We start from the raw sequence: 57,671 nt of genomic DNA on the forward strand, positions 1-57,671 counted from the left end.
ATCACCGGGGTCGTGGGGTGGGGGCCTGGGGGTGGGGGGTGGGGGGTGGGGGGTGGGGTGGGGGGTGGGGTGGGGGGGTTAGCCGTCTATTCGGGTTATGTTGCGGATTTTGTTGGACGCGTCCAACGCGGCCACCTTGTACGCCTCGGCCAGGGTCGGGTAGTTGAACACCGCGTCGATCAGATAGTCGATCGTGCCGCCGCAGCCCATCACCGCCTGACCGATGTGGACGATCTCGGTGGCGGCGGTGCCGAACACGTGCACTCCGAGCAGGCGGCCATCCTCGGGGGAGACGAGCAGCTTCAACATCCCGTACGAGTCGCCGACGATCTGACCCCGGGCCAGCTCCCGGTAGCGGGCGACGCCCACCTCGAACGGCGTCGACGCGTCGGTCAGCTCGGCCTCGGTCTGGCCGACGAAACTGATCTCCGGGATGGTGTAGATGCCGATGGGTTGCAGGCCGTGCATCTCCCGGATCGGTTCGCCGCAGGCGTGCTGGGCGGCCAGCCGACCCTGCTCCATCGAGGTGGAGGCCAGCGCCGGGAAGCCGATCACGTCACCCACCGCGTAGATGTGCTCGACCGAGGTGCGGTAGTTGGCGTCGACGGCGATCCGGCCGCGTCGGTCGGCCGTCAGCCCGGCCGCCTCCAACGCCAGGTCGTCGGTCTGGCCCTGCCGACCCGCCGAGTACATGACGGTGTCCGCGACGATCTTCTTGCCGCTCTTGAGGATGCACAGCGCCGCCGTCTGGTGCTTCTCCACCGCGGCGACCTCCTCGCCGAAGCGGAACGCCACCGACAGGTCCCGCAGGTGGTACTTGAGCGACTCGACGATCTCCTCGTCGCAGAAGTCGAGCATCTGCTCGCGGCGTTCGACGACTGTCACCTTGGTGCCGAGGGCGGCGAACATCGACGCGTACTCCATGCCGATCACGCCGGCGCCGACCACGACCATGCTGCGCGGTACGGCCTGGAGGTTGATGACGCCATCGGAGTCCACGATGGTCCGCTCGTCGAAGTCGACGCTGTCCGGGCGGGCCGGGCGGGTGCCGGCCGCGATGACGGCCTTGTCGAAGGTCACCTTCGACTCGCGCCCGGAGCCCGCGTCGACCCAGATGGAGTGGGCATCCGCGAAGCGGCCGGTACCGGTGATCATCGCGACCCGGTTGCGGGCGAGTTGGTTGCGGATGACGTCGGTCTGCCGGGTGATGACGTGCTGGGTGCGGGCGGCCAGGTCGCTGACCGTGATCTCCTCCTTGACCCGGTAGCTGCTGCCGTACAGGTCGCGCTGGCTCAGGCCGGTCAGGTAGAGCACCGCCTCGCGCAGCGTCTTGGACGGGACGGTGCCGGTGTTGATGCACACCCCACCGAGCATGTCGCGGCGGTCCACGATGGCAACCCGCCGGCCGAGTTTGGCGGCGGCGATCGCGGCCTTCTGACCGCTGGGTCCGGAGCCCAGCACCAACAGGTCGTAGTCATACACGAGCGTTAGCGTCGCAAGATGTCGCCGTCGACACCAGACCCCGGACGCGAGCGTTACTCGTCTGCCACCACGCAGACGCCACCGTTGAGCGTGACCTCCTCCGGCAGTTGGGTGCCGGTGGCGACGATGCCCAGCGACACCGTGCCGCCCGGCCTGATCACCGCGTTGTGGCTGGTGTTGCGGACCCGCAGGTAGCTGTTGTTCGGCCGATCGACGACCTGCGCGCCCCAGAGGGCCCGTACCTGCTGGCTGGCCCAGAACCGCCAGGTCATCGTCCAGCCGTTCACCGCCGTCGTACCGGTGTTCTCGACGGCGAGGTACGCCACGAAGCCGTCCGGCCCCTGCCGGGCGACCGTGCGGACCGCGCAGCTCGGCGGGGGCGGCAGGGTGGTCACGGTGACCGGCGACGACAGCGCCGACCAGTTGCCCGCCTCGTCGCGGGCGCGCACCACGAAGGTGTACGTCGTGTTCGGCGTCAACCCGCTGACCTGGGTCATGGTGGGACTCGGCGGGAACTGGTACAACTCCCTGACCAGGGTCAGTTGACCGCTGGCGTCGACCCGGTACACCTCGTACCGGTCGAGCACGACGTTGTCGGTCGACGGGGTCCACCGCAGCCACACCAGGGTCGCCGCGACGTCGTACGCGACCGGCTGGCCCGGCGTGCTCGGCGGCTCGGTGTCACCCGGTGGCATGGTCAACCGCAGCGTCGGGTTGGACACCGACCGGTTGCCCGCCGCGTCCAGCCCCGCGACGCTGAGGGTGTACGTCCGGGACGGGCGCAGGTCGGTGATGCGGATGGTGGTGGTGTCGGTCGAGTACGCCCGGCCGGTGTCCTCGAACAGCGCCGAGACCGCGTAGCCGACCACGCCCACGTTGTCGGTCGACGCGGTCCAGGTCAGCTCCACCGAGGTGGTGTCGATGGCGGTGACCGTGATCGGGCCGGGGGCGGTGGGGCGCTCGGTGTCGTCGGCGGCGTACGCCGGACTCGGGCCCAGCGCGACCGCTGCGGCCGCCAGCGCGGCGACGGCCAGGGTGGTGGCCCGTGATCGGGGCCGTGTTCGGATTGGGTGCACGATGAATCCCTCGCCTCCGGTTGTCCGCAGCGGGCCGGCGATTCACTGCCGTCGATTTTAGGGCAGTGGGCGGCGCGAGGATGCCCCGTCTAGCTGACCAGGCGGCGTTCCCAGGCCCAGGCGGCGATCTCGACGCGGTTGCGGGCCGGCAGCTTCGCCTGAACGCTGGCCAGGTGTGTCTTGACCGTCCCGACGGCGATGAAGAGTTGGCCGGCGATCTCGGCGTTGGTCAGGCCCCGGGCGACGAGCTTCACGACGTCGAGTTCCCGTGGGGACAGGCCCGCGTCGTCGCGCGGCGCGGTGGGCGAGCTGAGGTGCTCCAGCAGTCGTACGGTGATGGACGGGCTGATCAGCGCGTCACCGGAGACGGCGGCGCGGACCGCCTCGACGAGCAGCGTTGGCCCGGAGTCCTTGAGCAGGAAGCCGCACGCGCCGTGGGACAGCGCGGTGTGCACGTACTCGTCGAGGTCGAAGGTCGTCACCACGACCACCCGCACCGGGTCCTTGACGCCCGGCCCGGCGAGCAGCCGGAGCGCCTCCAGGCCGTCGAGGCGGGGCATCCGGATGTCCAGCAGCACCACGTCCGGACGGAGCCGACGGGTCATCTCGACGGCCGCGATCCCGTCGGCGGCCTCACCGACCACCGCCATGTCCGGCTGCGCCCCGATGATCATGCCGAAACCGGTGCGGACCATCGCCTGGTCGTCGGCGATCAGCACCCGGATCATCGGGTCACCGCCGCGCGCAGGGGAAACGCGGCGTCGAGCACCCAGCCGCCGGAGACGCCCGGTCCGGCGGTGACCGTGCCGTCCAGGGCGCGTACCCGCTCGGTGAGACCGACCAGGCCGAAGCCGTGCCCCCGGGCCGGCGTCGTGCGTGGGCCCGCGCCGTCGTTGGCGACCCGGACCAGCAGCCAGTCCGGCGTACGGCGCACGGACACCGCCACCGACCGGGCGTCCGACGCGTGTTGGCGGGCGTTGGTCAGCCCCTCCATCACCACCCGGTACGCCGAGGTGGAGACCTCCACCGGCAGCCCGTCGAGCGGACCGTCGACGTACAGTCGGGCCGGCGCGTTGGTCGTGCCGTTGTGGCCCTCCAGCAGCGGCGCGAGATCGGCCACACCGGCCAGCGGGGCCAGCGGCGCGTCCGGCGGGGCGTGCGGATTGCGCAGCACGCCGACCATCCGCCGCATCGAGGCCATCGTCTCGGCGCCGGCCCGCTCGATCTGCTCCAGGGCGACGATCACCCGTTGCGGGTCCTGTTCCGCGACGAACCGGGCGCCCTGCGCCTGCACCACGATGCCGGTCACGTGATGGGCGATGAAGTCGTGCAGGTCGCGGGCGAACTCGGCGCGCTGCTCGGCGCGTACCAGCGCGATGGCCCGCTCCCGGCCGCTGGCGACGACGCGCAGGTAGATCCCGGCGGCGGCGGCGCCGACCGCGCCGAGCGCCTGGAGCAGCCCGAAGATCACGTAGACCAGGTCGGCGCCGGCGCGCAGCGGGAGCGCGGCGGCGGCGAGCGCGGCGACCACCGCCGCCCAGGGGGCGAACCGGGCCGCGCCAAAGCGGGTCACCACGAACACCACCGCGATCATCCCGGCGGACTCGGCCAGCCCCCAGGTGCCACCCAGCAGATAGGCTCCGCTCCTGCCGAGCAGCAGAAGGCCCGCGGTGACGGTGAGTGAGACGACACCGAGCGCGAGCGCCGCGATCGGCAGCGCCCGGGATTCCGTTCGGTGCACGGGCAGCCAGACCACCGCCGTCGCCGCCGCCAACCCCACCTGGAGCAGGGCCCGCAGCGCTTCGACCACCCCCATCCCGCTGGCGAGGCCGTACCGCAGGTCGAAGGCACAGAGCAGGGCCAGCGCCGTCAGACCGGCGAGCTGACCCAGGCGTACCCACCAGGTGGAGGAGATCGGCGCGTTCATCGTGACCCAGCGTAGCCACGCGGAGGGCCGGCCCAGATCGGCCGAAAGACAGACCCCCCGGCCGCGTTCCCCGACCGGGGACCGATGCGGCCGCCGCCCGGCGCGGGCGAGGCTTCCGGCGGTCACATCGCAACCACTGGAGGAACCCATGACAACCCACGCCCCACCGCAGACCGGGCAGGCGGCCGTCGCGGCCGTCGACCTCGTCAAGGTGTACGGCAGCGGCGAAACCGCCGTCCGCGCCCTGGACAACGTCTCGGTCGCCTTCGGCCGGGCCGGGTTCACCGCGATCATGGGCTCGTCCGGGTCCGGCAAGTCGACGCTGATGCACTGCCTGGCCGGGCTGGACACCCCCACGTCCGGGCGGGTCCTGCTGGGCGGCACGGAGCTGACCGGTCGGTCGGACCGTACGCTGACCCGGGCCCGCCGCGACCGGATCGGCTTCGTGTTCCAGTCGTTCAACCTGCTGCCGCAGCTCACCGCCGCGCAGAACATCACCCTGCCGCTGGACCTCGCCGGCCGGGACGCCGACCGTGACCTGTTCGCGCACCTCGTCGACGTGCTGGGTCTCGGCCAGCGGCTCGGGCACCGGCCCAGCGAGCTCTCGGGCGGCCAGCAGCAGCGGGTGGCGCTGGCCCGGGCGCTGGTGTCGCGGCCCGAGGTCGTCTTCGCCGACGAGCCGACGGGCAACCTCGACTCCCGCTCCGGGGCGGAGGTGCTCGCCATCCTGCGCGACTCGGTACGCGACCTGGGCCAGACGGTGGTCATGGTCACCCACGACCCGATCGCCGCCGCGTACGCCGACCGGGTGGTGCTGCTCGCCGACGGTCGGATCGCCGGCGAGATCCACGAGCCGGACCAGGGCTCGATCACCGACGCGCTGCGCGCCCTGGCGGTGGCCGCATGAGGGCGACCGTGCTGCGTACCCAGGTGATCGCCGCGGCCCGACGGCCGGGCCGGCTGATTCTCACCGGCCTCGCGATCCTCGTCGCGTCGTTCGTGGTCTTCGGCACCGTGTTGGCGCGGGACATCACCGAACGGACCGCCCGGGACACCCTCAGCGGCACACCGGCGGCCACCGACCTGGTGGTCGGTGACCCCGAGCGGCCGCCCGCCCTGACGGCGTTGCGGGACGTCCGCGCCGTGCCCGGCGTCGTCGAGGCGGTGGGCCGGGTGACCATCGGTGTCTCGGTCGGCGGGGGATACGTCAACCTCCAGGCGGATCCGGGCCGGGGCCCGCTGGCCACGGTCCGCCTGATCCAGGGCAGCTATCCCGACCAGCCCGGCGAGATCGCGGTGAGTCCGCGTACCGTCGAGCGGCTGGGGCTGACGGTCGGCACGGTGACCACCGGGACGGGCGGCGACGGCACGGCCGAGTCGCCGCTCACCGTCACGGGAGTGGTCGACACTCCCGTCGACGACGGCGCCAACGCCTACGCGCCGGACGACGTCGTGGCCGCGTGGGGTCACCTGACCTTCGTGGAGCGGATCGACCTGCGGGCGGCCCCGGGCGCGACGCAGGCGGTCCACCAGCGCCTGGCCGCGGCGGTCTCCGCCGAGCAGCCGGTCCGCTCGGGCGCCGAGGTACGCGACGCCGAGGCCGACGCGGCGGCCGAGCAGGTCGGCAGGCTGTTCGCGCTGGTCGGGATGTTCGTCGGGATCGCGGTGGCCGCCGCGGCGCTGGTGGTCACCTCCACGTTCCGCATCGTCTTCGCCCAGCGGATGCAGCACCTCGCGCTGCTGCGGGCGGTCGGCGCGGGCCGGGGAGCGTTGGTGGGCGCGCTCACCGCCGAGGGTGCCCTGACCGGGTTGGTCGCCGGTGTCGTCGGGGTGGCCGCCGCGCTGGCCGTCGGGCAGGCGCTTCCGCCGGTCCTGCGCGCCTTCGGCACGGTGGTGTCGTCGCCGGGGCTGCCGCTGACACCGGCGGTCGCGGTGGTGGTCGGGGCGGTCGTGATCACCGTGCTGGCGGTCCTCGCCCCGGCGTTCTCCGCCGCTCGGGTCTCGCCGCTGGAGGCGTTGCGCGCGGCCAGCGTCACCGCCGGCCGGCGGGGCATCGGAGCGGGTCGCCTGGTGTCCGGGGCGCTGCTGGCCCTCGGCGCGTTGCTGGCCGGCGTCGCGGCGGTGCGCCGCATGCCGACGCCGGGCGCGGAGTCGTACGACCCGACGCTCGGTCTGTTCCTGCTGGTCGCCTCGGGCGCGTTGGCGTTCTTCGCCCTGGTGGCCCTCGGGCCGCTGCTGGTGCGTCCGGTGCTGGCGGTCGTGGGCTGGCCGCTGCGCCAGCTCGGCGCCCTCGGACGGTTGGCGGTCGGCGGGATCGGTGGAACGCCGCGCCGCGCCGCGGCCGTCTCCGTGGTGGTGGCGCTCGGCGTGACGCTGATCTCCGGCGTGGTCATCGGTGGCGCGTCCATGCGGGTGGTCGCCGATCGCGACATGGCCCTCTCCGCGCCGGCCGACTTCGAGGTGGCCTCCGCCGAGGGTACGGCCCTGCCGGTCGCCGTCCTGGCGCGGGCGCGGGCGGCCAGCGCGGCGCTGACCCGGGTCGTGCCGTACCGGATGCTCCACGACGTCGCGCTCCTGCGGGGCGGTGCGCGCATCGGTGACGTCGAGGCCGGGTACTCAACGACCGACCTGGACCTGTCGGCGTTGCCGACCCTCGCCGACCTGCCCGTGGCGCAGGGCAGCCTCGCCGACCGGGGACCCGGCCGGATCGTGCTCGGCCAGGCGGTCGCCAGCGTCACCGGGCTGCGGGCCGGCGACACGGTCACCCTCGGCCGCGCCGCGTCGACGGTCGACGTGCGCGTGGCGGCGGTCCTGCCCGACCGTGGCCCCCTGTACGCGGGCATCCTCGCCGACCGTGCCGACCTGGACCGGATCGGCGGGCCGACGGCGTACAGCGGTCTGCTGGCCGACGCCGCCCGCGCGGGCGAGGACGGCCGTACCGCCGGGGTGCGGGCGCTGCGGCAGGCGGTCGGGGACGCCCCCGGGCTGCACATCGGCGTGCTCGCCGACGATCGGGACCGCAACGACGCGGTGCTGAGCGCCCTGGTCTGGATCACCGCCGGCCTGGTGAGTCTCACCGTGCTGATCGCCGTGGTCGGGGTGGGGTCGACGACCGCACTGTCGGTCGTGGAGCGGGTACGCGAGTCCGGGCTGCTGCGCGCCGTCGGCCTCTCCCGGGCCGGGTTGCGCACGATGCTGACCGTCGAGTCCGGCCTCTACGGGGTGATCGGGGCGACCTTCGGTCTGCTGCTCGGCGTCCCGTACGCCTGGTTGGCGGTGCGGGCGCTGGGGCTCAACGCGCCGCTGACGTTGCCGGTGCTGCCCCTGGTCGGGCTCTTCGTGGCGCTCGTCGCGCTGACCGCGTTGGCCGGGGTGCTGCCGGCGCGGCGGGCCTCGCGGGTGAGCCCGGTGGCGGCGCTGGGCGTCGAGGGATAGGTGCGGGGGCGGGCCGGCGTCAGGGCGTGTGTCAAAGTCCTTGGCCAGGGGCTTTGACACACGCCCTACGGTGGGCGCCGGCCCGCCGCGCGGTCAGTTGGGGTTGCTGGCGTGGGTCAGCGTCTCCCAGGCGACGAAGAGGTTGTTGCTGCCGGCGGGACGCTGTTGCAGCGTGAGGGTCTGCGTATTGGTCATGACGTTGCCCAGCCGGTTGCTCATCGCGTTGAAACCGACCTCGGTGATCGGGCCGAGGCCCCGGGTGAGGGTGCCGCCGCACAGCCAGGAGGGCGCCGCCTCGCCGAGTTGGTAGCGCGAGTGGAAGCCGAGGGCCTGCCGCAGCCGCTCACCGACCTGCGGGTACAGGTCGCGCTCCTGGATCCGGGAGGTCTCCGCGACGTGCGAGATGGCGGAGATGCCGTACCCGGTGTGGACGAAGTCCCGGCAGGTCTCCTGCGCGAGGCCGGCGACGAAGGTGGCCTGGCCCTGCCAGTAGCCGATGATCTCGCCGCTGGTGTCCAGGCCGCTGCCGGGCACGGTGTACGGGAGCGCGCCGTCACTGGGCAGGTAGATGAAGGCGCGGGCGCGGTTGAGGAAGCGGGTCACCGCCGCGTCGTAGGCCGTCCGGTCGTCCAGGTGGACGGCGATCCCGATGGCGGCCTCCATCATGGTCAGTTCCCAGTTGCCGTTGCTGTTCGAGCCGTTGCGGACCACCGGCAGGTAGACGGTGCGCAGCATGGCGGCGAACCGGTTGGCGTTGGGCCAGCTGCTGTACGTGTACTTGATGATCTCGGCGGCCCGGGGCCAGGTCGAGGCCGCCCAGCCGGTCTGCAGGGGCGCGTTGCTGCCGGTGTGGGAGGTGATCGTCGCCGACCAGGCGTCCATGATCTGGATCGCCTTCTGCGCGTACCGGGCGTCGCCGGTGAGATACCAGGCGAGTGCGTCGGTGTACGCGGCGATCGCGTCCTCGCGCTCTTCGGTGCAGCCGTTGTTGGGGTTGGAGTAGGAGCCGCACTCGACAACCGCGCGGGGCGACGGGGTGCGCGACAGCGAGGCGTACCGGCTGGACATCATCTGGTTGTAGGCCGCCGCCCAGGGCTGCGCGCCTGCCTGCACCCGCCCCCGTACGAAGTCGAGCTGACCCCTGCTGACCAGCACTCCGGGGTGGGTGAAGCCGCTCGACGGCGGTGGGGTGGTGCCGCCGGTGGGCAGCGTCCAGAGCTGGTTGGCGGCGCCGGTGCAGCTCCAGATCTGTAGCGGCGTGCCGTCGGCGGAGCTGGTGCCGGTGGCGTCGAGGCACTTGCCCGAGGCCGGGTTGACCAGCTGCCCCGCGCTGGACGACCACTGCTGCGCCCCGGTGCCGTTGCAGTCGTAGATCTGCACCCGGGCGCCGTTGGCGGTGCTGGCGGCCGCGATGTCGAGGCACTTGCCCAGGGCTCTGATCGTGCCGTCGTCGGCCACGGTCCACTGCTGCGCGGCGGAGCCGTTGCAGGCGTAGAGCTGCACCGGGGTGGAGTTGGCGGAGTTCGCGGCGGCCACGTCGACGCATTTGCCGCCGTACCCGGTGATGGCGCCCGTGGCGGCGGCGGCCGCCGGGGAGGCGCCGACGAACAGGCCGGTCGGTACGGCGAGCAGGGCCGCGGCGAACGCGGCGGCCAACCTGGTGCGGCGGGGCGGGTGCCCGACCGTTCGTCGCGCCATGGCGGGGTCCTTCCGGGGCGGCGGAAACAACTGTAAAGTGTGTTAATCATTACAGCCGCAGGCATCGATATCAATGTCTTCGCCACAATTGCCCGCCGCCACCGGCGTCGACCCTCAGCCGAGCGGACCGCCGACGACGGAGAGGAGGCGCAACCTGTCGTCGCTCTCAGAGCCGGGCGCGGCCGTGAGGACCAGCAGGGTCTGGGACTGGTCCGGGTCCACCAGCGTCTGGCAGTGCAACTCCAACGCGCCGACCTCCGGATGCAGGAGGCGCTTCGGTGGGCAGGGACCGCCCGGCACCGGATGCTCCCGCCACAACTGCGCGAACTCCCCGCTCGCGGCCAGCAGATCGTCGACGATCGCCGCGGCTCGCGAGCCACCGCCATCACGGGTGTACGCCGCGTGCAGGTGCGCCACGAACAGTCGGCTCAGCACCGGGTGATCCTGCGCCGGATGCCGCTCCCGCGCCGTCGGGTCGGTGAACCAGCGGTGGTGCGCGCTGCGGGCCAGCCCGGTGTGCCGGGTCTCGTCGCCGAGCAGGGCGACGGCCGGCGCGGTCTGCGCGAGGGTCTCGCCGAGGTGGTTCACCACCTGGGCCGGGGTGTCGTGCAGCCGGTCGAGGATGCGCATCATCCCGGGGTTGACGTGGTCGGCGCGGACCGCGCGGTGGGGCACGGCGTGCCCGGCGAGCTGGAACAGGTGGTCCCGTTCGGCCAGGGACAGGCGTAGGCCGCGGGCCAGGGCGGCGAGCATCTGCTCGGAGGGGTGCGGCCCGCGCTGCTGCTCCAACCGCGTGTAGTAGTCGGTGGACATACCGCTCAACGCGGCGACTTCCTCGCGCCGCAGCCCACCGGTGCGTCGGCGCGGGCCGCGCGGCAACCCCACGTCCTCGGGGCGCAGCGCCTCGCGTCGGGTGCGCAGGAAGCTGGCGAGGTGGGCGCGGTTCACGGTGACTCCGATCGGGGTGGGCGCCGGCGGGGTGGACCGACACGGTGGGTGCAACAGACGGGCCGGCGCAGGATGTTCCGCGCCGGACGCTGGCTGGTCGGCGGCGCGGGCCACTCCGCCGATTGGCTGCAATCGGACGGCTGATCGGTTTACGCCACACGACCGTCACGAAATCCGGCGGCAGAGCGTCACAGTCCCCGGATAGTCTGCCTCCGCGCGTCGTCGCCCCGGCACGTCCCGTCCCGCGCCTGGTCGGCGCGGCGATCGCCGCCACCGCCCACCATCGGTCCGGATCAACCGACCTCAGGAGAGTTAGTGACACAGCAATCCGTCGCGACATCGGACAAGCTCGACGCCGCGGTGCTCAAGGTGGCGGGTGTCGTCGTCCTTGGCGCGATCATGTCGATCCTCGACGTGACGGTGGTCAGCGTCGCGCTGCCCACGTTCCAGACCGAGTTCGACGCCTCCTACGCCCGGGTGGCCTGGACGATGACGGGCTACACGCTGGCCCTGGCCACGGTGATCCCGCTCAGCGGGTGGGCGGCCGACCGGTTCGGTACGAAGCGGCTCTACATGGTGGCGCTCGCTCTGTTCACGATCGGGTCGGGGCTCTGCGCCACCGCCGACTCGATCGGCCAGTTGATCGGCTTCCGCGTCCTGCAGGGCCTCGGCGGCGGCATGCTCATGCCGCTCGGCATGACGATCATGACGCGGGCGGCCGGGCCGCACCGGATCGGCCGGCTGATGGCCGTCCTCGGCATCCCGATGCTCCTCGGCCCGATCGGTGGCCCGATCCTCGGTGGCTGGCTGATCGACACGGCGAGCTGGCACTGGATCTTCCTGATCAACCTGCCGATCGGTGTCATCGCCCTGATCTACGCGCAGATGGCGCTCCCGAAGGACGCCCCCGAGCCGTCGGAGTCCTTCGACTTCCTCGGCATGCTGATGCTCTCCCCGGGTCTCGCGCTCTTCCTGTACGGCGTCTCGTCGCTGCCGGAGGCGGGCACGTTCAGCGCGACCAAGGTGTGGGCCCCGATGCTGGTCGGCGGCGCGCTGGTGGTGGCCTTCGTGCTCTACTCCTTCAAGCCCCGGCACCCGCTGCTCGACCTGCGGCTGTTCCGCAACCGCAACCTCACCATCGCGGCGGGCACGCTGTTCGTGTTCATCATCGCGTTCATGGGCGCCGGCCTGCTCTTCCCGAGCTACTTCCTGCAGGTGCGCGGTGAGTCCACGCTGGCCGCCGGCCTGCTGATGGCCCCGCAGGGCATCGGCGCGATGATCACCATGCCGATCGCCGGAACGCTCGCCGACCGGGTACCCATCGGCCGTACCGTCCCGTTCGCGCTCGCCCTGATCGTCGTCGGGTTCTTCGGCTTCACCCAGGTCGACCCGCAGACGTCGTACTGGCTGCTCGGTGGGTCGCTGTTCGTGATGGGCCTGGGCATGGGCGGCACGATGATGCCCATCATGACGTCGGCGCTGCGCACGTTGCAGGCGCAGGAGGTCGCGCGTGGCTCGACGCTCGTCAACATCCTGCAGCAGATCGGCGGCTCGGTCGGCGCCGCCGTGATGTCGGTGATCCTCACCAACGAGCTGAACGGCTCCCGGCCGATCCCCGGCCTGGTCGACGAGAGCAGCGGCAAGCCGGTCACCGAGGCCGGGCTGGCCATCGCCTCCCAGCAACGACCGGAGGTGCTCGCGCAGGTGCCGGTGGACCCCTCGACCCTCGCCTCGATCATCGAGCGCGGTCTCGACTTCGCCGCGAAGTCGTTCGCCCACACGTTCTGGGTGGGGTTCGCGCTCGTGCTGGCCACCTTCATCCCGGCCGCCCTGCTGCCGCGCCGACGTACGCCCGCGCAGCCGCTCGGTGACGAGCAGACCGACCTGCCGAAGACGCCGGTCGTCATCCACTGACCGACGCGCCCGCCGCGCTCGACGCCCGTTGCGGTGTCGAGCGCGGCGGTGTGTGCGGGGTGTCAGCGCAGCGGACCGTCGCCCGGCCCGTTCGGGTCGTCGACCACGTGCACCGCAGCCTCCTCGGCGCTCGCGCCACCCGCGTCGATCCCGGCGTCCCACGCCACCGAGTCGGCCTCGTCGTCCTCGCGGACGCCCTCGTCGTACTCGACGAGACGGCCCGCGCGCGCCTCGGTCTCGTACCCCCGGCGGGTCAGCTCGTCCTCGTCGTCGCCACCCTCGGCGTACGGGTCGACGTCCGGCTCCTCCTGGGCGAGGTACTGATCCAACGACTCGCCCGCCCGCTCCTCGGCGGGGGTGGTGCCGAACCGGTTCGCCGCCGTCCAGTGGTCCGCGGCGACGATGCCGGTGTCGAGGGGGTCGCCGACCCGGTCGTCGTCGAGGGTGTCGGAGGCGTCCAGCACCCCGTCGTCCTCGGCCACGTTCCACTCGTCGACGGAATCCGTCTGGCTCACGGCATCTCTCCTTCGTCACGGCGCAGCGAAGTGCCAAGCCTATGACCGTGCAACACGGCCGGCCCCCGAGGCCTGCCCGCTGTGACGAACCGGCCTCGGGAGGCGGCGGCAATCACCGCTTCAGCAGCTCCACCACGGCCGCGGTGAACTCCTCCGGCTGCTCGATGTGACCGAAATGCCCACTTTGCTCCAGGACGATCAGCCGCGAGTCCTTCAGGCCGGCGTGCAGTTCCTCGGCGTAGCGCGGGCCGCAGATGAAGTCGTGCGCCCCGACGACCACCACGGCCGGAGCGGTGATCTCACCGAGCCGGTCGCGTACGTCGAAGGGAACCGGGTCCTGCGCGCCGGCCGGCGCCGCCCAGGCCCGCAGACCCGCCTGCAACGGGGCGAACTCGGCCTGCCGAGCCCAGAAGTCCGCGAAGTAGACCGGTAGCGCGGCGCCCAGACCGGCGCTCAGCGTCTCGTCGTCGGTGGCGCTGAGGGCCCGTTGGAGAGCGGCCGGGATCTCCGCCGCCTCCGGCCGGTCCGGGTGCCGCTGCGGGTAGGCGGCGAGGTTGGTCATCGCCTCGGCCCAGAAGTCGGCGCCGGTGAGCGGTGAGGTGTCGTACAGGATGAGCCCGGCCACCCGGTCCGGGTGCTCCAGGGCGTAGCGCTGGATGACGAAACCGCCGTACGAGTGCCCGAGCAGGTACACCCGGGGCTCCCCGAGGTGCGCGACGACCGCGTCCAGGAAACGGACATAGGTGTCCATCCGGTAGTCGTCGGCACTGTCGAGTCGTCCCGACGCGCCGGTGCCGACCGGCTCGACGTACACCATCGTGTAGTGCTCTTCGAGGCTCGGCGTCCGCAGGTAGGACCACTCGATGCCGGGGCCGCCCGAGTGCGCCACACAGACCGGGCCGGTGCCGGCGACGTGGTAGACCTGCCGCACCCCGTCGACGGTGAACGAGTGGGCGCCGGGCGCGAGCGCGCCGGTGTCGTGGTGGGTGGAACCCATGAACTGTCTCCCGATTCGTGACCCGTGCGGCGTGTGCCGCGACGGCAGCTGGTGGCTGGACACCGACCAGATGCGCGGGTCGTCGGGAAAGTTCGCTCGGCGGGAAAAGTTTTCTCAGAGCCGCGCCGGAACGGGGTGGAACAGCGTGAGCTGACGTACCCGCCCCTCGCGCAGCACCTGCAACCACAGCGCCGCCGGCGGGCAGTGGTCCGGGTTGTCCGGCGGGCTGATCAGGTCGGTCTCCCAGATGAGCACGTCGCCGCTGGCCACGACGCTGCGCAGCCGTTGTCGTACCCCGGCGTTCAGGTCGCTGGTCATGCCACGCAGCGCCAGCTCGGGCCCGCCGCGTGGCCCACCGGGAACGATCATCTGAGCCTCCGGCCACCAGGTGTCGTGGACCACCTGGTCGAAGTCGCCCCGCATCGCCGTGGCGATCATGTCGACGCCCTCGCGCCACCGCGCGTCGCCGGCCGCGCGGACGTCGGCGTGGGCCGAGGTCGCCGCCGCGCGCAGGCCGCCGGCGAGGGCCCGCCGGGCGTGGCTGAGGCGGCTGCGGACGGTGCCGACCGGCACGCCGCAGACGGCCGCGATCTGGTCGTACGAGGAGGCGTCGCTGAAGTAGCGCAGCATGGTGACCAGGCGGTCGGGCTCGGACAACTCGCCGATGGCGTGCCACACCCAGTCGCGCAGCGCGCCGGAGTCCAGGGACTCCTCCGGGGTGGGATCGGTGGCGGGGTGGGCGAACCACTCCGGATCGGCGACCGGCGTCGGACGCGGCGCGCGCAGTGTCATCCGGGCGTTGTTGCGGACGACCGTGCGCAGCCACGGCCCGACAGCTGCCGAGTCACGGATCTCGCCGACGCGCCGCAGCGCCGTCACCATCGCGTCCTGCACGGCGTCCTCGGCATCCGATCCGTAGCCGAGCAGGCTCATCGCGACCGCCCGCATGCCCGCCTCGTGGCGGGTCAGCAGCACGCCGAGCGCGCCCGCGTCGCCCGCCTGCGCGAGCGTCACCAGTTCGGCGTCACCCAGCGTCATGCCCGGTTCCTCCCCGAAACACCTGTTCTGAACACGTCTGCTCTTCAAGCGTACGGCGGACCGGCGCGAGGACGGTGCGGCCGTTGTCGGCGGCCGGCGGCCACGGGTGTTCCGGGGTCGCCGATCTGCGGCCGGCACGCCGTGTGGCGGTGCGCACGCCTGGGCCAGGATGGGAGCGTGGACATCGAACCGGTCGACGGCGCGCCCCGGCAGGCGTTCCGCTGGGCGCTCCTGCGTCAGCGCTGGGAGGACCTCACCTTCCTGCACTGGGCCGTCGCGCCGGAGGTCGTCGCGCCCCTGCTGCCCGCCGGCACCGCGCCGGACACCATCGGCGGGGTCAGCTACGTCGGGCTGATCGGCTTCCGGATGGTCGGGCTGGGCTTCGGTCGTGGGCCGGGCGTGCCGTACCTCGGCACCTTCGCCGAGACGAACGTCCGGCTCTACTCGGTGGACGACACCGGCCGGCGTGCCGTCGTGTTCCGGTCGCTCGACGCGTCCCGCCTGGTGCCGGTGCTCGTCGCGCGGGCGACGCTGCGTCTGCCGTACCTCTGGTCCTCGATGCGGCTGGACCGCGACGGCGACCGACTCACCTACCGGTGCCGGCGACGCTGGCCCGGTCCGGCGGGCACGGCGAGCCGGATGGAGGTCCGGGTGGGGGAGCGCATCGCCGATCCGACCGGAGTCGAACACTTCCTCACCGCCCGCTGGGGGCTGCACACCCGGGCGTACGGTCGCACGCGGCACCTGCCGAACTGGCATCCCCGCTGGCCGTTGTACCGGGCGGAGCTGCTGCGCCTGGATGACGAGCTGGTCGCCGCGGCGGGCCTGCCGGCGCCGGTCGGGCCGCCGGTCAGCGTGCTCTACTCGCCCGGCGTCGGCGTGCGATTCGGGCCGCCCGTCGCGCTCCGGCGGCCCGGCTGAGTGACACCGGGCCGCCGGTTGGTCAGTACCGTCCGCCCTCGGGGGCGGGCAGGGCGTCCAGGTCGGCGAGTTCCTCCGCGCCGAGCCGCACGTCGCCGGCCGCGCAGTTGTCCACCAGGTAGGTCGGGGTCTTGGTGCCGGGGATCGGGATGACCCGGTCGCCCTGGGCGACGACCCACGCGAGCGCGACCTGCGCGGGGCTGACGCCGGCCCGTTCGGCGACCTCCCGGACCCGGGCGACGATGGCGAGGTTGGCGCGCAGCGCCTCCTGCTGGAAGCGCGGCAGGCCTCGTCGGAAGTCGTCCGCCGGCAGGTCGTCGAACGAGGCGAATCGTCCGGCGAGGAAACCCCTGCCCAGCGGAGAGAACGGCAGGAAGGCGATGCCCTGCTCGACGCAGTACGGCAGCACCTCGGCCAGCGGATCCCGGGTCCACAACGACAGCTCGGACTGCACCGACGCCACCGGATGCACCGCCTGGGCCCGCGCGATCTCGGTCGCCGTCACCTCCGACAGGCCGATCTGTCGCGCCTTGCCCGCCGCGACGACCTCCGCCATCGCGCCCCAGGACTCCTCGATGGGCACCTCGGGGTCGACGCGGTGCAGTTGGTAGAGGTCGACGTGGTCGGTGCCGAGGCGACGCAGGCTGTCGTCGATCGCTGCGCGGATGTGCTCCGGCCGGCCGTTCCTACCGATCGTGGGTAGTTTGCTGGAGCCGTCGGCCGGCGGCGTCGCGACCAGTCCGACCTTCGTCGCCAGGACTGCCCGCTCCCGGTGGCCGTCGGCCAGTGCCCGCCCGACCAGCTCCTCGTTGGTGTACGGCCCGTACACATCGGACGTGTCGATCAGCGTGGCGCCCAGATCCAGCGCCTGCCGGATCACGGAGATCGAAGTGTCGTCGTCGCGAGGGCCGGTGATGTCGTATCCGTGGCTCATGCCCATGCACCCGAGACCGATGACGCCGACCTCGGGCCCCGCACTGCCCAGCGTGGTGGTTCGCATGACCCCTACGCTACGACCGCGGCCTGCCGCCCGGCGCGGTGGCGGCGCTCACTACTGTCGCGTGGTGCGCATCCGCGAGTTCGACTGGCCCGACTAGGACCGCGTCGCGGCGCTCTGGAGAGCGGCGGGCCGGGACGTGCTGCCGCGTGCCGAACTGACCGCCAAACTGGCCCGGGACCCGGAGCTGTTCCTGGTCGCCGAGGTGGACCGCGCCGTCGCCGGAGTCGTGCTCGGCACGTACGACGGCCGACGGGGCATGATCCTGCGACTGGCCGTGGACCCGGCGTGTCGCCGCCCGGGGTATCGCCACCACGCTGGTCGTGGAGCTGGAGGAGCGGTTCGCGGCGTTGGGGTGTCCACGGGTGAACCTGCTGGTCCTTCCGCAGGACACGGCGGCGCTGCGGTTCTGGCAGGCGCTGGGCTACCTGCCCCAGCCGGACGTGCTCTGCTCCAAACCGTTGGACGCCGCCACGAGCCGGTGAGCCGCGCCGCCGGCTGACCGCTCGCCGTGGCTGACCGGCGGGCGGTCCCACCTCGACACGGAATTCGGCGGCTGTGTCGAGAACGGCACCGCCTGCTTCGACCACAGGATGAGGGCCGGACACGACCGGTCCCACCGGCGGGCTGACACCGCAGCGACCAAGGAGTGGACCGATGACGAAGGTGACGACCGGGGCGACGATGTCGTTGGACGGCTACATCGCGGACGCCTCCCACGGCGGCTTCGAGCACCTCTTCCAGTGGTACGGCAGCGGTGACGTCGAGACGCCGACCGCCCACCCCGAGATGACGTTCCGGACGTCCGCCGCGAGCGCCCAGCACCTGCGGGACCTCAACCAGCGGACCGGAGCGCTGGTCGTCGGCCGGAGGCTGTTCGACATGACCGGCGGGTGGGGTGGCCGGCACCCGATGGACGTGCCCGTCGTGGTCGTCACGCACACCGTGCCGGAGGGCTGGGCACCGGAGAACGACTCCTTCGTCTTCGTCACCGACGGCGTCGCCAGCGCCATCGACCGCGCGAAGGCGCTCGCCGGTGACAAGGAGGTAGGGGTCAACGGCGGCACCATCGCGGCCCAGGTCGTCGAGGCTGGCCTGCTCGACGAGGTGCACGTCGACCTGGTCCCGGTCGTGCTCGGTGCCGGCGTCCCGCTCTTCGCCGACCTGAAGATCGCACCACTTCAGCTCGACGGTCCCTTCCGCGTCGTCGAGGGCGACGGCGTCACGCACCTCGCCTACCGCGTACGGCCGGCGGCCTGACCGCGTCGGGGCCGGCCCGCGCGGGCCGGCCCCGAGGCGCGGCAGCGCGCTGCTCGAGGTGGCGGCGATATCCCGGGCGGTCAGCGGTCGACGCGACCGCGCGGGTGGTGGTCATCGGTCCGGCCTAGAATCGACAGGGCTCACTGTTCCGTGCGGCGTGGGCTGGGGCTACCACGAAGGGCGGTGTGTGGCATGGGGCCGGACGAGCGACGACGGTTGTTCGAGCAGGCGCGGGAGCGCTCGACGCGACAGGAGACGTGGGCGGAGGCCGACCGGCTCTGGAGCCGGGTGATCGAGGCGTACCGGGAGGCCGTGCGGGGGCCGGGCCGGGCCGCGCGGGAGGACCAGCAGCAGTTGGCCCGGGCGCTGTGGCGACACAGCATGCTGCTGTCCGCGCGGGGCTGGGCCGCCGACGCGATGGCGCCCGGCGGTGAGGCGGTCGTCGTCTTCGAGCGGGTGTACGACGCCGTGGCGGCCGAGTTTGCGAGCGTGCTCGCCACGCCCCGGGACGAGGCCCTGGCCGAACTGATCACCGCGCTCGTCGATCTGGCCGAGGTCTCGTTCGCCGCTGGTCAGCCCGCCACCCGACGGGACCTGTTGGAGCGTGCCGTGACGACGGGTCTGACCTCCGCCGGGTCGCCCCCGTCCGCCGGGCCGCGGACCCGGGAGGCGATGGGGACGGCCTACCACAACCAGGCGGTCGCGCTGCTGCACCGGCACCTCACCCGGCCGTCGCCGACCGAGGGCGCCCAGGAGGCGGCGCTGGCGGCGTCGCGGGCCTGTGAGCTGCGACAGGGTCTGCTGGACATGGCGCGTCCACTGTCGTTCTGGGAGATGGCCAACACCTACGGGGTGTACGCCCAGTGTCTGGTCCTGATCGGTGACCTGGACCGGGCGGCCATCGTGCTGTCGATGGGCAACCGGTTCGTCGAGACGCTGGGCCCGGCCGCCGCCGAGCCGGCCCAGAAGTTGCGGGTCGCGGCCGAGATGTTGGCCCGGGAGAAGGGTGGGTCGCGGGGCGGGGCCGGTTCACGTCGCTGGGGCCGGCGGCGCTGAGCCGACTGACCCGGCTTGCATGGAATCGTCGGCCATCGATATTGTGCGCGAAGGCGCCGCCCCGCCGCAGACCATCACCGTCGATCCGAAGCGGGTTCCGCATGCGCACACTGAGACTTGTCACGTCGCTGGCCGTCGCCGGCCTGCTCGCCGGCGCGGTGGCGACGATCGCCACGCCGGCCAGCGCGGCGACAGCCGCGTTCTCCGTGACCAACAGCTGGGGCAGTGGCTATCAGGGCCAGGTCACGGTCACCAACGACACCTCCGCGCCGATCAGCGGCTGGCGGGTCGAGTTCGACCTGCCAGCCGGGTCGCGCATCAGCCAGTCGTGGAACGCCCAGCAGGTGACCGCCGGCAGCCACTACACCTTCAGCAACGTGTCGTGGAACGGCACCCTGGGCGCTGGCGCGTCGACGTCGTTCGGCTTCCTCGTCGACGGCACCGGCACCCCGGTGAACTGCACCATCAACGGCAACGGCGTCTCCTGCTCCGGCGGAACGCCGCCCACCACGCCACCGCCGACCACTCCGCCACCCACGACCCCACCGCCCACCACCCCGCCGCCCACCACGCCGCCGCCGACCGCCGGTACGCCGGTCGAGCGGTACGGGCAGCTCCGGGTCTGCGGCACGACGATGTGCGACAGGTCCGGCGCGCGGGTGCAGCTGCGCGGCGTCAGCAGCATGTGGCTCAACTGGGAGACCGCTCCCTACGCCGAGAACCTGTCCGCGCTGCGCTGGATGCGGGACAACTGGAACCTCCAGGTGATCCGCGCGGCGATGGGCGTCGAGCCGGCCGGGGCGTACCTGAGCGATCCGAACAGGGCGCGGGCGCAGGTGGAGACCATCATCAACAACGCCGTCAGCGCCGGGGTCTACGTGATCGTCGACTGGCACGCCCACGAGGCGCAGAACAACCAGTCCCAGGCGGTGGCGTTCTTCGGTGACCTGGCACGCCGCTACGGTCACCTGCCCAACGTCATCTGGGAGACGTGGAACGAGCCGTTGCAGTTCAGCTGGACCGGCGTCATCAAGCCGTACCACCAGGCGGTCGTCTCCGCGATCCGCGCCGCCGACCCGGACAACATCGTGGTGCTCGGCACGCCGACGTGGTCGCAGGACGTGGACGCCGCGGCGGCCAGCCCGCTCTCCGGCACCAACCTCATGTACACATTGCACTTCTACTCCTGCACCCACGGCGCGTCGCTGCGCGCCAAGGGCGACGCGGCGATCCGGGCCGGTCTGGCGCTGTTCGTTACCGAGTGGGGGGCCAGCAACGCCGACGGCGGCCTCGACGGTCGCGCCTGCCTGCCGGAGGCGCAGTCCTGGATCGACTGGATGAGGGCGAACGGCATCTCCTGGACCGCCTGGAAGCTCGACGTCGGCACCGACACCACCAACCTGCTCAGCCCCGGCGCGCCGGTGACCGGCGGATGGAACAACTACCTGCACGGTCACGCGCCGTTCGTGGTGGCCAACATGAGGTGACCTCGCCGCGCGCTTGATCGACTCCAGATCGCCGATGTCGGGGTATCCGAGCCAGTGGGATGCCCCGACATCGGCGATCACGTGTCGATCACCCACCCGCGGCCTTCGCCGGGGCGGCACCTGAGGCTTGCGGCTCGGTGTCCGAAGGTGATCAGAGGACCGGTGACCACGAGGCGGAACAGCGCGTCACCTTAACGTGCCGGAAACACCCTCGGTACCAAGCCTGGGAACGCTCGTCGGACAGTCGAGACCACCGACACGCGAACCGGGGTGACCATGGTCGACAACACCACGAACGCGGCGACGTTCGACGGGCCGGTGGGCCGGTCCGGCAACGGACGAGCCGTGCCCGCGTCCCGTCCGGCTCCGGCCCCACCGGGTCACGACGACCCGGCGGACCTCGCCACCCTCGGTGTGGAGGAGGAGTTCCACGTCGTCGACCTGCACACCCGGGAGCTGGTGCCCCGGGCCGGCGAACTGCTCGACCGGCTGCCGGCCACGTCGTTCACCGCCGAACTGCACCGCAGCGTGGTGGAGACCAACACCGCCGTCTGTCGCACCCTGGACGAGATCCGCGCCGAGCTGACCCGGCTGCGGCAGTCGGCGATCCAGGTCGCCGACCGGGCCGGGCTGGGCATCGTGGCGGCCGGTACGGTGCCGCTGCGCGCCGACGGCGACCCGAGCGTCACCCCCACCTCGCGGTACCGGCGGATGGTCGACGAGTACCAGTTGCTCGCCCGCGAGCAGTTGATCTGCGGCGCGCAGGTGCACGTGGGCGTCTCCGACCGGGACCTGGCGGTGGCCGTCACCCGTCGCGTCCAGCCGTGGCTGCCGGTGTTGCTCGCCCTCTCCACCAGCTCGCCGTACTGGATGGGCCAGGACAGCGGCTACGCCAGCGTCCGCTCGCTGGTCTGGCAGCGCTGGCCCACGGCCGGCGACCCGGGCGAGGTGACCAGCGCGGCCGACCACGAGGCCCTGGTCGCCGAGCTGATCTCGTCCGAGACCATCACCGACCCCGCCATGATCTACTTCGACGTCCGGCCGTCGGCGCACGTGCCCACCGTCGAGCTGCGCATCACCGACGCCAACGCCGACGTCGAGACGATCGTCCTGCTCACCGGCCTGTTCCGGGCGCTCGTGCGGCGGGAGGTGGCCGCGCTGCGCGCCGGTGTCGAGCGCACCGCCGTCCGGCCGCCGGTGCTGCGCGCCGCCGTGTGGCGGGCCGCCCGCTCCGGCCTCGAAGGTGACCTGCTCGACCTGCCCCGCTCGGCGCGGCCGGTGCCCGCCGCCGAGGCGGTCCGCCGCCTCGTGGCCGACCTGCGCCCCCAGTTGGAGGCGACCGGCGACTGGGAGCAGGTCCGCGAGCTGACCCGGTACGCCCTCGACCGGGGCAGTTCCGCCGCCCGACAGCGACGGGCGTACGAGCGGCGGGGCCGGCTGGCCGACGTGGTCGACCTGCTGCTCGACGAGACCCGGGGTCGGGTGCGCGCCCCCCTGCCCGGTGCGACGCCCCCGCCCGCGCTGTCCACGTACGCCGACGCCGGCGACGAGGTCTTCGGCCCGGCCGGGCCGACACCCGCGTACCGTCCGCTGCTCACCGCCCTGCGCGCCCTCGGGGCCGTCGGCCTGCGCCACCGCGAGCACGACCGGGACGAGGAGCAACGCGCCCGGGGCGTGACCTTCAGCGTGGCCGGCGAGGCCAGCACCCGCCTCTTCCCGGTGGACCTGGTGCCCCGGGTGGTGCCCGCCGACGACTGGCGGACGCTGCGCGCCGGCCTGGTACAGCGCGCCCGCGCGCTCGACGCGTTCCTGCGCGACGTCTACGCCGAGCGGGCCGTGGTGGCCGACGGTGTCGTACCGGCCTGGGTGGTGGAATCCTCGCCGGGGCTGCGCCCGACCGGCGCGCTCATGGGCCGACACGGCACGCGCGCCCAGGTGTCCGGAACTGATCTCGTGCGCGACCCCGACGGCGGCTGGTACGTGCTGGAGGACAACCTGCGGGTGCCCTCGGGCATCGGCTACGCCGTGCAGAACCGCCGGCTCACCCAGGCGGTGCTGCCCGAGCTGCCGGTGCCCGCCGACCTGCTGCCCGCCGACGAGACGCCGGCGATGCTGCGCCGGGCGCTGGTCGCCGCCGCGCCGGCCGCCGCCGACGACCCCGCCGTGGTGGTGCTCAGCAGCGGCCCGGGTGACCCGGCCTGGTTCGAGCACCGGCTGCTCGCCGACGAGATGGGCGTGCCGCTGACCGAGAGCGGTGACCTGCTGGTCCAGGACGGCCGGGTGCACATGGTCACCGAGGGCCACCGCAGCCCGGTGGACGTGATCTACCTGCGGATGGACGAGGAGGCCCTGCTGCACGCCCCGGGCGCGGACGGGGTGCCGCTGGGCTGGCCGCTGCTCGCGGCGGTGCACGCCGGGCGGCTCACGCTGGCCAACGCGCTCGGCAACGGCGTCGGGGACGACAAGGCGCTGTACGCGTACGTGCCCCGACTGATCGAGTACTACCTCGGGGAGAAGGCGCTGCTCGGCGACGTGCCGACGTACCTGTGCGGGGTGCCCGAGCAGCGCGCCGAGGTGCTGGGCCGGCTCGGCGAGCTGGTGCTCAAGCCGGTCGACGGGTACGGCGGCGACCGGGTGGTGATCGGCCCGCGCGCCGAGGCCGAGGAGCTGGACGCCGTCCGGGAGCAGATCCTCGCCGCCCCACACCGGTGGATCGCCCAGGAGATGGTCACGCTCACCACCCACCCGGTCTTCGACGGTACGGCGCTCGCGCCTCGCCACGTTGACCTGCGGGCCTTCGTGTTCCTCGGCGAGACTGCGGAGGTGGCGCCGGTGGCCCTGACCCGGGTCGCGCCGGCCGGCAGCATGATCGTCAACTCGTCGCGGGGAGGTGGGTCGAAGGACACCTGGCTGCTCGGCGGAGCCGGAGAGCCCTCGGTGTAACCCACGCTTGATGCGGATGTCATCGGGACGCAACCGGGCCCACCAAGCCTGGACCGGTCAGCGGCCCGAGCGGACCGAGCCGATGAGAGGTGTGTGCCATGTGCGGTATCGGAGGCGAGTTCCGCCTCGACGGGGCGTCACCGGACCTGGCGGCCCTGGAGCGGATGCTCCCCGTCCTGTCGTCCCGCGGCCCGGACGGTGAGGGGCGGTGGCAGCACGGTCCGGCGGCGCTGGTGCACCGCCGGCTGCGCATCATCGACCTGTCCGACACCGGCGCCCAGCCGATGGTCGATGCTGAGCTGGGCCTCGCCCTGGTCTTCAACGGCTGCATCTACAACTACCGGGAGCTGCGCGACGAGCTGACCGCCGCCGGCTACTCCTTCCGGTCCACCTCGGACACCGAGGTGATCCTCAAGGCGTACCACCGGTGGGGGACGGCGTGCGTCGAGCGGCTGTTCGGGATGTTCGCGTTCGCCCTGGTCGAGCTGGCCACGCACACCCTCGTGCTGGCCCGCGACCGGCTCGGCATCAAACCCCTCTACCTGGCCGAGACGCCGGGCCGCATCCGCTTCGCGTCGACGCTGCCGGCGCTGCTCGCCGCCGGTGACGTGGACACCGACCTGGACCCGGTGGCGCTGCACCACTACATGAGCTTCCACTCGGTGGTGCCGCCGCCGCGCACCATCCTGGCCGGCGTCCGCAAACTCCCGCCCGCCACCGTACGGGTGATCACCGCCGACGGCCGCAGCACCGACACCGTCTACTGGCAGCCCGAGTTCAACCGCGCCGCCGCGCCGGCCATGTCCGCCGAGGAGTGGCAGGAACGGATCATGGCGGCGTTGCGGACCGCCGTACGGCGGCGGATGGTCGCCGACGTGCCGGTCGGCGTGCTGCTCTCCGGGGGGCTCGACTCCAGCCTGATCGTCGCCCTGCTCGCCGAACAGGGCCAGACCGGACTGGCCACCTTCAGCATCGGCTTCGAGGCGGCGGCGGGGGAGACCGGCGACGAGTTCGACTACTCCGACCTGATCGCCCGCCACTTCGACACCGACCACCAGCAGATCCGCATCGACGCCGCCCGCTTCGTGCCGGCCGTGCACGACGCCATCGCCGCGATGAGCGAGCCGATGGTCAGCCACGACTGCGTGGCGTTCCACCTGCTCTCCGAGGAGGTCTCGAAGCGGATCACCGTGGTCCAGTCGGGCCAGGGCGCGGACGAGATCTTCGCCGGCTACGACTGGTATCCGCCGATGGCCAACGTCTCCCGCGAGGACGCCGTCGAGGCGTACGCCCGGGTGTTCTTCGATCGTCGCCACGACGCGCTGGCCGGCCACCTGGCGCCCGAGTGGATGCTCGACCACGACGCGAGCCTGGAGTTCGTCACCGCCCACTTCGGCGCGCCGGGCGCGGACACCGCGCTCGACGCGGCGCTGCGCCAGGACAGCCTGGTGATGCTTGTCGACGACCCGGTCAAGCGGGTCGACAACATGACGATGGCGTGGGGGCTGGAGGCCCGCGTGCCGTTCCTCGACCACGAGGTCGTCGAGCTGGCCGCCGCCTGCCCACCGGCGCTCAAGCTGGCCCTGGGCGGCAAGGGCGTGCTGAAGGCCGCGAGCCGGGGCATCGTCCCCGACGAGGTGATCGACCGGCCCAAGGGCTACTTCCCGGTGCCGGCGATCCGGCACCTCTCCGGCCCGCTGCTGGACGACGTCCGGGACGCGCTGACCGCGCGCCCGGCGCGCGAGCGCGGCCTGTTCCGCAAGGACTACCTGGAGGAGTTGCTGGACACGCCGAACGCCCAGCGGACCACGTTGGGTTCCAACGCGCTCTGGCAGCTCGGGCTGCTGGAGCTCTGGTTGCAGCGGATCGGGGTTTAGATGAGCGTACGGACCGAGGCGCCGCACCGGACCCGCCCCGCGCGGCACCGGCCGGCGGTGACCCCGCCTCCCGGCGAGGATTTCGCGCCCGCGCCGTCGCCGGACGGCCGGCGGGTGGCGTACGTGTCCGACCGGGCGGGCACCCCGGCCGTCTGGGTCCGGGACGTGGACGCCGTCGAGGCCGTCGCGCTGCCCGGCGGTGACGAGCCGGTCCTCTCGGTGAGCTGGTCCTCGGACGGGCAGTGGCTGGCCTGCGTCGTCGCGCCCGGCGGCGCGCCCCGCACCGAGCTGTGGGTGCTGCGCCCGGACGGTACGGGACTCCGCCAGGTCGCCGGCTTCGGCCGCCGCAGCGCGAGCCTGTCCCGGTGGCTGCCCGGCGGCGCGCTGATGGCGGTCACCGAGAGCGCCGAGCGGAGCGCCGCCGTGCTCATCGACGCCGAGACCGGGCACCGGCGGGTGCTCGCCGAGGACGACCTGCTCACCCTCCTGGACGTCACCGACGACGGCGGGTCCGCCCTGCTGCGGCGTGGCCCCCGTAACGCCCGCTGGCTGGAACTGCTCAACGTGACCACCGGCGACCGGGTACGCCTGCTGCCGGACACCGGCCGGGGCAGCACCGACCAGGGCTGGTTCGGCCCCGACGGGACGAGCGTGCTGGCGCGTACCGACGCGTTCTCGGAGCTGGCGGCGCTGGTGCGCGTCGACCTCGCGCGACCGACGTCGGCCCCGACGCGCGTCGCGGCGCGGCCGGACGCGGAGCTGGAGCACGTCGCGCTCGACACCCGGCGGGAGCGGGCCGCGCTGCTGTGGAACACCTACGGCGGGCGCAGCGAGCTGAGCCTGTTCGACCTGACCAGCGGCGTCCAACGGGCGGTGACCGCCCCCGGCGAGGTGCTCGGCGACGCGGTCTTCGCGGCCGGCGGTGACCTGCTCTGCCTCACCGCGCAGGGACCGGTGCAGCCCCGTGAGGTGTGGCTGGTCGACCCGGCGACGGGCGATCCGCGCGCGCTGCGGCCGGACACCGACGCCGCGCGTACGGGTGGCCCGGGTGTCGCGCCGCAGTTGGTCGACCTGCGTGCCCACGACGGGTTGCCGCTGTCCGGTTGGCTCTACCGCCCGGCCGGTCCGGGCCCCTGGCCGACGGCGATCAGCCTGCACGGCGGCCCGGAGGCGCAGGAGCGTCCCGGCTACAACCCGCTGTTCCAGGCCCTGGTGGCGCAGGGCGTCGCGGTGTTCGCGCCGAACGTGCGCGGCTCGTCCGGCTTCGGCCGTTCCTTCGTCACCGCCGACAACCTCGCCGGCCGGTACGGCGCCATCGCCGACGTGGCGGCGTGCGCCGAGCACCTCGTCGACAGCGGTGTCGCGATCCCGGGCCACCTGGGCTGCCTGGGCCGCTCCTACGGCGGCTACCTGGTACTCGCGGTGCTGGTGAACTTCCCCGGCCTGTTCGCCGCGGGTGTGGCCGAGTGCGGCATCTCCGACTTCCGCACCTTCTACGCCGGCACCGAGCCGTGGATCGCCGCCGCCGCCGTCAGCAAGTACGGCGATCCGGCGCGCGACGCAGAGCTGCTGCGCGACCTGTCGCCGATGACCCGTATCGACCAGCTCGACGTGCCGGTGCTGCTCATCCACGGCGCGAACGACACCAACGTGCCGGCCGGGGAGTCGGCGCAGGTGGCGCGGGCGCTCGCCGCCCGGGACGTGCCGCACGGGCACCTCGTGCTCGCGGGTGAGGGGCACGACTTCCTGGCCCGCGACAACGCCGAGGCGGCGCGTACGGCCACCACCTCCTGGCTGAACCGGCACCTCGCCACGACGGTGATCACCCTCGGCTGAGGCGTTATCCTGCGCCGGTGGACGTCACGGCGCAGGGTGAGCGGCTGGCCGCCGACCTGGGCCGGTCCCTCGCCGAGCTGACCTTCGTCGACCTGGACACGGACGAGGTCACGGCGCGGGTGATCGACGCGGTGGTGCGGTGGGCCAGCGCGCAGGGCTGGCGGGTCTACCGGCGGGCGCCCAGCGTGCTGCCGTTGCCGCCGCCGATGCAGCAGCGGCACTCGGTCCTCGACGTGGCGTGCGCCCGCCCGGACGGGCCGCCGGTGGTGGTGGAGGTCGACCACACCGACCGGGCCCGGACGGTCCAGAAGCTGACCGCGGAGGCGGACGCCGGGCGCATCCCCATCTGGGTGCGCTGGGGCGTCGGCCGGTTCACCGTCCCGCCACCACCGGTGGCGATGGTGACCGTCGAGGTCACCCGACGCCCCGGGCCGGCCGGGCGTGGACGCCTGCACAGCCGCGTCGACGACCGGCCCGCGCCGGAGCATTCTGCCGGCGGCGGCACGGCGGCCACGCAGGCGCTGCCGATCCCGCTGGTAGAGCCGCTGGTCGACCCGCTTTCGGACCCGCTTTCGGACCCTGGCAAGGGCACCTGAAGCGAATCGTAAGCGGGGCCGGGCAGTGTCCTGGGTGTCACCGGAGAACACGACCGACACCCAGGAGATACCGATGCGCAAGCTCGTCAACTCGACCTACATCACCCTCGACGGCGTCATCGAGAACCCGATGTGGACCGCGCCGTACTTCGACGAGGAGGCCATGGGCCTCGCCGGCGAGCTGACCGACGCCGCCGACGCGATGCTGATGGGCCGGGCCACCTACGACGGCATGTCCGTCGCCTGGCCGCAGCAGGACGAGAGCGACCCGACCACCGGCGCGGCCTACTTCAACAACGTCAAGAAGTACGTCGCCTCGACCACCCTCACCGACCCCACCTGGAACAACACGGAGGTGCTCCAGGGCGACCTGGTCGAGGCGGTCCGCACGCTCAAGGCCCAGGACGGCAGGAACATCATCCAGTACGGCTTCGGCTCGGTCACCGCCCAGCTCGTCGACGCGGGCCTGGTGGACGAGGTCCGCTTCTGGATCCACCCCGTGTTGCAGGGCGCGTCCAGCGTGACGACGCCGCTGAACGACTTCACGGCGTCGTTCGACCTGGTCGACACCCGGGTGCACAAGAGCGGCGTGATCGTCGCGACGTACCGGCCGAAGAGCGCCGCCTGACCGTCGCCTTCAGAGCTGAGCCCGGGCCTCGTCCGGGCTCAGCTTCGTGCCCTCGTCGACGAGCGCGTCGAAGCGGTCCGGCCCGAGGGCGGCCCGGACCCGCGCGGTCACCCGGTCGACCTCGTCACGTTCGGCCGGCGCGCACGGCGACCGGGTGGCCAGGCGGGCGGCCGTCGCCGCGCCGAGCAGCCGGGCCGCGACCTCCGGCACGCGTACCGCCGACGCCATCCCCTCCAGCGCGAAGATCGCGTCCCGGGGCGCGGCCATCGCCTCGGCGGCCTCGAACGCCTCGACGTGCAGGGCCAGCGCGGCGTCCGGGTCGCCACCCTGCTCGATCGCGTGCCCCAGCTCGACCAGGACCGGTGGCAGGTACAGCGCGGTCTGCGCCTCCGCGCGCCCCCGCTCGGCGAGGTTGCCGAGGTGGGTGACGGCCAGGTCGAGCTTGCCGTCGCGGCGGGCGGCCAACCCGAGGCTCAGCTCCGCGAAGACCAGCGCGCCCGGGGCGTCCTGCTGCACCGCCAGGTGGTACGCGCGTTCGGCCAGCTCCCGGGCCTGCGAATAGTCCCGGGTCTGCACGGCCAACCAGGCCAGCCAGGACAGTTCGGTGCACACCTGCGGCCACAGCCGTAACTCCTCGGCCCAGCGCAGCCCCTCGGTGTGCAGCGCGGCGGCGCGTTCGTGGTCGCCGCGCATCTCGGCGAGCCCGCCCACCCACTCGGTAGCCTGGAGCCGGCCCCACCGGTCGCCGATCTCGGCGAAGAGCGTCGCGCTGCGGGTCGCCGTCCGCTCCAGGGTCGCCTGGTCGCCCGCGACGTGCGCGATCTTGGCTTGCGAGGCGAGCACGGCCGCCTCGGTCCACGTGTCGACGTCTGCCGGCATCAGCTCCACGGCCAGTGCCAGGTCACTGTGCTCGATCAGCGCGTTCGCCGCGAACCACGCGCCCCGGCCGCCGGGGTCGCCGGCGACCGCCGCCCGGACGTCGGCCGGCGCGACCGCCGCGCCCCGCAGCAGCGCGAACCCGACCCGCCAGGGGGCCGCTCTGCGCTCCTGTTCCGGGTCGCCGGTGACGGCCAGGGCCCGACACGCCTCGGTGAGCCGGCCGCGCAGATACCAGTACCAGCTCAGCGCGACCGCCAGTCGCAACCCGCCCCCGTGGGCCAGCGCGGCGCGCAGGTTCGCCGTCTCGGCGTCCAGCAGCGCCAGCCACCGCCGCTGCTCGGGCCCGCGCAACTCCGGGTCGGCCCGCTCGGCCAGCTCGGTGTAGTAGCCGGCGTGCCGCGTCCGGACCTCGTCGGCGTCGTTCAGGCGGTCCAGGCAGAACGCGGCGACCGATTCGAGCAGCCGGTACCGCGGCCCGTCCGGTGCGTCGTCCAACACCACCAGCGACCGGTCCACCAGCCGGGCGAGGGCGTCCAGGTCGGTGCGGCAGACCAGCTCGGCGGCCTCCGGCGTGCAGCCGTCGCGGAGCACCGCGAGCCGGGCGAGCACCTGCCGGTCGGTCTCGTCGAGCAGGTCCCAACTCCAACCGATCACCGCGGTCAGCGTCCGCTGGCGCGGCGGCACGTCGCGTTGCGGGGTGCTGAGCAGCCGGAACCGGTCGTCGAGGCGTTCCACCACGCCCTGCACGCCAAGGGCGCGCACCCGGGTCGCGGCCAGTTCCAGGGCCAGCGGCAGACCGTCCAGACGACGGCAGAGCTGGGCGACGGCCGGCGCGGTGCGCTCGTCGAGGCGGAAACCGCGCTGCTGGGCGGCGGCGCGGGCGGCGAACAACCGGGCCGCCGGCGAGCGCCGGACCGCGTCCGGGTCACCGTCCGACGGCGGCAACGACAACGGGGGTACGTCCCAGAGCAGTTCGCCGGTCAGACCGAGGGGCTCCCGGCTGGTGGCGAGCACGTGCACGCCGGGCGCGTCACGCAGCAGCCGGGCGACCAGCGCGGCGACCGGCTCGACGACGTGTTCGCAGTTGTCCAGCACCAGCAGCAGGTGCCGTTGGCGCAGCGCCGTGACGAGCCGGTCGGTGGGGGACAGGCTGGCGCCGGCGGCCTCGCGAACGTCCAGCGCGCCGAGCACCTGCTCGGCGACGCCCGGGTCGCCCGCCGGCAGCGGCGCCAGCTCGACCAGCAGCACGCCGTCCGGCGGAGACTGGGTACGGGCGGCCTCGGTGGCCAGCCGGGTCTTGCCGACACCACCCGGCCCGACCAGCGTGACCAGGCGCTGCCCGGGCAGCAGGGCTCGCAGCTCGGTCAACGCCTCGGCCCGACCGACCAGCTCGTCGAGCTGCGCCGGCAGGCTGTTGCGGATGATCGCGGCCTTCGGCGGCGCGCTCAGACCGGCGTCCTGTTCGAGGATGCGGCGGTGCAGGGCGACCAGTTCGGGGCTCGGGTCGAGGCCCAGCTCGTCGGCGAGCCGGTCCCGCAGCTCGGCGTAGCTGTCCAGCGCCTCGGACTGGCGACCGGCCGCGTACAGCGCGCGGAGCTGCACCGCCCGCAGCCCCTCGTGCAGGGGATTGCGGGCCACCAGCTCGGCCAGGTCGGCGGCGGCCAGGTCGTGCTCGCCCCGGGCCACCCGCGCCTCGGCCAACCGCTCGTGCACGGCGAGACGCTGCTCGGCGAGTCGGGTCGCCTCGGCGCGGACGAACTCGGCGTCGGCCACGTCGGCGTACGCCTCGCCCCGCCACAACGCCAGCGCCTCGGTCAGCGGGCCGACGTCGGTGTGCCGGGCCAGTTCGGCGAACCGGTCGGCGTCGACCGTCCCGGCCCGCAACAGGTAGCCGGGCGCGCGGGACTCGACCAGGTCGCGGGCACCCGGCTCGGCGTCGTTGAGCGCCTTGCGCAGCTGCGACACCCGCACCTGGAGCGCCCCGGTGGGGTTGGCGGGGGAGTCGTCACCCCACAGGTCGTCGATGAGCCGGTCGGCGGAGACGACCTGGTTGCGGTTGGTGAGCAGGTCGGCCAGGAGGACGCGGACCTTGGCGCCGGGCACCACCACCGGCTCGCCGGCGTCCGTGGTGACGGCGAGCGGCCCGAGCACCCCGAACTGCACGGCGGTCATCTTATGGCCTGTATCGACGTCCCCGGTCGGACCGAAGGGTTCGGCACAGTTCCGAACGCCGGTAAGCCGACCTGAAGCGGACCGTAAGCGGGCCGGCGCACCGTGTGGGCATGGACATCTACCACGAGACTCACGGCACCGGCGAGGGCCGGCCACTGCTGCTCATCCACGGCGCGCTCTCCGGCATCGGCACCTCGTTCGGCACGATCCTGCCGCTGCTCGCCCGGTCCCGGCGGGTGATCGCCGTGGAGTTGCAGGCGCACGGCCACACCCCGGACGTCGACCGTCCACTGACCGTCGAGCACTTCGCCGCCGACGTGGTCGAGCTGCTCGACCGCCTCGGCGTCGACCAGGCCGACGTGTACGGGTGGAGCATGGGCGCGGCGGTGGCGCTGCGCCTCGGCACCCACCACGCCGACCGGGTGGGGCGGCTGGTGCTCGCCTCGGTGAGCTTCGACGACGCGGGCCTGCACCCCGGGCTGCTCGACGGCATCCAGGATCTGCGACCGGAGCACCTGCACGGTTCGGAGTTCCACGACGAGTACCTGCGGACCGCCCCGGACCCGGCCGGCTGGGCCAACCTGGTCACCAAGATGAAGGTGCTGGACGCGAACCTGCCCCGGTGGACGCCCGAGCAGGTCGCGGCCCTGGCCGTACCCGCCATGCTCGTGCTGGCCGACGCGGACATCGTCCAGCCCGAACACGCGGTACGGATGTTCCGCCTGCTCGGCGGCGCGGTGCCCGGCGACCTGACCGGGCTACCGTCCTGCCGCCTGGCCATCCTCCCCGGCACCACCCACACCACGATCCCGCACCGCGCCGACTGGCTGGCCCCCATGATCGACGAGTTCCTCGACGACCCGGTGCTGGCCCGGTGACCCACCCGCCCCGCAGCCCGGGCTCTGCGGCGTCGATCATGGACTTGTGGTGGCCATCTTAGCCATCAAAGTCCCTTTTGTGCACCACCACAACTACATGATCGGCGGGGCGGGGGCGGGGGCGGGAGGGGTGGGTGGGGTCAGGGGTTGAAGGCTCGGCGGTAGGCGGTGGGGGTGGCGGCGAAGGCGCGGCGGAAGTGGGCCCGCAGGTTGGTGGCGGTGCCCAGGCCGGTTCGGCGGGCGACCTCGTCGACGGTGACCGTGCCGTCTTCGAGCAGGCCACACGCGGCGCGTAGGCGCTGCTGCGTGAGCCACGCCTGCGGGCTCATGCCGAAGCGGTGCCGGAAGGCGCGGTGCAGCGTACGGGTGGACTGGTGGCCGCGTCGGGCCAGGTCCGCGACGGTCAGCGGCAGGTGCAGGTGGGCGGTCGCCCATTCGGTGACCACGGCCAGGGCGGTGTCGTCGGTGGGTTGCAGCGGAATGAACTGCGCCTGCCCGCCGGCCCGGTGCAGCGGAGTGACCATGACCCGGGCGCGCTCGATGGCCGCCGCCTGGCCGTGGTCCCGGCCGACCAGGTAGAGGCACAGGTCGAGGCCGGCGGCCAGCCCTGCGCTGGTCAGCACCTGTCCCTCGTCGACGTACAGCGCGTTCGCGTCGACGGTGACCGTGGGGTGCTCCCGGGCCAGCGCCTCGGCGTGGACCCAGTGGGTGGTGGCCCGCCGGCCGTCGAGCAGCCCGGCCTGGGCCAGCGCGAACGCGCCGGTGCAGATCGACGCCACCCGGGCACCCCGGTCGTAGGCGGCGACCAGGGCGTCGAGCGCTCGGGCCGGCGCGGGTCCGCGCCGGAAGCCGGGCACGATGACGGTGTCCGCGTCGCGCAGGGCCTCAAGGTCGGCCTCGACGCTCATGCCGAGGCCGGCCGTGGTGGTCGGCAGCGCGCCGATATCCGGGGCGCAGATGGTGGTCGCGTACCGGCCCTGGCCCTCGTGTCCGAAGACGTGTGTCGCGATGGTCAGGTCGAAGGCGACGACGGGCGGCAGGGCGAGGACGGCGACCCGGTGCGTGGCGGATTGCTTGTGCACAGTGGCAAGAATGCCACTCGTCAGAGCCGGCGGCCGGACGAGATCCTGGCCGGGTGCGGATACAGATCGTGGTCTTCGACGGCTTCGACGAACTTGACGTGTTCGGTCCCTTCGAGGTGCTGGCGATGGCGGGATTCGCCGTCGAGCTGGTCGCGGTCGAGCGGCCAGGGCCGGTACGCAGCATGCGGGGGGTGACCCTGCACGTGCCGACGGTGCTCGGGCCGGCCGACGGCATCGTCGTACCGGGTGGGGGTTGGCTGAACCGGGCCGCCGCGGGGTCGTGGGCGCAGGCGCAGCACGGGGTGCTGCCTGCCCGACTGGCCGCGCTGGCACCCGCGACGCGCTGGCTGGCGTCGGTGTGCACGGGCAGCCTCCTGCTCGCCGCCGCCGGGCTGCTCACCGGACGGCGAGCGACCACCAACCGCAACGCGTACGAGGAGTTGCGGGCGTACGGGGTCACCGTCCTCGACGAGCGGGTGGTCGACGACGGGGACCGCATCACCGCGGGCGCGCTCTCCGCCGGGCTGGACCTGGCCCTGTGGATCACGGAACGCGAGGTGGACGTCACCACTGCCGACCGGGTCGCCGCGACGATCGAGTACCGGCGGGCGGCCGGACCCGTCGGTGGCAGAATGGTGGACGATGACTGACCATGTCCTGTCCGTTCTGGGCCGCGAGATCGACGCGTTCACCGGTGCCCTGGTCGAGGTGCCGCCGCCGGAGTGGGAGCGGCCTTCGCGCTGCGATCCGTGGCGGGTACGCGACGTGGTGGGGCACGTCATCGTCGTACTCTCGCGGGTGCCGGACATGGTGGCGGCGCCCGCTCCCGGGCGGGCCGGGACCACGGCGGCGCAGTACTACCGCGCGGACGGGCGGTTCAGCGACGACACGAACGACGAGCGGGTACGGACGGCGCAGCGCCGCGCGGCCGACCCGGACGCGGCGACACTCGTGCGGGATCTCGCGGACACCGGGCGGGCCGTGGTCGAGGTGTGCCGCGACGAGCCCGCCGGCCGGGTGGTCCGGACCCGGCACGGCGACGCCATGCTGCTGTCGGACTTCCTGACCACCCGCCTCGTCGAGGTGGTCCTGCACGGCCTCGACGTCGCCGACGCGCTACCCCGCGAGCCGTGGCTCACCCCGGCCGCCACCGAACACCTGCTGCGCCTGCTCTTCGGCCCACAGTGGCGGGTCGCGGTCGACGCCACCGGAGACCCGATCACCCTCCTGCGCAGGGCGACCGGACGCGCCCCCGCCACCGCCAACGACCGCCGCGCCCTGGACCACCTGGGCCTGCGCCCCCTGACCCTGGGCTGACCCCCACCGGGCCTCCGCCCCGCAGGCCCACCCCCACCCCCGCCCCGCCCCGCCCCGCTCCGCGATCTTGCACTTTCGGTGGCGACATAACCCATCCAAGGGCGCGAATCGTCGACACAAAGTGCAAGATCGCGGGCGAGGCGGCCGGGGCGATGGCGTACGGGGCGTCGAGCGGGTAGAAACGGGGTCAGAGAGCGCTCTCACTGTCGAGCGCGCCCATGGTCCGCCCAGTCGATAGGACGAACCACATGACGAGCCCGTCCCGACGTACCTTCACCCTTGCCCTGCTGGTGACCGCCGCCGTCACCGTGAGCGGCACCGCGGCCAGCGCCGGCCGCCCGACGCACAGCGCACCCGATTTCGGGCCGAACGTGACCATCTTCGACCCGTCCATGCCGGTCGGGGAGATCCAGCAGACCCTCGACGCCGCGCACGCCCGCCAGGTCGACAACGAGATGGGCACCGAGCGGCACGCGTACCTCTTCACGCCGGGCAGCTACGGCACGGCCGAGCAGCCGTTGCAGACGAAGGTCGGCTACTACACCGAGGTCGCCGGCCTCGGCGCGTCCCCCACCGACGTCGCCGTCAACGGCAAGATCGAGGTCTACAACCGTTGCCTCGCCGGCGGCGGCACCGGCAACTGCCTCGCGCTTGTCAACTTCTGGCGCACCCTGTCGAACCTGTCGCTCACCGTCAACGCCGCCGGCCAGGACGGCTGCCGCTCGACGGCGAACTTCTGGGCGGTGTCCCAGGCGGTCTCGATGCGCCGGCTCAACATCACCGGCGGCGGATTGTCCCTGATGGACTACTGCACGGCCGGTCCGCAGTACGCCAGCGGCGGCTTCATCGCCGACTCCCGGCTGCCGGCCACCACCAACGGCTCGCAGCAGCAGTGGCTCACCCGCAACAGCGAGGTCGCCGGGTGGTCCAACGCGGTGTGGAACCAGGTGTTCGCGGGCGTCGAGGGCGCCCCGGACGACGCGACCTTCCCCGACCCGCCGTACACCACCCTCGACACGACCCCGGTGAGCCGGGAGAAGCCGTACCTGTTCGTGGACGCCAAGGGCCACTACAACGTGCGGGTGCCGGCGGCGCAGCGCGACAGCCGGGGCGTCTCGTGGGCGAACGGCATGACCCCCGGACGGACCATCGGCATCGACGACTTCTTCATCGCGAAGCCGTCCGACCCGGTCCGATTGATCAACGCGCAGCTCGCGCGCGGCAAGCACCTGCTGCTCACCCCCGGCGTCTACGACATCGCCCGCAGCATCGAGATCCGGCGGGCCAACACGGTGGTGCTCGGCATCGGCCACGCCACCCTCACGGCCGTGAACGGCGCGGTCCCGCTGGACGTCGCCGGAGTGTCCGGTGTCATCGTCGCGGGCGTCACGATCGACGCCGGCACGGTCGAGTCGCCGGTGCTGCTGCGGGTGGGCCGGCAGCACGGCCACGACGCCAGCAGCGCGGCCAACCCCACCACGCTGTCCGACGTGTACTTCCGGGTCGGCGGCCCGCACATCGGCCGGACGAACACCGCGCTGGAGGTCAACAGCGACAACGTGCTCATCGACCACACCTGGGTGTGGCGCGGCGACCACGGCGTCGAGGGCTTCACCGAGGGCGTCAACGGTGACACCGACCGGTGGCGCACCAACACCGGTCGGTACGGCGCGGTCATCAACGGCGACCACGTGACCGCCACCGGCCTCTTCGTCGAGCACTTCCAGCGCTACAACACCGTCTGGAACGGCGAGCACGGCACCACGGTCCTCTACCAGAACGAGCTGCCGTACGACCCGCCGACGCAGGCCGACTGGATGAACGGCCCGGTCGAGGGCTACGCCGGCTACAAGGTCGGCGACCGGGTACGCCACCACGACCTCTACGGCGGCGGGGTGTACGTGTTCAACCAGAACAACCCGTCGATCCACACCGAGAACGGGTTCGAGGTGCCGAACCGGCCGGGTGTGCGGCTGCACCACATCATGACCGTCAACCTGAGCGCCGGCACGATCGACCACGTCGTCAACGGCGTCGGCGACGCGGCCGACATGACGAAGGTCGGCGTGCCGGTCTACCTCGCGCAGTACCCGGCTTCGTAGCGTCCCGACGGGGGCCGGAGCCGAGGCGCTTCCGGTCCCCGTCGGTGCGTCGCGGCAGGCCGAGGGTCGTTGTCAGGTCCGGGACGAGCCCACAGCCGGCCCGTAGTCCGGCAGCGCCGGGGTCCGGGGCTGTAGGCGACCTTCCACCCCCGCCAGCGCGCCAAGAACCGGCAGTCGGGCCATCGTGTTGCGCGCCCAGATGCCGGGGCGGCTTTTCGGGGCGAGCAGGCCGAGAAACAGGTTCGACTGATGCCGCTCCACCGTCTTGCGATAGCCCTGCTCGTACCGGTGAAACGCGACCCGATGATCCCCGGCGGCCGACGAGAGTTCTCCGGCGAGGCGGTAGGCGCCGACGAGCGACAGCGTCGCCCCGGCACCCGCCGCCGGTGACGCGCAGTGGGCGGCGTCCCCGGCGAGCACCACCCGCCCCGACGACCACGACGGCATCCGCACCTGGCTCAGCGAATCGAAGTAGAAGTCGGGATCGGCGAGCGCTCCCGCCAGCAGCTCCGGCACGAGCCACGGAACATCCGTGAACGCCTCGGTGAGCAACCGCTTCTGCCGCTCGACGTCCCGGTGGTCGTACGTCAGGGGCCTGCTGCGGAACATGAAGTGGACCTTCGCGCCGGGATGGTTGCCGGAGCGGTAGATCGAGACGGCCCGGCCCGGCAGGTTGTAGAGCGTCACCCACCGCTTCTCGCCCAGCCCGGGGTCGGCCTCGGCGAATGCGAAGTGGTGGCCCAGGTAGGTGAGGAATCCCGACTCCGGGCCGAAGGCCAGACGCCGCACGGTGGAGTGGGTGCCGTCGGCGCCCACCACCAGGTCGAAGCGCCGGGTCGGCCCGCGCTCGAAGGTGACCGTGACTCCATCGTCGTCCTGGTCCATCCGCCGGATGGAGTCGTCGAAGACGTACTCGACGTCGTTCCTCGTCGCCTCGTGCAGGATCGCGGCAAGGTCGCCCCGCATGATCTCGACATCGGCGTCGCCGGCTCGACGTTGGATGGCCCGCAGGTCGAGGCGCGCCACACTCCGGTTGGCCCCGTCCACGAACGACAGGCCGACGACGTCCGCCGCCGCCGCGCGGACCAGCGGCAGGATGCCCATCCGCTCGGCGACGTGTACGGCCTGCCCGCGTACGTCGACGCCGTTGCCGCCCTCGCGCAGCCGGGGCGCACGCTCGACCACGGTGGGAGAGAACCCGAACCGGGCCAACCAGAACGCGAGGGCCGGCCCGGCGATACTGGCTCCGGAGATGAGAATCCGCCGGTTCATCGGCTCCTGCTCTCTGGGCTGTGGAGGGGTACGCGGACGGGTTTGCGCCGTCCGGGCGGGTCTCGTAGGCTAAGTGAAATGCTCGTTCCACTTGACGATATGGAATGGACGTTTCAGATGTCAACCCCTTCCGAGAGCGGTGTGCCTCGACGTAGGACGGACGCCGTCCGCAACCGCCACCTCGTGCTGGAGGCGACCAAGGCGCTCCTCGCCGAGGGGGGCAACGCCATCACCGTCACCGTGATCTCGCAGCGGGCGGGCGTCGGTGCCGCCACCGTCGTTCGCACCTTCGGCAGCAAGGAGGCGCTCGTCGACGCTGCCGTGGCCGACCTGCTCGAACCGCTCATCCGACGAGGTCGGGCCGCGCTGTCCGAGCCGGACGCCGAGCAGGCTCTTCGCGGGTTCCTGGTCGAGGCGATGGCGTTCCAGTCCGCTCACTGGGTCATGGGCGAGCGGCTCGGGGTGATGGAGTTGCCCGCCACCGCGGCACGGCGGGCGGCACTCGACCGGGTCGGGCTCGATCTGATCGCCAGGGCCCGCGACGACGGGGTGATCCGTACCGACCTCGACGTGGCTGTCGTCGCCGTGCTGATCAACGAGTTGACCTACGCGATCGCGCGGTCGGCGTCCGCCTCACAAAGTCTCTCCGAGGCCTATCTCGCGGTGATCCTGGACGGGCTCCGACCGCAGCCGGAGCAGCCCTGAACCCGGCTCCGGGTGGCCGCGCCGTCGCGCGCCCTCCGACCCTTCCGCCGGACTGACTCAAAATTTCATCGATCAGTCGTACTCTTGCGGGGTGGCATTCGATGCTGCCACGATGGCCGTCAATGCCTTCCGTCCCGAAGGAGTGGTCGTCATGGCGGTAACCCGCCGCAGGTTCGTCACGTCCGTGTTGGCGGGCTCCGCCCTCGCCGCCGCCTCCACCACGAAGCTCCTCGCCAGCCCCGCCCAGGCCGCCAGCCCTCCCGGCGACGTGGTCGGCAAGGTCACCGTCGGCTACCAGGGCTGGTTCAGCGCACCCGGCGACTCCGCGCCGATCGGCGGCTGGTGGCACTGGAGCCGCGACCGGTTCCAGCCGCCGTCGCCCAGCAACACCACGATCGTGTCCTGGCCGGACATGCGCGAGTACACGCGCAGCTATCCCACCGCGTACCCGAACCTCGGCAACGGATCGCCGGCCACCCTCTTCTCCTCCTACGACCAGCAGACCGTGGACACCCACTTCCGCTGGATGCAGGAGTACGGCTGCGACACCGCCGCCCTGCAACGCTTCAACCCGACGGGCGACGAGGGGCCGACCCGCGACGCCATGACGCTCAAGGTCCGCGCGGCGGCCGAGCGCTACAACCGCAAGTTCTACATCATGTACGACGTCACCGACTGGCTCACCATGCAGACGGACATCAAGACCGACTGGCTGAACAAGATGTCGACGAACACCGCGTCCAGCGCGTACGCCCGCCAGAACGGCAAGCCCGTCGTCTGCATCTGGGGCTTCGGCTTCAGCGAATCCAGCCGCCCCTTCACCCCCGGGCCCTGCCTGGAGGTCATCAACTGGTTCAAGGCGCAGGGCTGCTACGTCATCGGCGGCGTACCCACCTGGTGGCGGGAGGGTCGGGAGGACTCCCGCTCCGGCTTCCTCGACGTCTACCACGCCTTCAACGCGATCTCGCCGTGGATGGTCTACCGGACCGACACTCTCGAAGGCCTCGACTCGTACTACAACAACGTCAACGTCGGCGACATGGCCGACTGCGCGGCGCGCGGCATCGACTACCTGCCCTGCGTGATGCCCGGCGACCTGGCCGGTGGGCACCGCCGCCACGGCGACTTCTACTGGCGGCACATCTACAACATGGTCCGGCTCGGCTCCCAGGGCCTCTACGTGTCCATGTTCGACGAGTACAACGAGGGCAACCAGATCGCCAAGACCTCCGAGACGCAGGCCACCACCCCGGCCGGCGCGAACATCCGCGCCCTGGACGAGGACGGCGTCGCCTGCTCGTCGGACTACTACCTGCGCATCACCGGCGACGGCGGCCGGATGCTCAAGGGCCAGCTCGCCCTCACCGCGACCCGACCCACCCCGCCCATGGTCGGCACCCCGCCCCCGACCAGCGGCGACCTCGCGGCCGGCCGATCCACCTCGGCCAGCAGCCAGAACGGATCCTTCGTGGCCGCGAACGCGGTGGACTCCGACGCCGGCAGCTACTGGGAGAGCGGCGGCGGCTCCTTCCCGCACTGGTGGCAGGTCGACCTGGGCGCCAGCCAGCAGGTCAGCCGGCTCGTGGTGCGGCTCCCCGCCGGCTGGGAGGCGCGGACCCAGACCATCACCGTGCAGGGCAGCGTCGACGGCAGCTCCTTCTCGACCATCGCCGGGGCCTCGGCGTTCGCCTTCGACCCGGCGACCGGCAACACCGTCAGCCGCACGCTGACGACCACCACGGCCCGCCACGTCCGGCTGAGCATCGCCGGCAACACCGGCTGGCCGGCGGGCCAGCTCGCCAAGGTCGAGGTGTACGGATCCAGCAGCACCACGGACAACCCGCCGACCGCCCCGAGCAATCTTGCGGTGACCGCTAAGACGTCGAGCAGCGTGTCCCTGGCCTGGACGGCGTCGACCGACGACAAGGGGGTGACCGGTTACCAGGTACGCCAGGGCGGCACGGTCGTCGCCACGGTCACGGGCACCACGGCGACCGTGAGCGGCCTGGCAGCGTCCACCTCGTACACCTTCACGGTCGTGGCGCGCGATGCCGGCGGCAACACCTCTGCCGCGTCGAACGCCGTCACCGTGACCACCGACGCCGCCGCCAACTCCGACCTGGCCCGCGGCCGGTCCACCTCGGAGAGCAGCCACGTGCAGAGCTACAGCTCGGGCAACGTGGTCGACGGCGACGCCAACAGCTACTGGGAGAGCGCCAACAACGCCTTCCCCCAGTGGGTGCAGGTCGACCTGGGCGCTGCGCGCACGGTCGGACGGGTGGTGCTGAAGCTGCCGCCGTCGTCGGCCTGGGGTGCTCGGACGCAGACGGTCGCCGTTGCCGGCAGCACGGACGGTTCGAGCTTCGGGACGCTCGTTGGGGCGGCGGGGCGGACGTTCGATCCTTCGACGGGCAACTCGGTGTCGCTGACGTTCAGTGCCGCGCAGGCTCGTTATGTGCGGATCACCGTTACCGGTAACACCGGCTGGCCGGCCGGGCAGCTGGCGGCACTGGAGGTGTACGCGAGCTGACCGGACGTGGGGCGGCCGCCGGACGCCGACCGGCGGCCGCCCCTCCCGTCGAGCACCCAGGATCTAACGGTGCTGGTCGATGTTTGACACAAGCTCGGTGATGACAAATCGCGGTAGCTCAAGTTCGGCCGGTGGCGCGATTCTGAACGTCCCACCCCCCAACGCCTGCGGCGTCCATCCAGCGCCGAGGGCGAAGTGGACAAGATCGCGTACATCCTCGGCTGTCGGGTAGGGATACGTCTCCCCTCTGTCGTGCACGTCCGTCTGGACGTACCTACCGTTAGAGGCAACGGTGGGCCGCTCGGCCAAGTCGACCTGTAGGGCGCGCCCGGTCTCTCCAGCACCCCACACGCGAAGCCTTATGCAGCGGTAAAGACGACCGTCCGGGCCATATGCGGACCGCATGTCGGCGTGCCAGGTGAACTCCGACCGTCGATGTGGAGCATGCGCAGCCTCGACCCCATCCGCCCATCTTTCCAGCCAGGTGGTCACCGCACGAGCCCCGCAGCGCTTGACGCCGCGAATAGCTTTGAGCGCAAGGTAGGCGGAAGGTGACGCATGGTGGATCTTCTAGCGAACGGCTTGACCGCTCTTGTGGCCCTGCTATCCGTAGCCCTTGGCGGCTACCTCTCCACCCGGGCTCAACGCAGACACTGGGATCGAGATCACCTTCGCCATTGGCGTGATATCCGGCTTAGCGCCTTCGACGACTTCCTGTCAGCCTTTCGCTCCTACATTGCCTTTGCCTTGAACCCGAGTGCCAAGATAGACGCCGTGCCGGACGCGTACTCGCCGGGGCACTTAATGCCGATATTTGATAACGAAGGCACCGATTACAAAGAACGAATGGAAGCCGCCAAGACCAAGGTGCGCCTCGTCGCTCAGTCTCAGGAGACCTTGGACGCGCTCGCTCAAGCAGTCCAGCAAGCGCGTCAACTGGCCGCTGATCGTGCGAGCAGCGGCGTGGGCGACATCGCGCAGGAGCGCATCAAGAAGGTATGGACAGCTGAACACGCCTTCTTGGCCGCCGCGCGGTTAGAGCTCTCGCTGCCGCCCGTCAGCTTTCCGGCATACGCATCGCCGCAGCCAACAGGTGTAGGTCTAGTTCCGCAATCGCCGTTGCAGTCGTCCTCGTCGCACAGCGCTGAAGTGCAGCCACCGACCCGACCGCTCGATGTTCGGGCCAGCCAGCAGAGGGCTGGCGAGCTGTCTACCGAGCCGTAGGCGAGCGCCTCGCCGGAATCCTTTCTCGGAATTCGCGGGCGCAGGCGTCGTGCGGGTATTCGCCCTCATCGACGTAGCCCTAACCACCGGAGAAGGCCCAGTGGTCGCGGTAGTTCGGTTCGGCGCGCAGCACGTCGACCTCCGGGTTGGTGATGAACGCCGCTGCGGCGTCGTGAAAGGAAGGCAGGTTTGGGTACCAGGTGGGGGGCTCCCTCCAAGTCGCCTCGGTGGCGCTGGCGGCCGGTTCTAGCTGGGCTCGGGCTTTAGAATTCGCGCGTGGGTCCTCCCTCCCAACTGGCCGCGGCAACCTCACAACGTCATCTGAGAAACGCGATACCCCGACGCTGGCTGCACGTGCAGGCGGTGGCGGCCAAAGCCAAGCAGCTTGCGCACCTGGTCGGGGACGATGCGGAGTTGCTGTCGGCGGCGGCGTGGCTGCATGACATCGGGTACGCCCCTGACGTCGCCGACACGGGCTTCCACGCATTGGACGGCGGGCGGTGGCTTCAGCGTCACGGCTTCGCAGGTCGCGTCGCTGCTCTGGTCGCCCATCACTCCTGCGCTGTTTACGAAGCAGAGGAGCGTGGTCTGCGGCAGGCTCTGGTTAGCGAGTTCCCGCGTGAGGAGTCAGCCACTTCGGATGCTCTCTGGTACGCGGACATGACGACTGGGCCGGACGGCCAGGATCTCAGCGTCGATGAGAGGCTGGCAGAGATCCGGCAGCGCTATGGGCCGGATGACGTGGTGACTCGGTTCTGGCAGAAGGCTGAGCCTATGCTCCTAGGCGCCATACGCAGGACTCAGCATCGCATTTCCGCTCATCCGATGTGACGGTCGCGGCGCTGACCGAAGGCGTGATCAAACTGATGTCAATCCTGCTGGGAAGGCCGTGTGCGTTTGGCTATAGCTCGGGCGACGATGGCGGCGGTACTGTCCGAAGTGGCAGTTACCAAGGTCGGCCCAGCCTGTAATCCGTAGGGAGCAATGATGCCGGAGTCCGCCTCGTCTTTCGCCGAACGGCTCCGCGCTTTGATCACGAATCGTGGGATCAGCTATCGCGCGTTGGCGCGCCAGACCTTCTACAGCAAGAGCTACCTGCATGACCTGGCTTGCGGTCGGAAGATGCCGGCCCTGAACACTGCTCAGCGCCTGGACACTGCCTTGGCGGCGGGCGGGACGCTGGTCGCGCTCGCTCCGGTCCCTGGTGTCGACGAGGAGCGCACGGCCAGCGGTGGGGCGCAATCTTTGCGGTGCGACGCGGAACGGCTCGCCGGACTGCTCGTAACGCAGACGCCCACGACCGAGAACGCTGCCGCGCTGGCCCATCAGTGGTTGATCACTGAGCCACCTCAGCGGTATGAGCTGAGCGCGGGCCGCCGGGTCGGGGACGAGACGGTGGCTCGGATCGAGGACCGGGTTCGTCAGCTCCGACGGCTGGACGACCACGTGGGTGGTGCCGAGACCTACGCGATGGTTTCTGCCGAGTTGGCCGCCACCGCCGACCTGCTTCGCGAGGGTAGCTATCGAGAAGCCGTGAGTCGGCGGCTGCTCGTCGTCATCGCCGATCTGTGTCAGTTGGCGGGATTCGTCGCCGAGGATTCTGGCCGGGTCGCTGAGGCTCGCCATTATTACCTGACCGGGATGCGCGCAGCACACACTGGCGGCGACGCTGCGAGTGCGGCCAACTGTCTCAGTAGCCTCTCCTACCTTGAGGCGAATCTTGGCGACCGACGCGAGGCGGCCACGTTGGCTCGATCGGCCTACGTGGGTGGCAAGCACGCGGCCGAGGCCACCGGCCAAGCTCTGCTGCTTGAGCGCGTTGCCTGGGCCCACGCCCGCATGGGCGAGGCAAGTCTCGCCGAGCGGGCCCTGGGCAACGTCGCGGAGATTTATCAGCACGTCGACCTGGGCGATGCGCCTCCCTGGGCGTACTGGCTGACCCAGGATGAGGTTCAGGTAATGGCGGGGCGTGTGTGGACTGAATTGCGCCGACCGCTCAGAGCGGTACCCATCTTGGAAGACGCCGTCCGTCGCTACGGCGACGACTCGCCCCGCGAGACCTCCTTGTATCTCGGTTGGCTCACCCAAGCGCTGCTGCAAGCCGGGGAGGTTGAGCAGGCCGTCGCCGTCGCCGTGGCCGGACGTTCCGCGACTCTCGCGCGCTCGGCGCGGTCGCAACGTGCCGTTGACCGTGTCGCCGAGCTGCGTCACATGATCGCCGCTGTCGAGGGCAGAACGAGCGCTGCTGACGAGTTCCTAGAGCTGTCCGCTGGCATGTCCGCCGATCCAGGCGGACACCTCGAAGGACAGTAGCGGACGCGATCCGTCTGGATCGCAATCAATGATCGTCACAGGCTGTCACCTAGGCATCGCTGAGTGGTTGCCCGATCGGGCGCGGCGAGCCGGGCGCGGCGGCCAACTCCGTCATGTGCACGTCGCGCCCCGACCCGTGAGGTGGGGGAATGAGCGGCAGGCATCATGGGCAAGGCGACGAGACGGCGAGCAAGGGTGAACAGGCTGAGGCGGCCGAGCGGGAGGCTGCCAAGCAGCGCATCCTGGCTCAGGCCGAGGCCGAACGCGTGCCCGTGGACGACACGACCCGTGCGGTCCCCGACCGGCGGTGGCGGCGTGAGCAGCGATGACCTCCCCATCGGCCGACGCGTCGCCGGCTGGCGGGTGCGGCGGTCGATGACCCAGCAGATGCTGGCCGACCGCCTGCGCAGGTCGAAGAGCTGGGTCGACAAGATCGAACGCGGCGTTCGCCCCCTGGACCGGTACTCGGTCATCCAGGAACTCTCCCGCGTCCTGCGGGTCGACCCGGAGGTGCTGCTCGGCCAACCGCCCAGCACCCCGGCGAGCACCCCGGACGGCGTGGACGACATCCGGGCCGCGCTCGCCCGCTATGACACCCCGCCGACCTCACCACACCTGCACGAGCTGCGGCGTCAGGTCGGGCATGCCTGGTTGACGTACCAGCACGCGCACTACCCGCAGTTGGTGCGGGCGGTGCCGAGCCTGCTCGACGCCGCCCAGGGCGCGCGGTCGCCGGAGGTGCTGGTACAGGCGTACCGGATCACCGCGCTGCTGCTGATCAAACTCGGCGAGGCTGACCTCGCCTGGCTCGCCGCCGACCGGGCCATGGGCGCTGCCCAAGACGACCCAGTCCTGGCGGCAACAGCGGCAGTCGCGGTCGCCCAGGCCCTACGCGCGTCGGGCCGCGACCGACTCGCCCTGTCGGCGACCCTCACAGCGGCCGACCGAACTCTGCCACCGACACTCCGCCCCGGTGATCAAGAGGTTTGCGGCACGTTTGGAGATCAAAGTCGACGCAAACCTCTTGATCACCGGGGACAGGGCGAGCACGCGGGGCCGGGCGACCGTCGTGGGTGGGCGGTGGGTGGGACCCTGCTGGTCCAGGCCGCCCTCGCGGCCGCCGGCTGCGGCGAGCACCGCCGGGCCACCGAGCTGATCGACCGGGCTGCGGGCACTGCCGCCAACCTCCGGGGGTACGACGAACCGCACTCCATCGGCTTCGGGACGGTCGCCGTGGAGATGGCGCGGGTGCTCGTCGCGGCGCAGCGGGGTGACGTCGACGGCGCACTGACACGGCATGTGAGCGTCGTTCGGCGGGAGGGGTGGCGGCGGTTGCCGGCCGAGTGTCGGGGTGCCTACCTGCTCGACGCCGCGCGGGTGTACCTGCATGCCGGTGACCTGCGTGGGGCGGCGCGGGCCCTGGTCGACGCGGACAGTGTCGCGCCGGCCGAGGTTCGGGGGCGGCCTCTGGCGCGTACTCTCATCGCTGAGGTTGCGCGTGCCAAGCCGGCGCCGGCGGGCGTGGCGCGGCTGGCGACGCTGGTTGGGCTTATTCGGCCGCCGGACGCCGACCGGCGGCCGCCACCCACCGCGCTCTCGTAGGCCGACGCTTGTGCTGGTCACCGATACGGATGCCTCACTGTGGAGCGGCCGCCCGTCACGCGGCGGTGAGACAACGCCAAGCCCAAAGACCTTCAGCGGTGCGCACTCTGCTGAGACTGCCTCTTCGACGTGCTCCACATCCTCGTCATCAACGATGCCAACGCGGATGGCACAGTCACCCGATCCGGCTCAGCGCGTCTCGCTGTGGGTCGTGCTGAGCCTCGCGCAGGCCAGCACGGTCAGGGCGGCTCCGAGCAGCAGCGCCGCGACGGCGACGGCGGTCTCAACGTCGGGCCCGGTCTCGACCGCCACGGACACACTGACGCCCGGCTGGTGGAAGGCGTCGCTGCCGCGCGGCTCCGGCCGACTCCGCAAGGCATCGTCCACCGCGAGCCAGGCCACCGCGGCCAGCAGCGTGGCACCTATTACGGCGATCGGGCCGGTGTCATGGCGCCGGACCGCGCGGCTCACGACCCAGGCATACCCCCCGAGCACGAGCAACACCGCCACGGCCACATTGGTGAACGAGCCGAGCAGGGCGGTCAGCCCCGACGGGAGGAGGGCGACGAATGCCAGGGTGACCAGCGTGAGCACGCCCACGGCCGGCGCGGCCCGGCCGATCCGGCGTAGCCGATCCCGCGGCAGCCGCCCGACAGCGATGCCGAAGCAGGCGCAGGCCAGGATCAGACAACTTGCCACGGCCAGCTGTCGCAGGAACTGCGTCCGCTGCCGTACCGGGTCGGTCACCAGCGCGATCAGCTCGCTCGCGCTCGGCGGAGCGTCGGCGAATGACGAGGCCGCCCATCCCCACATCTGCACGACGCCCGCGAGGGTGAGGAGAAGCAGGCCACCCTGCAGCAGCAGACGTGTCGACCGAGGCACCGCGGGACCGGTCACCGCGGGGTGGACGGCAAGAACGCTCAGCACGACGACGACGCCGGCCCCGGTCGCCCAGGGGGATCCGAACAGCGCGCCCACGACGGCGAGCAGCGCGGCCCCGACGAGCAGCAGAAGCTGCTTCGCTGAAGGCATCCGCACAGGTTATACAGGCGGATCCCAGACGTGGCGCCCGCGGCTGGAACCGAGTCGATTTTCCGGAATGCCGGCACGCTGGCGTGTGGCAGGAACGGGCGGCACGCCAGTGGCCCGGAACGTTGTCGACCCGGGCCACGGGCGTGCTCTCTGGTGTCGTCGCCGCCTGGCTTACGCCCAGACGACGGATCCGGACTGCGGCCGCCGAGGCGGCGGCACTGTCACCACCAGGTTGCGGTGCAGCCGCCCTTTGCTGCGGCGTTGCCCTCGCACAGCTTGACCTCAACGGAGGTGTTCGCCTCTACCGTCACGTACTCTGCGCTCCCCCGGGGAACGCCCGACGGCGGGATGTAGCGCACCCCGGAGGGTGTGCGTACGGCGAGGACGGCGGAGTAGAACGGACTGCTCGTGTTGGTGACTACCTTGGCCTTGAGGGTCCACCGGCCGTCCGGAAGCTGGTACTTCGTCACGTAGGCATTAGCGCCGGCCCGTGCGGTGGCGACCGTCTTGGTCCCCGTGTAGACGGGGGCGCCCGGTCCGAAGCCGGTCAGGTAGTAGCTGTTGGCGACGTTCCAGTGGCTGGCCAAGTAGGTGCCGGCCGCCGGGGCGTAGTTGAAGTAGTCGTCATTGTTGCAGTCGATGATGTCGCCGACCGCGCTCGGGCACTCGTTCTTCAGGCCTCCCGACGGCAGCCCGCCGTCGTCGTAGCAGAGGATGTCCTGGTCGTCCCAGCAGTGACCGAACGCGGTGGCATGCGGTGCGCTCGCCTGGACCGCGCCCATCGCGTGCAGCAGTTCGTGCCCGGCGTTGTTCCAGGCCCAGCAGCCCTCGTCGATCATCGCCCAGCCGGGCCCGGAGTTGTAGGGACTGCCCGAGCTCGGGCTGTCGCTGCCACCGGCGTCGTTCCAGCCCAACCCGCACTCGTGGGTGCCCTGGTAGAACGTGAGGTAGATCCGGTCAGTCCGGTTGTAGCCGCGAGCCTTCATCGCGGCGGCCACCTTCTCGGGGTTGTTGATCTCGCTGGCCGGCACCTCGACATACGCGACAATCGGGTTGCAGGCAACAGAATGGACGAAAATGACGTGGCGCACACCGCCGCCGCGCTGTGCGGCCTCCAGATATGCCGCGTCGATCTTCGTCGCCCAATCCTGGATTTTCGGATCCATCTCGGGATAGCGGTTGGTGCCGCCGGTCGGGCGGACGTACACGAGTTGGACCCGGCGCCCGCTGACACCATCGCCGACACACACCACTGTGGACGCGGCGTTTGCCGGATTGGCTGGCAGAACCACGACCGGTGTCGCAAGTGCGGCGATCAACCCAATCGCCACCGCTGACCGGCGGAGCCGGCCCCATTTCTCCTTCAGCACAAAGCCTCCCTACATCACTCGCGCTGGCCTGCCCAACGCGATCGGAGCCCCGCAGTTTCCAGACCAGGAACAGCGGTAAGGACTGCGGGTTGGTCATGCTCTGATCCGGCCCGTAGCGTGCCGTTTTCTTCGGTGACGGTCGATGCTCAGGCGGTGGGGTCATCAAGGGCGGATGGACCGGCTACGGCGGTTGGCAGGTGCGGTAATCCGGCCGCGTGGTCAGTCAGTGTGTGCAGCCAACTGCCCTCCGGTGCCAACCTCCGAAAACACGTCCTGAGTCGCGGTAGAACCGCGCGCGTGGTGCTCCCGAGCACCACGCCGCGTAAGTGTTCTGGCGGTAAGCCTGGCCGGCGACGGGTGATGCGGGGAAGGGTCTGAGCTGTCCGGAACAGTCCCGAACACGTCGCCTCGACGACTACCTGCGGCCATGAGCGTCCATCGCCGATGCCATCAGTGTGTACGGGGAGTGACTGAGCGGCAGGGCGCTGATCGCGCCATCGGTAGTTCGTGTGTTGACGCGGTCGGAGATCTGCTGAAGTTCCACGGTCATCTCCATGCCGTGATCAAGAACTGTTGGGAATCCTGCCGCGAAGTCCGGCGTATGTTTCCTATGAATCGGGCGACGATGGCGGCGTTACTGTCCAAAGTGGCAGTTCCCAAGGTCGGCCTTGCCCGTGCAGCCTCGCCGGGAGCAGCGTCGAGCGTGGGCGGTGGGTGGAACGTTGGTGGTCCAGGCCGCCCTCGCTGCCGCGGGCTGCGGCGAGCACCGCCGCGCCGCCGAGCTGATCGACCGGGCCGTCGGCGTTGCCGCCGACCTCAGGGGGTACGACGACCTGCATGGCACCAGCTTCGGGCCGGTCACCGTGGAGATGGCGCGGGTGCTCCTCGCGGCGCAGCGGGGTGACACCGACGGCGCACTGGCCCGGCATGTGACGGTCGTTCGACGGGAGGTGTGGCGGCGGCTGCCGGCCGAGTATCAGGGCGCCTACCTGCGCGGGGCGGCGCTGGCGTTGGTCGACGCGGACAGTGTCGCGCCGGCTGAGGTTCGGGGGCGGTTCTGGTGTGTACTCGCATCGCTGATCTTGCCCGTACGAAGCCGGCACCGCCCGGCCTGGCACGACTGGCGACGCTCCTCGGCCTCACTCGCTAACGATGGAGCCGAGGTTGGTGAAGATCAACTCTGCCGACGAGGCAGCGGGTCCAGCCGGGAAGGACAATCTGAAGTTTGCCCGCCAGCCGCGATTGGTGTGGCGGAGTGTGGCGTTCCATCTACGCGGTAGGCTGCGTCCGTGACTGACCGGCACTCGCTGTTTCTCCGCAGGCTCGCGGTGGAGAATTTTCGCAGCCTGCGGGCGGTCGAGGTTCACCTCGCTCCGCTGAACGTCCTAGTCGGACCCAACGGAGCGGGCAAGTCGAACTTGCTCGACGTGATCGCGTTCCTCGGCGACGCTACTCGGGGCGATCTGGAACCTGCTCTCGCGAAGCGTGGGGGTTTCGCACGGCTTCATTTCCGCGGGGACCCCGACGCCAACAGCCCGGTCCGAATCGAGGTGGAGACGACCAGCGGACCCACGGGTGAAGGGGCCAACGCCTACGCGCTCTCCTTCACCTCCGTCCGGTCACCCGTTGACCCCCGTCGCTCGACCATCCGACGGAAGGAAGACTTCTGGCTGACCGAGGGAACGGGGGAGGCTCGGCACATCAGTATTACCGGAGGACGTATCCAGTTCCATGGTGCCGACGCGGACAGCGTGAACGTTCGGGAGGAGTCGCTAGGCCTGTCCCTGCTGCCTCGGCTCAGCCCCGAGCGTGGCGGCGAGCGGGTGGAAGCTCTCGCCGACCTATTTGCCAGTTTCCGCGTTTTCGATGTAGATGTCGCAGCCGCGCGTCAACCAGCGCAGGAGGAAATCAGCGACCGGCTGTCCGACGATGCGAGCAATCTCGCCGCGTTCTTGTTCTACCTCGCCCGGAACCACCCCGACCGCTTTGCCGAGCTACACCGTGACGTGCGCGCCTTCATCCCCGGCGTGGAGAGCCTGGAGTTCACACCCATTGGCGGGGCCGGTAGCGGAGTCGTGCTCAATTTGGTTGAGGCGGGGCTACGTGGGTCCACCCGGTTGCGGGAGGCGTCCTTCGGCTCGATTCGTGCTCTGGCACTCCTGGCGCTGCTGTATGACCCGGCGCCACCGCAGCTCACTTGCATTGAGGAAATCGACCACGGACTGCACCCGCACATCCTGGACCGCATAGTGGAGTTGCTGCGACAAGCCTCTGACCAGACGCAGTTTCTAATCGCCACGCACTCACCGGCGCTGGTCAACCGGCTCAAGCCAGATGAGCTCATCGTCTGCGAGCGGGGCGAGGACTCCTCGTCCCACATCCCGGCCATCGACCCCGACACCGTTCGAGCGATGGAGCGGGAACTGCGGGGTGAGATTGGTTTGGGCGAGCTATGGTTCTCCGGCGCGCTCGGTGGGGGCCTGGAATGAAGCAGCGACCGCGTCCGGTTGTCGTCGTACTCGGTGAGGATGACAACGACCGGCAGGCGATCCGCATCCTCGTGGCCGCACTCCGTCGCGACATCGGGCGGGGTGGTCTGAAGCCGCTGCGAGTTCCTCCTGCGCTGGTGCGCAATGTACCGCCGGACCGGCTACCAAGACATGCTGAAAAGGTCCGGGGCGTGCTCAAGGCCTTCGCGGTCTCGACGCCCATCCGCGCTGTCCTCATGCACGAGGACGCCGACGAGGTCGAGCCGGCCCATGAGGCGGTCGGCCGAAAGATCGAGCAAACTTTTCGCTCGCTGCCCTGGCCGGTGTATCCGGTCGTGCCAGCGTGGGAGATCGAGACCTGGTGGTTCCTCTTCCCCGAAGCGGTCCGTCAGGTCTGCGCAGGGTGGCGGCCACTCTCGTCGTACGAGGGCAGGGACGTCGGCCAGATCCGCGACGCCAAGCAGGAGTTGACACGTGCGCTCACCCCGGCGGGCGCGAGGAAGTCGACATTCCGTACCTACTGCGAGGCAGATAGCGTGCAGATCGCCGATCGGATCGTTGCTCTCGGACAGCTCGCACCACCCTGGTTCGCCCGCAGCAAGAGCTGGCTCGCCTTCCTCGACGTTGTTGACTCCCTGTAGGCGAGTCTGTTATCCGACATAGCGTCGCGCTCATTCAAGGACGCCCCTAGTGTGCCGTGGGACTGGGGCCACGCGATGAGTAGAGGTGACGGATGACGGAGTCGACCGAGATGGTTGATGAGGAGTTGGCTGACCACGAGATCGCGACGGAGGAGCCGGACTCCTCGGGCCACTCAAGCGGCGTCGAGGAAGAAAACATCGTCGACGGCGAGGACCACGACTCCGACCACTTCATCCGGGCTCCGTTCGATCCCGAGCTGATCGACGTAATAACCAAGAACACAACGGTGGACCTCCTGCTGTCCCGCATCCGCACTCACCGGGTCGACCTGCAACCCGACTTCCAGCGCCAAGCTGGAATCTGGCGAAGCAAACAGAAGAGCCGCCTCATCGAATCGCTGTTGCTGCGGATTCCCCTGCCGACCTTCTACGCGGCGGAGAATGATGACGAGGTCTGGGCAATGGTCGACGGCATTCAGCGGCTTACGACGATCGCCGAGTTCATCGAGCCCGAGGCGATCGGTGCCGAACCTCTGCGCCTGCGTGACCTGGAATACCTCGGCCACGACTACGACCAGGCGACGTTCGCCGACCTGCCCGACCGGCTCCAGGAGCGGCTGCGGGAGACCGAGCTGATCGTTCATGTCATTCGCCGGGACACTCCCGAGGAAGTCAAGTTCAACATCTTCGCTCGGCTCAATACCGGTGGACTACCGCTGACGCGTCAGGAACTGCGACACGCCCTGATGCCGGGTGCTGGGCGCGACATCCTCCGACAGTGGGCGGACTCCGAGTTGTTCAAGGAGGCGACCGGCTACGGCGTGCGCAGCGACCGGATGGCTGATCGGGAGATGATCCTACGGTTCCTCGCGTTCCGGCTAACGGATCCATTCACCTACAGCGAGGACGATTTCGACGCTTTCCTGCGTAAGTCCATGCGAACGCTCGATCGGCTGGGCCCGACAGAGGTTCAGGTGCTGCGGGAAGAGTTCGATAAGGCCTTGAATGCTGCGTATGATATCTTCGGTGGCTGGGCCTTCCGTAAGGTCGATCGCAAGGGCGGTAGCCGGCGATTCCCCATCAATAAGGCGTTGTTCGAGGCCATCGCGGTCAACCTCGCCACCCTTGGTGATCCGGAGATCGCCGTCCTTGTCAAGCGCTACCGGCGGGTCGAAAAGCAATTCCTCAGCCTCATGTCGGACGTCGACTTCATGTCGGCTATCTCGCAGGGCACGGGTGATCCGGCGAAAGTTCGGCGCAGATTCTCCGCTATTGATGAGATGTTCCGGACAGCCGGCGCGTAGTCGAGTAGGGCGTTACCCGATGACGGACGCACGCCTACGCGGGTCGTCCGTGGGGTTTATGGTCGAAGGGCTCACCCTGGTCGGTTAACCAATCAGCACGCGCGCTAGGCGCGCAGTTGGTTCGGGTGTCGCGCCGGGTGAGGTTCGGGGGCGGCCTCTGGCGCATACTCTCATCGCCGAGGTTGCCCGTGCCATGCCGGCGCCGGCCGGCGTGGCGCGGCTGGCGACGCTGGTGGGGCTTATTCGGCGACGGACGCGCGGCGGCGCACGTCGTCGGTGGGGTTGATGGTGCGGACCGGGTTCGGCGTTGGGCCGCGTCGCCGCCACTCGCGGGGGTAGCCGAGCGACACCTCCTCGAAGCGGACGCCGTCGTAGAAGGTCGTGCGGGGGATACGCAGGTGCCCGTAGGTCATCGTGAACGCGCCGACGCTCGCGCGACCAGGCGAGCGTGGCATCGTGTCCAAGGGTGTGCTTGATTGTTGTTGATCGATCGGCGTGCCGCTGCCGGTAGCAGGAGGACCGCCCCGTTCCTCACCGTAGGACTCCGGCAGTGCACCTGGTGGTGACGGTCTGGAGGGCGTCGAGGTCGTGGCGCAGGTGCGCCACGCGGGCTTCGGCCTCGGCGACCAGCGAGTCGGAGACCCGCGCCCAGTCCTGCGCCGACGGCTTCTCGGGTAAAGCCTGGAAGATGGTGGCGATCTCCCGAACTGTCAGCCCGACCCGCTGAGCGAGTCGGGCGAACCGGATGCGACAGGCCGCGTTCTCGTCGAACCGGCGCTGGTTTCCAGTGGTTCGGCGCGCTTGGATCAGACCTTGTTCTTCGTAGAAGCGCACCGCCGACGGAGCGACGTGGCTCGCGTGTGCAACGTCTTTGACGGTGAACACGAAAGATGTCGGGGCCTGCGGACTGACGGTCATGTCCCCAACATGCTGCAACACCCTCTTGACTTCAACAGTCCTTGAACCCCCAGCATCAGCCGTATGCAGATCCCAGGAAGCAGTGATGCCCCGATGCAGGCCGACGCCAACCAGGTGGCCGCGTACTGGACGCGGTTGGCGTACGAATCCATCGTCCGGTTCACCCGGGACGAGCAGGCCAAGCGCGGCTTCACGCAGCCGCAGTTCTGGATCCTGCGCCACCTGTCTCCTCACGACCTCGCGCCTCATGACGGCGCAACCAGGACCATTTCCCAACTTCAGCAAGCCATGACCGAGTACATCCGCCCCGACGACGACCTCGCGAGCGAAGCCGAGGTGCTCGTCAGCCGAGGATGGGTCCACGCGGATGACGACGGCAACCTACGACTCACCGACGCCGGCGAGGCAGCTCGACTGCAGATGGGGCAGTCAGCTCCCGAGATCCGTTCGCTGATCCATCGAGGTATCGATGACGCGGACTACGTCGCGGCGCTGACGGTGCTGCAGAAACTCATCGCCAACACCACCCCGGTGCCAGAGGCGGAAGCCTGAGACTTGCGTGAGAAGTACTCGGGCCTGCCCTGGCCATCGCGCCGGCTGAGGTTCGGGGGCGGCCTCTGGCGCGTACCCTCATCGCCGATGTCGCCCGTGCCAAGCCGGCGCCGGCCGGCGTGGCGCGGCTGGCGACGCTGGTGGGGCTTACCCGGTGACGGATTCGCGGCGGCGTACGTCGTCGGCGGGGTTGATGGTGCGGACCGGGTTCGGGACCGGGCCGCGTCGCCGCCACTCGCGGGGGTAGCCGAGCGACACCTCCTCGAAGCGCACGCCGTCGTAGAAGGTCGTGCGGGGGATGTGCAGGTGCCCGTAGACCATCGTGGACGCGCCGAAGCGCAGGTGCCAGTCGCGGGTGCGGACGGTGCCGCACCACTGGGCGAACTCCGGGAACCACAGGATGTCGGTGGGTTCGCGCACCAGCGGGTAGTGGTTGACCAGCACGGTCGGCAGGTCCGGGTCGCGGTCGGTGAGCCGGCGCTCGGTCTCGGTGACGCGGGCGTCGCACCAGGCCTCGCGGCTCGGGTACGGGTCGGGGTGCAGCAGCGCCTCGTCCGTGCAAACCACGCCGGCCGCGTACGCGATGTCCAGCGACTCCTGTTTGGTGCTCGCCTGGGGCACCCGGAACGTGTAGTCGTAGAGCACGAAGAGCGGGGCGATGGTGGCGGGGCCGCCCTCGCCGTCCCAGACCGGATACGGGTCCTCGGGCGTGACGACGCCCAGGCGGCGGCACATCGCCACCAGCTCGCGGTAGCGGGTCTCGCCGCGCAGATGCTGGGGGTCGCCGGGCGGCGTCCACAGCTCGTGGTTGCCCGGTGCCCAGACGACCTTCGCGAAGCGGCTACTCAGCAGCTCGAGCGCCCACTCGATGTCGGCGAACCGGTCGGCCACGTCGCCGGCGACGAGCAGCCAGTCGCCGGGGTGGTCCGGGCGCAGGTCTTCGACGAAGGCGCGGTTCTCCGCGTAGCTGATGTGCAGGTCGCTGACGGCCCGCAGCCGGGGGGAAGCGCTCACGCCTTGAGGCTAGGCGGCGGTGGCCCGATCGGCACACTCCGATCCGCTCGTGTTCTCCTCCGCTCGCCGTGGGCTACCACGGGACGTGCCGGCTGGCCGGCATATCCGGTGACCCGGCGGGAAAGCGCGGGGCGTCCGAGAGCCCGAAACCGGAGCAGGAGACGAAACATGCCTTTCATCACCGTGGGGACGGAAAACTCCGCACCCATCGACCTGTACTACGAGGACCACGGTTCCGGTAAGCCGGTGGTGCTGATCCACGGCTTCCCGTTCAACGGGGCAACGTGGGAGAAGGAGACCAGGGCGCTGCTGAACGCCGGATACCGGACGATCACCTACGACCGTCGCGGTTACGGAAACTCGGCGCAGCCGGCGTTCGGGTACGACTACAACACGTTCGCGGCGGATCTCGACGTGCTGATGACCGAGCTGGACCTCAGCGACGTGACCCTGGTGGGGCACTCGATGGGCACCGGCGAGGTGATTCGCTACCTGGGCAACTACGGTTCCCAGCGGGTGAGCCGGGCCGTGGTGCTGAGCCCGCTGCAACCGATGCTGGCCAAGGCGGACGACAACCCCGAGGGCGTCGACCGGAAGCTCTTCAAGGGCTTCCAGGACGCCATCATCAAGGACCGCTTCGCCTACCTGACGTCCTTCTGCGACGCGTTCTTCAACCCGGACCAGAACATGGGCAAGCGGGTCAGCGAAGAGGCGTACCGGGCGCACTGGCAGATCGGTGCGATGGCCTCCGGCAAGGCCACCCACGACAGTGTGGACTCCTGGCAGGAGGACTTCCGCCAGGACCTGCCGAAGATCGACATTCCGGTGTTGATCGTGCAGGGTGACCAGGACCGGGTGCTGCCGTACCCGGTGACCGGTCAGCGGCTCGGCCCGATGATGCCGACCGGCACGCTCGTCACGCTCAAGGGCGCGCCGCACGGTATCCCGTGGACGCACGCCGACGAGGTCAACAAGGCGATCATGGACTTCATGAAGCAGCCCGCCAAGGCGCGCGCCTGAACCGAATCGGTAGCCGATCGGACGCCAGCGCCGTAACGGCGCTGTGGCACCCGGCCCCAGGGTTTCGCACCGGGGCCGGGTGTCGGCGTCGGTCACGCCCGGATCAGCGTCACCAGCCCCGCCGCCACCAGCACGCCGGCCCAGAGTCGGTCGACGTTGAACCACGCCTTGCGGAGCACCCCCACCCCGAGCACCTCGTAGACCAGCACCGCCACGACCAGGGCGGTGCCGAACATCGCCACGGTGTGCACGCCCGCGGCGGCCAACCCGGGCAGCGCGCCCATCGGCGCGGCGGCCAGGTGCCCGGAATGGCCCCCGGACACCGGCTCGGCCACCAGCACCGGCAGCAGCATCAGCCCCGCGCCGTGCGCCGACGACATGAGGAACGACCAGCCGGCGAGCTGTGCCGCCGACAGGCGCATGCCCGCCCAGCGGAAGTGCCGCTCGGAGAGCAGCCGCCACAGTCCGAAGCCGACCAGCAGCACCCCGCCGACCACCGTCAGGACGGTGCTCGCCGTCACCGAGCGGGTCGCCGTGACCAGGGCGGCGACGATCCCCACCGAGGCCAGGTGCCCGGCCGCGATCGGTGGCAGGGCCCCCAGCAGCGCCGAACGGCTGCGCTCC

At 71.2% G+C, this 57,671-nt stretch carries 48 protein-coding genes and 2 pseudogenes (1 of these 50 running past the window's edge); 31 read left to right on the top strand and 19 right to left on the bottom strand.

From position 1 onward, the window contains the following. Positions 1-78 precede the first annotated feature (78 nt). The 4 genes from sthA to AB0I89_RS00020 all read right to left on the bottom strand — a co-directional run bounded on the left by sthA (position 79) and on the right by AB0I89_RS00020 (position 4,485). Positions 79-1,482, bottom strand: coding sequence for a Si-specific NAD(P)(+) transhydrogenase (sthA, locus tag AB0I89_RS00005; RefSeq protein WP_357117505.1), 1,404 nt, complete (start codon positions 1,480-1,482; stop codon positions 79-81). Between the two features lie 53 nt (positions 1,483-1,535). Beyond that, on the bottom strand, positions 1,536-2,558 hold the full coding sequence (locus tag AB0I89_RS00010) for a fibronectin type III domain-containing protein (RefSeq protein ID WP_357117508.1): 1,023 nt from the start codon (positions 2,556-2,558) through the stop codon (positions 1,536-1,538). 89 nt (positions 2,559-2,647) lie between these two features. Further along, positions 2,648-3,286 carry a response regulator transcription factor gene (locus AB0I89_RS00015; RefSeq protein ID WP_357117511.1) on the bottom strand — a complete coding sequence of 213 codons (639 nt, stop codon included), beginning with the start codon at positions 3,284-3,286 and terminating at the stop codon, positions 2,648-2,650. Further along, on the bottom strand, positions 3,283-4,485 hold the full coding sequence (locus AB0I89_RS00020) for a histidine kinase (RefSeq protein ID WP_357117515.1): 1,203 nt from the start codon (positions 4,483-4,485) through the stop codon (positions 3,283-3,285). Before AB0I89_RS00020 ends, AB0I89_RS00015 begins: the two co-directional genes overlap by 4 nt. A gap of 148 nt (positions 4,486-4,633) precedes the next feature. Between AB0I89_RS00020 and AB0I89_RS00025 the strand changes: the two genes are divergently transcribed. Both AB0I89_RS00025 and AB0I89_RS00030 read left to right on the top strand, forming a co-directional pair. Continuing rightward, the gene (locus AB0I89_RS00025; RefSeq protein ID WP_357117519.1) at positions 4,634-5,392 is read left to right on the top strand and encodes an ABC transporter ATP-binding protein; all 759 of its coding nucleotides are present in this window, start codon (positions 4,634-4,636) and stop codon (positions 5,390-5,392) included. Continuing rightward, on the top strand, positions 5,389-7,920 hold the full coding sequence (locus tag AB0I89_RS00030; RefSeq protein WP_357117522.1) for an FtsX-like permease family protein: 2,532 nt from the start codon (positions 5,389-5,391) through the stop codon (positions 7,918-7,920). The genes AB0I89_RS00025 and AB0I89_RS00030 overlap by 4 nt, the downstream gene beginning before the upstream one ends. A gap of 93 nt (positions 7,921-8,013) precedes the next feature. Here AB0I89_RS00030 and AB0I89_RS00035 read toward each other — a convergent pair whose 3' ends face one another. Continuing rightward, positions 8,014-9,618, bottom strand: a complete 1,605-nt coding sequence (locus AB0I89_RS00035; protein WP_357117525.1) for a ricin-type beta-trefoil lectin domain protein — start codon at positions 9,616-9,618, stop codon at positions 8,014-8,016. A 114-nt stretch (positions 9,619-9,732) separates the two neighbouring features. Then, positions 9,733-10,566, bottom strand: a complete 834-nt coding sequence (locus AB0I89_RS00040; RefSeq protein WP_357117528.1) for a helix-turn-helix transcriptional regulator — start codon at positions 10,564-10,566, stop codon at positions 9,733-9,735. A gap of 315 nt (positions 10,567-10,881) precedes the next feature. Between AB0I89_RS00040 and AB0I89_RS00045 the strand changes: the two genes are divergently transcribed. Then, positions 10,882-12,480, top strand: a complete 1,599-nt coding sequence (locus tag AB0I89_RS00045; RefSeq protein ID WP_357117531.1) for a DHA2 family efflux MFS transporter permease subunit — start codon at positions 10,882-10,884, stop codon at positions 12,478-12,480. A gap of 62 nt (positions 12,481-12,542) precedes the next feature. On the opposite strand, the gene AB0I89_RS00050 is transcribed toward AB0I89_RS00045, so the two are convergent. From AB0I89_RS00050 to AB0I89_RS00060, 3 genes are all read right to left on the bottom strand, one after another. Beyond that, positions 12,543-12,995 carry a DUF5709 domain-containing protein gene (locus tag AB0I89_RS00050; RefSeq protein ID WP_355049857.1) on the bottom strand — a complete coding sequence of 151 codons (453 nt, stop codon included), beginning with the start codon at positions 12,993-12,995 and terminating at the stop codon, positions 12,543-12,545. 112 nt (positions 12,996-13,107) lie between these two features. Further along, positions 13,108-13,992 (bottom strand): alpha/beta hydrolase, encoded by an 885-nt coding sequence (locus AB0I89_RS00055; protein ID WP_357117535.1) that lies wholly within the window; start codon positions 13,990-13,992, stop codon positions 13,108-13,110. A 114-nt stretch (positions 13,993-14,106) separates the two neighbouring features. After that, complete coding sequence (locus AB0I89_RS00060; RefSeq protein WP_357117538.1) at positions 14,107-15,030, bottom strand: sigma-70 family RNA polymerase sigma factor; 924 nt, start codon at positions 15,028-15,030, stop codon at positions 14,107-14,109. A 177-nt stretch (positions 15,031-15,207) separates the two neighbouring features. Here AB0I89_RS00060 and AB0I89_RS00065 point away from each other — a divergent pair, with 177 nt between their 5' ends. Then, positions 15,208-15,951 carry a DUF2071 domain-containing protein gene (locus tag AB0I89_RS00065; protein WP_357117541.1) on the top strand — a complete coding sequence of 248 codons (744 nt, stop codon included), beginning with the start codon at positions 15,208-15,210 and terminating at the stop codon, positions 15,949-15,951. Positions 15,952-15,973: 22 nt separating this feature from the next. Here AB0I89_RS00065 and AB0I89_RS00070 read toward each other — a convergent pair whose 3' ends face one another. Continuing rightward, positions 15,974-16,951: an aldo/keto reductase gene (locus AB0I89_RS00070; RefSeq protein WP_357117544.1), complete on the bottom strand. Its 978-nt coding sequence runs from the start codon at positions 16,949-16,951 to the stop codon at positions 15,974-15,976. A 136-nt stretch (positions 16,952-17,087) separates the two neighbouring features. Here AB0I89_RS00070 and AB0I89_RS00075 point away from each other — a divergent pair. From AB0I89_RS00075 to AB0I89_RS00120, 10 genes and pseudogenes are all read left to right on the top strand, one after another. Continuing rightward, positions 17,088-17,186, top strand: a pseudogene (locus AB0I89_RS00075) (GNAT family N-acetyltransferase); the annotation flags it as partial. Positions 17,187-17,271: 85 nt separating this feature from the next. Then, entirely contained in the window at positions 17,272-17,433 is a 162-nt protein-coding gene (locus AB0I89_RS00080) for a hypothetical protein (RefSeq protein WP_357117547.1), read from the top strand. A 172-nt stretch (positions 17,434-17,605) separates the two neighbouring features. Next, positions 17,606-18,208, top strand: coding sequence for a dihydrofolate reductase family protein (locus AB0I89_RS00085; protein WP_357117550.1), 603 nt, complete (start codon positions 17,606-17,608; stop codon positions 18,206-18,208). 192 nt (positions 18,209-18,400) lie between these two features. Then, a complete protein-coding gene (locus AB0I89_RS00090) occupies positions 18,401-19,264 on the top strand; it encodes a hypothetical protein (RefSeq protein ID WP_357117553.1) in 864 nt (287 codons plus the stop codon). A 101-nt stretch (positions 19,265-19,365) separates the two neighbouring features. Next, positions 19,366-20,751, top strand: coding sequence for a cellulase family glycosylhydrolase (locus AB0I89_RS00095; protein ID WP_357117556.1), 1,386 nt, complete (start codon positions 19,366-19,368; stop codon positions 20,749-20,751). Positions 20,752-21,027: 276 nt separating this feature from the next. Beyond that, on the top strand, positions 21,028-23,694 hold the full coding sequence (locus AB0I89_RS00100) for a carboxylate--amine ligase/circularly permuted type 2 ATP-grasp protein (RefSeq protein ID WP_357119377.1): 2,667 nt from the start codon (positions 21,028-21,030) through the stop codon (positions 23,692-23,694). Between the two features lie 98 nt (positions 23,695-23,792). Further along, positions 23,793-25,571 carry an N-acetylglutaminylglutamine amidotransferase gene (locus AB0I89_RS00105; protein WP_357117559.1) on the top strand — a complete coding sequence of 593 codons (1,779 nt, stop codon included), beginning with the start codon at positions 23,793-23,795 and terminating at the stop codon, positions 25,569-25,571. Next, positions 25,572-27,407 (top strand): prolyl oligopeptidase family serine peptidase, encoded by a 1,836-nt coding sequence (locus AB0I89_RS00110; RefSeq protein WP_357117562.1) that lies wholly within the window; start codon positions 25,572-25,574, stop codon positions 27,405-27,407. A 17-nt stretch (positions 27,408-27,424) separates the two neighbouring features. Continuing rightward, positions 27,425-28,003, top strand: a complete 579-nt coding sequence (locus AB0I89_RS00115) for a hypothetical protein (RefSeq protein ID WP_357117565.1) — start codon at positions 27,425-27,427, stop codon at positions 28,001-28,003. A gap of 73 nt (positions 28,004-28,076) precedes the next feature. Then, the gene (locus tag AB0I89_RS00120) at positions 28,077-28,631 is read left to right on the top strand and encodes a dihydrofolate reductase family protein (RefSeq protein WP_357117568.1); all 555 of its coding nucleotides are present in this window, start codon (positions 28,077-28,079) and stop codon (positions 28,629-28,631) included. A 9-nt stretch (positions 28,632-28,640) separates the two neighbouring features. Here AB0I89_RS00120 and AB0I89_RS00125 read toward each other — a convergent pair whose 3' ends face one another. Next, on the bottom strand, positions 28,641-31,682 hold the full coding sequence (locus AB0I89_RS00125) for a BTAD domain-containing putative transcriptional regulator (protein WP_357117571.1): 3,042 nt from the start codon (positions 31,680-31,682) through the stop codon (positions 28,641-28,643). Between the two features lie 110 nt (positions 31,683-31,792). On the opposite strand from AB0I89_RS00125, the gene AB0I89_RS00130 reads away from it, so the two are divergent. Continuing rightward, a complete protein-coding gene (locus tag AB0I89_RS00130) occupies positions 31,793-32,560 on the top strand; it encodes an alpha/beta fold hydrolase (RefSeq protein ID WP_357117574.1) in 768 nt (255 codons plus the stop codon). A gap of 140 nt (positions 32,561-32,700) precedes the next feature. Here the strand turns inward: AB0I89_RS00130 and AB0I89_RS00135 are convergent, their stop codons facing one another. Beyond that, positions 32,701-33,642, bottom strand: a complete 942-nt coding sequence (locus AB0I89_RS00135) for a helix-turn-helix domain-containing protein (protein WP_357117577.1) — start codon at positions 33,640-33,642, stop codon at positions 32,701-32,703. 53 nt (positions 33,643-33,695) lie between these two features. Between AB0I89_RS00135 and AB0I89_RS00140 the strand changes: the two genes are divergently transcribed. From AB0I89_RS00140 to AB0I89_RS00150, 3 genes are all read left to right on the top strand, one after another. After that, positions 33,696-34,292 carry a DJ-1/PfpI family protein gene (locus AB0I89_RS00140; protein WP_357117580.1) on the top strand — a complete coding sequence of 199 codons (597 nt, stop codon included), beginning with the start codon at positions 33,696-33,698 and terminating at the stop codon, positions 34,290-34,292. Further along, a complete protein-coding gene (locus AB0I89_RS00145; RefSeq protein ID WP_357117583.1) occupies positions 34,285-34,959 on the top strand; it encodes a maleylpyruvate isomerase N-terminal domain-containing protein in 675 nt (224 codons plus the stop codon). Before AB0I89_RS00140 ends, AB0I89_RS00145 begins: the two co-directional genes overlap by 8 nt. Before the next feature lie 248 nt (positions 34,960-35,207). Continuing rightward, on the top strand, positions 35,208-37,061 hold the full coding sequence (locus tag AB0I89_RS00150) for an adenylyl cyclase (protein WP_357117586.1): 1,854 nt from the start codon (positions 35,208-35,210) through the stop codon (positions 37,059-37,061). Positions 37,062-37,133: 72 nt separating this feature from the next. Here the strand turns inward: AB0I89_RS00150 and AB0I89_RS00155 are convergent, their stop codons facing one another. Continuing rightward, positions 37,134-38,333, bottom strand: a complete 1,200-nt coding sequence (locus AB0I89_RS00155; RefSeq protein WP_357117588.1) for an FAD-dependent monooxygenase — start codon at positions 38,331-38,333, stop codon at positions 37,134-37,136. A 117-nt stretch (positions 38,334-38,450) separates the two neighbouring features. Here AB0I89_RS00155 and AB0I89_RS00160 point away from each other — a divergent pair, with 117 nt between their 5' ends. The 7 genes from AB0I89_RS00160 (at position 38,451) to AB0I89_RS00190 (ending at position 46,707) form a co-directional block, all read left to right on the top strand. Then, a complete protein-coding gene (locus AB0I89_RS00160; protein WP_357117591.1) occupies positions 38,451-39,038 on the top strand; it encodes a TetR/AcrR family transcriptional regulator in 588 nt (195 codons plus the stop codon). 151 nt (positions 39,039-39,189) lie between these two features. Beyond that, on the top strand, positions 39,190-41,568 hold the full coding sequence (locus AB0I89_RS00165; RefSeq protein WP_357117594.1) for a discoidin domain-containing protein: 2,379 nt from the start codon (positions 39,190-39,192) through the stop codon (positions 41,566-41,568). Between the two features lie 558 nt (positions 41,569-42,126). Next, positions 42,127-42,792, top strand: coding sequence for a hypothetical protein (locus tag AB0I89_RS00170; protein WP_357117597.1), 666 nt, complete (start codon positions 42,127-42,129; stop codon positions 42,790-42,792). 276 nt (positions 42,793-43,068) lie between these two features. After that, positions 43,069-43,623, top strand: coding sequence for an HDIG domain-containing metalloprotein (locus AB0I89_RS00175; protein WP_357117600.1), 555 nt, complete (start codon positions 43,069-43,071; stop codon positions 43,621-43,623). 156 nt (positions 43,624-43,779) lie between these two features. Next, positions 43,780-45,105, top strand: coding sequence for a helix-turn-helix transcriptional regulator (locus tag AB0I89_RS00180; RefSeq protein ID WP_357117603.1), 1,326 nt, complete (start codon positions 43,780-43,782; stop codon positions 45,103-45,105). A 149-nt stretch (positions 45,106-45,254) separates the two neighbouring features. Then, positions 45,255-45,434 (top strand): hypothetical protein, encoded by a 180-nt coding sequence (locus AB0I89_RS00185; protein ID WP_357117606.1) that lies wholly within the window; start codon positions 45,255-45,257, stop codon positions 45,432-45,434. After that, positions 45,421-46,707, top strand: a complete 1,287-nt coding sequence (locus tag AB0I89_RS00190; RefSeq protein ID WP_357117609.1) for a helix-turn-helix domain-containing protein — start codon at positions 45,421-45,423, stop codon at positions 46,705-46,707. The genes AB0I89_RS00185 and AB0I89_RS00190 overlap by 14 nt, the downstream gene beginning before the upstream one ends. Positions 46,708-46,896: 189 nt before the next feature. Here the strand turns inward: AB0I89_RS00190 and AB0I89_RS00195 are convergent, their stop codons facing one another. Then, a complete protein-coding gene (locus tag AB0I89_RS00195) occupies positions 46,897-47,739 on the bottom strand; it encodes a hypothetical protein (protein WP_357117612.1) in 843 nt (280 codons plus the stop codon). A gap of 221 nt (positions 47,740-47,960) precedes the next feature. After that, the gene (locus AB0I89_RS00200; protein WP_357117615.1) at positions 47,961-48,947 is read right to left on the bottom strand and encodes a hypothetical protein; all 987 of its coding nucleotides are present in this window, start codon (positions 48,945-48,947) and stop codon (positions 47,961-47,963) included. An 836-nt stretch (positions 48,948-49,783) separates the two neighbouring features. On the opposite strand from AB0I89_RS00200, the gene AB0I89_RS00205 reads away from it, so the two are divergent. The 4 genes from AB0I89_RS00205 (at position 49,784) to AB0I89_RS00220 (ending at position 53,543) form a co-directional block, all read left to right on the top strand. Continuing rightward, positions 49,784-50,389: a hypothetical protein gene (locus tag AB0I89_RS00205; RefSeq protein ID WP_357117618.1), complete on the top strand. Its 606-nt coding sequence runs from the start codon at positions 49,784-49,786 to the stop codon at positions 50,387-50,389. Positions 50,390-50,398: 9 nt separating this feature from the next. Then, on the top strand, positions 50,399-51,598 hold the full coding sequence (locus tag AB0I89_RS00210; RefSeq protein WP_357117621.1) for an AAA family ATPase: 1,200 nt from the start codon (positions 50,399-50,401) through the stop codon (positions 51,596-51,598). Continuing rightward, on the top strand, positions 51,595-52,239 hold the full coding sequence (locus AB0I89_RS00215; protein ID WP_357117625.1) for a hypothetical protein: 645 nt from the start codon (positions 51,595-51,597) through the stop codon (positions 52,237-52,239). The genes AB0I89_RS00210 and AB0I89_RS00215 overlap by 4 nt, the downstream gene beginning before the upstream one ends. A 92-nt stretch (positions 52,240-52,331) precedes the next feature. Beyond that, positions 52,332-53,543 (top strand): DUF262 domain-containing protein, encoded by a 1,212-nt coding sequence (locus AB0I89_RS00220; protein WP_357117628.1) that lies wholly within the window; start codon positions 52,332-52,334, stop codon positions 53,541-53,543. A gap of 239 nt (positions 53,544-53,782) precedes the next feature. Here AB0I89_RS00220 and AB0I89_RS00225 read toward each other — a convergent pair. Both AB0I89_RS00225 and AB0I89_RS00230 read right to left on the bottom strand, forming a co-directional pair. Then, positions 53,783-53,956, bottom strand: a pseudogene (locus AB0I89_RS00225) (metallophosphoesterase); the annotation flags it as partial. 118 nt (positions 53,957-54,074) lie between these two features. After that, a complete protein-coding gene (locus tag AB0I89_RS00230; protein ID WP_357117631.1) occupies positions 54,075-54,461 on the bottom strand; it encodes a MerR family transcriptional regulator in 387 nt (128 codons plus the stop codon). A gap of 63 nt (positions 54,462-54,524) precedes the next feature. Between AB0I89_RS00230 and AB0I89_RS00235 the strand changes: the two genes are divergently transcribed. Further along, on the top strand, positions 54,525-55,013 hold the full coding sequence (locus AB0I89_RS00235) for a MarR family transcriptional regulator (RefSeq protein WP_357117633.1): 489 nt from the start codon (positions 54,525-54,527) through the stop codon (positions 55,011-55,013). A gap of 147 nt (positions 55,014-55,160) precedes the next feature. Here AB0I89_RS00235 and AB0I89_RS00240 read toward each other — a convergent pair whose 3' ends face one another. Further along, the gene (locus AB0I89_RS00240; protein WP_357117636.1) at positions 55,161-56,027 is read right to left on the bottom strand and encodes a metallophosphoesterase; all 867 of its coding nucleotides are present in this window, start codon (positions 56,025-56,027) and stop codon (positions 55,161-55,163) included. A 168-nt stretch (positions 56,028-56,195) separates the two neighbouring features. Here AB0I89_RS00240 and AB0I89_RS00245 point away from each other — a divergent pair, with 168 nt between their 5' ends. Further along, entirely contained in the window at positions 56,196-57,047 is an 852-nt protein-coding gene (locus tag AB0I89_RS00245) for an alpha/beta hydrolase (RefSeq protein WP_357117639.1), read from the top strand. A 92-nt stretch (positions 57,048-57,139) separates the two neighbouring features. Here AB0I89_RS00245 and AB0I89_RS00250 read toward each other — a convergent pair whose 3' ends face one another. Next, on the bottom strand, positions 57,140-57,671 hold the 3' portion of the coding sequence (locus AB0I89_RS00250) for a hypothetical protein (protein ID WP_357117643.1). Its footprint extends 98 nt past the window's final position; 532 of the gene's 630 nt are visible here — the last part of the coding sequence; its start codon lies beyond the right edge, outside the window; it ends in the stop codon at positions 57,140-57,142.

Source organism: Micromonospora sp. NPDC049801 (assembly GCF_040656575.1).
Lineage (GTDB): Bacteria > Actinomycetota > Actinomycetes > Mycobacteriales > Micromonosporaceae > Micromonospora.

Coding starts and splice junctions, on each gene's coding strand:
- AB0I89_RS00015 (WP_357117511.1), bottom strand. CDS start 3,286: ATGATCCGGGTGCTGATCGCCGACGACCAGGCGATGGTCCGCACCGGT.
- AB0I89_RS00020 (WP_357117515.1), bottom strand. CDS start 4,485: ATGAACGCGCCGATCTCCTCCACCTGGTGGGTACGCCTGGGTCAGCTC.
- AB0I89_RS00025 (WP_357117519.1), top strand. CDS start 4,634: ATGACAACCCACGCCCCACCGCAGACCGGGCAGGCGGCCGTCGCGGCC.
- AB0I89_RS00030 (WP_357117522.1), top strand. CDS start 5,389: ATGAGGGCGACCGTGCTGCGTACCCAGGTGATCGCCGCGGCCCGACGG.
- AB0I89_RS00035 (WP_357117525.1), bottom strand. CDS start 9,618: ATGGCGCGACGAACGGTCGGGCACCCGCCCCGCCGCACCAGGTTGGCC.
- AB0I89_RS00055 (WP_357117535.1), bottom strand. CDS start 13,992: ATGGGTTCCACCCACCACGACACCGGCGCGCTCGCGCCCGGCGCCCAC.
- AB0I89_RS00060 (WP_357117538.1), bottom strand. CDS start 15,030: ATGACGCTGGGTGACGCCGAACTGGTGACGCTCGCGCAGGCGGGCGAC.
- AB0I89_RS00070 (WP_357117544.1), bottom strand. CDS start 16,951: ATGCGAACCACCACGCTGGGCAGTGCGGGGCCCGAGGTCGGCGTCATC.
- AB0I89_RS00085 (WP_357117550.1), top strand. CDS start 17,606: ATGACGAAGGTGACGACCGGGGCGACGATGTCGTTGGACGGCTACATC.
- AB0I89_RS00090 (WP_357117553.1), top strand. CDS start 18,401: ATGGGGCCGGACGAGCGACGACGGTTGTTCGAGCAGGCGCGGGAGCGC.
- AB0I89_RS00095 (WP_357117556.1), top strand. CDS start 19,366: ATGCGCACACTGAGACTTGTCACGTCGCTGGCCGTCGCCGGCCTGCTC.
- AB0I89_RS00100 (WP_357119377.1), top strand. CDS start 21,028: ATGGTCGACAACACCACGAACGCGGCGACGTTCGACGGGCCGGTGGGC.
- AB0I89_RS00105 (WP_357117559.1), top strand. CDS start 23,793: ATGTGCGGTATCGGAGGCGAGTTCCGCCTCGACGGGGCGTCACCGGAC.
- AB0I89_RS00110 (WP_357117562.1), top strand. CDS start 25,572: ATGAGCGTACGGACCGAGGCGCCGCACCGGACCCGCCCCGCGCGGCAC.
- AB0I89_RS00120 (WP_357117568.1), top strand. CDS start 28,077: ATGCGCAAGCTCGTCAACTCGACCTACATCACCCTCGACGGCGTCATC.
- AB0I89_RS00125 (WP_357117571.1), bottom strand. CDS start 31,682: ATGACCGCCGTGCAGTTCGGGGTGCTCGGGCCGCTCGCCGTCACCACG.
- AB0I89_RS00130 (WP_357117574.1), top strand. CDS start 31,793: ATGGACATCTACCACGAGACTCACGGCACCGGCGAGGGCCGGCCACTG.
- AB0I89_RS00145 (WP_357117583.1), top strand. CDS start 34,285: ATGACTGACCATGTCCTGTCCGTTCTGGGCCGCGAGATCGACGCGTTC.
- AB0I89_RS00150 (WP_357117586.1), top strand. CDS start 35,208: ATGACGAGCCCGTCCCGACGTACCTTCACCCTTGCCCTGCTGGTGACC.
- AB0I89_RS00155 (WP_357117588.1), bottom strand. CDS start 38,333: ATGAACCGGCGGATTCTCATCTCCGGAGCCAGTATCGCCGGGCCGGCC.
- AB0I89_RS00160 (WP_357117591.1), top strand. CDS start 38,451: ATGTCAACCCCTTCCGAGAGCGGTGTGCCTCGACGTAGGACGGACGCC.
- AB0I89_RS00165 (WP_357117594.1), top strand. CDS start 39,190: ATGGCGGTAACCCGCCGCAGGTTCGTCACGTCCGTGTTGGCGGGCTCC.
- AB0I89_RS00170 (WP_357117597.1), top strand. CDS start 42,127: ATGGTGGATCTTCTAGCGAACGGCTTGACCGCTCTTGTGGCCCTGCTA.
- AB0I89_RS00180 (WP_357117603.1), top strand. CDS start 43,780: ATGCCGGAGTCCGCCTCGTCTTTCGCCGAACGGCTCCGCGCTTTGATC.
- AB0I89_RS00185 (WP_357117606.1), top strand. CDS start 45,255: ATGAGCGGCAGGCATCATGGGCAAGGCGACGAGACGGCGAGCAAGGGT.
- AB0I89_RS00195 (WP_357117612.1), bottom strand. CDS start 47,739: ATGCCTTCAGCGAAGCAGCTTCTGCTGCTCGTCGGGGCCGCGCTGCTC.
- AB0I89_RS00215 (WP_357117625.1), top strand. CDS start 51,595: ATGAAGCAGCGACCGCGTCCGGTTGTCGTCGTACTCGGTGAGGATGAC.
- AB0I89_RS00220 (WP_357117628.1), top strand. CDS start 52,332: ATGACGGAGTCGACCGAGATGGTTGATGAGGAGTTGGCTGACCACGAG.
- AB0I89_RS00230 (WP_357117631.1), bottom strand. CDS start 54,461: ATGACCGTCAGTCCGCAGGCCCCGACATCTTTCGTGTTCACCGTCAAA.
- AB0I89_RS00235 (WP_357117633.1), top strand. CDS start 54,525: ATGCAGATCCCAGGAAGCAGTGATGCCCCGATGCAGGCCGACGCCAAC.
- AB0I89_RS00245 (WP_357117639.1), top strand. CDS start 56,196: ATGCCTTTCATCACCGTGGGGACGGAAAACTCCGCACCCATCGACCTG.